The sequence below is a fragment of the Streptomyces sp. NPDC057137 genome (assembly GCF_042670825.1).
Lineage (GTDB): Bacteria > Actinomycetota > Actinomycetes > Streptomycetales > Streptomycetaceae > Streptomyces.
Genome location: NZ_JBHUUW010000040.1, coordinates 1 through 56634 on the forward strand (window position 1 = coordinate 1; position 56634 = coordinate 56634).

General features: G+C 70.6%; 52 protein-coding genes and 2 pseudogenes (1 of these 54 only partly in view). 28 read left to right on the forward strand and 26 right to left on the reverse strand.

The genetic code is table 11. The features are described from left to right. Window positions 1-40: 40 nt before the first annotated feature. Both ACFT9I_RS26635 and ACFT9I_RS26640 read right to left on the reverse strand, forming a co-directional pair. Window positions 41-748 (reverse strand): chitinase, encoded by a 708-nt coding sequence (locus tag ACFT9I_RS26635; RefSeq protein WP_382568338.1) that lies wholly within the window; start codon window positions 746-748, stop codon window positions 41-43. A gap of 223 nt (window positions 749-971) precedes the next feature. Further along, on the reverse strand, window positions 972-2117 hold the full coding sequence (locus ACFT9I_RS26640) for a winged helix DNA-binding domain-containing protein (RefSeq protein WP_382568234.1): 1146 nt from the start codon (window positions 2115-2117) through the stop codon (window positions 972-974). A gap of 154 nt (window positions 2118-2271) precedes the next feature. Here ACFT9I_RS26640 and ACFT9I_RS26645 point away from each other — a divergent pair, with 154 nt between their 5' ends. The 4 genes from ACFT9I_RS26645 to ACFT9I_RS26660 all read left to right on the forward strand — a co-directional run bounded on the left by ACFT9I_RS26645 (window position 2272) and on the right by ACFT9I_RS26660 (window position 4717). Then, a complete protein-coding gene (locus tag ACFT9I_RS26645) occupies window positions 2272-2892 on the forward strand; it encodes an L-threonylcarbamoyladenylate synthase (protein WP_382568236.1) in 621 nt (206 codons plus the stop codon). A 184-nt stretch (window positions 2893-3076) separates the two neighbouring features. Continuing rightward, window positions 3077-3676 (forward strand): sulfite oxidase-like oxidoreductase, encoded by a 600-nt coding sequence (locus tag ACFT9I_RS26650; RefSeq protein ID WP_382568238.1) that lies wholly within the window; start codon window positions 3077-3079, stop codon window positions 3674-3676. After that, complete coding sequence (locus ACFT9I_RS26655) at window positions 3646-4407, forward strand: ferredoxin reductase (protein ID WP_382568239.1); 762 nt, start codon at window positions 3646-3648, stop codon at window positions 4405-4407. The genes ACFT9I_RS26650 and ACFT9I_RS26655 overlap by 31 nt, the downstream gene beginning before the upstream one ends. A gap of 1 nt (window position 4408) precedes the next feature. Continuing rightward, on the forward strand, window positions 4409-4717 hold the full coding sequence (locus tag ACFT9I_RS26660) for a DUF6510 family protein (RefSeq protein ID WP_382568241.1): 309 nt from the start codon (window positions 4409-4411) through the stop codon (window positions 4715-4717). 7 nt (window positions 4718-4724) lie between these two features. Here the strand turns inward: ACFT9I_RS26660 and mmsB are convergent, their stop codons facing one another. The 6 genes from mmsB to ACFT9I_RS26690 all read right to left on the reverse strand — a co-directional run bounded on the left by mmsB (window position 4725) and on the right by ACFT9I_RS26690 (window position 11964). Beyond that, window positions 4725-6008, reverse strand: coding sequence for a multiple monosaccharide ABC transporter permease (mmsB, locus tag ACFT9I_RS26665; protein ID WP_382568242.1), 1284 nt, complete (start codon window positions 6006-6008; stop codon window positions 4725-4727). A gap of 5 nt (window positions 6009-6013) precedes the next feature. Then, a complete protein-coding gene (mmsA, locus tag ACFT9I_RS26670) occupies window positions 6014-7555 on the reverse strand; it encodes a multiple monosaccharide ABC transporter ATP-binding protein (RefSeq protein WP_382568244.1) in 1542 nt (513 codons plus the stop codon). Next, window positions 7552-8661 carry a multiple monosaccharide ABC transporter substrate-binding protein gene (gene chvE / locus ACFT9I_RS26675; protein ID WP_382568340.1) on the reverse strand — a complete coding sequence of 370 codons (1110 nt, stop codon included), beginning with the start codon at window positions 8659-8661 and terminating at the stop codon, window positions 7552-7554. Before chvE ends, mmsA begins: the two co-directional genes overlap by 4 nt. A gap of 18 nt (window positions 8662-8679) precedes the next feature. Continuing rightward, a complete protein-coding gene (locus ACFT9I_RS26680; protein WP_382568246.1) occupies window positions 8680-9648 on the reverse strand; it encodes a hypothetical protein in 969 nt (322 codons plus the stop codon). Between the two features lie 118 nt (window positions 9649-9766). Next, window positions 9767-10804: a zinc-binding dehydrogenase gene (locus ACFT9I_RS26685; RefSeq protein ID WP_382568248.1), complete on the reverse strand. Its 1038-nt coding sequence runs from the start codon at window positions 10802-10804 to the stop codon at window positions 9767-9769. Next, window positions 10801-11964 carry a mandelate racemase/muconate lactonizing enzyme family protein gene (locus tag ACFT9I_RS26690; RefSeq protein WP_382568249.1) on the reverse strand — a complete coding sequence of 388 codons (1164 nt, stop codon included), beginning with the start codon at window positions 11962-11964 and terminating at the stop codon, window positions 10801-10803. The genes ACFT9I_RS26685 and ACFT9I_RS26690 overlap by 4 nt, the downstream gene beginning before the upstream one ends. A 166-nt stretch (window positions 11965-12130) precedes the next feature. Here ACFT9I_RS26690 and ACFT9I_RS26695 point away from each other — a divergent pair, with 166 nt between their 5' ends. Continuing rightward, window positions 12131-12901, forward strand: coding sequence for an IclR family transcriptional regulator (locus ACFT9I_RS26695; protein ID WP_382568251.1), 771 nt, complete (start codon window positions 12131-12133; stop codon window positions 12899-12901). Window positions 12902-12949: 48 nt separating this feature from the next. Here the strand turns inward: ACFT9I_RS26695 and ACFT9I_RS26700 are convergent, their stop codons facing one another. Beyond that, window positions 12950-13933, reverse strand: coding sequence for a LysR family transcriptional regulator (locus ACFT9I_RS26700; protein ID WP_382568253.1), 984 nt, complete (start codon window positions 13931-13933; stop codon window positions 12950-12952). Between the two features lie 158 nt (window positions 13934-14091). Here ACFT9I_RS26700 and ACFT9I_RS26705 point away from each other — a divergent pair, with 158 nt between their 5' ends. The 7 genes from ACFT9I_RS26705 to ACFT9I_RS26735 all read left to right on the forward strand — a co-directional run bounded on the left by ACFT9I_RS26705 (window position 14092) and on the right by ACFT9I_RS26735 (window position 23420). Further along, window positions 14092-14787: a type 1 glutamine amidotransferase domain-containing protein gene (locus ACFT9I_RS26705; RefSeq protein ID WP_382568255.1), complete on the forward strand. Its 696-nt coding sequence runs from the start codon at window positions 14092-14094 to the stop codon at window positions 14785-14787. A 4-nt stretch (window positions 14788-14791) separates the two neighbouring features. Then, window positions 14792-15331 carry a TetR/AcrR family transcriptional regulator gene (locus tag ACFT9I_RS26710; protein WP_382568257.1) on the forward strand — a complete coding sequence of 180 codons (540 nt, stop codon included), beginning with the start codon at window positions 14792-14794 and terminating at the stop codon, window positions 15329-15331. Between the two features lie 29 nt (window positions 15332-15360). Then, window positions 15361-16374, forward strand: coding sequence for an NADP-dependent oxidoreductase (locus ACFT9I_RS26715; RefSeq protein ID WP_382568258.1), 1014 nt, complete (start codon window positions 15361-15363; stop codon window positions 16372-16374). Window positions 16375-16456: 82 nt separating this feature from the next. Further along, window positions 16457-18016, forward strand: a complete 1560-nt coding sequence (locus ACFT9I_RS26720) for an MFS transporter (protein WP_382568260.1) — start codon at window positions 16457-16459, stop codon at window positions 18014-18016. Window positions 18017-18265: 249 nt separating this feature from the next. Then, the gene (locus ACFT9I_RS26725) at window positions 18266-21298 is read left to right on the forward strand and encodes a family 16 glycoside hydrolase (RefSeq protein ID WP_382568262.1); all 3033 of its coding nucleotides are present in this window, start codon (window positions 18266-18268) and stop codon (window positions 21296-21298) included. A 131-nt stretch (window positions 21299-21429) separates the two neighbouring features. Next, complete coding sequence (locus tag ACFT9I_RS26730) at window positions 21430-22440, forward strand: SPFH domain-containing protein (protein ID WP_382568264.1); 1011 nt, start codon at window positions 21430-21432, stop codon at window positions 22438-22440. Then, window positions 22437-23420, forward strand: a complete 984-nt coding sequence (locus ACFT9I_RS26735) for a hypothetical protein (RefSeq protein ID WP_382568266.1) — start codon at window positions 22437-22439, stop codon at window positions 23418-23420. The genes ACFT9I_RS26730 and ACFT9I_RS26735 overlap by 4 nt, the downstream gene beginning before the upstream one ends. A gap of 29 nt (window positions 23421-23449) precedes the next feature. On the opposite strand, the gene ACFT9I_RS26740 is transcribed toward ACFT9I_RS26735, so the two are convergent. The 3 genes from ACFT9I_RS26740 to ACFT9I_RS26750 all read right to left on the reverse strand — a co-directional run bounded on the left by ACFT9I_RS26740 (window position 23450) and on the right by ACFT9I_RS26750 (window position 28953). After that, window positions 23450-25246 (reverse strand): ABC transporter ATP-binding protein, encoded by a 1797-nt coding sequence (locus ACFT9I_RS26740; RefSeq protein ID WP_382568268.1) that lies wholly within the window; start codon window positions 25244-25246, stop codon window positions 23450-23452. Next, on the reverse strand, window positions 25243-26985 hold the full coding sequence (locus ACFT9I_RS26745; protein ID WP_382568270.1) for an ABC transporter transmembrane domain-containing protein: 1743 nt from the start codon (window positions 26983-26985) through the stop codon (window positions 25243-25245). The genes ACFT9I_RS26740 and ACFT9I_RS26745 overlap by 4 nt, the downstream gene beginning before the upstream one ends. Before the next feature lie 282 nt (window positions 26986-27267). Then, window positions 27268-28953: a discoidin domain-containing protein gene (locus tag ACFT9I_RS26750; protein ID WP_382568271.1), complete on the reverse strand. Its 1686-nt coding sequence runs from the start codon at window positions 28951-28953 to the stop codon at window positions 27268-27270. A gap of 183 nt (window positions 28954-29136) precedes the next feature. Here ACFT9I_RS26750 and ACFT9I_RS26755 point away from each other — a divergent pair, with 183 nt between their 5' ends. Continuing rightward, window positions 29137-29337: a hypothetical protein gene (locus ACFT9I_RS26755; RefSeq protein ID WP_382568273.1), complete on the forward strand. Its 201-nt coding sequence runs from the start codon at window positions 29137-29139 to the stop codon at window positions 29335-29337. Between the two features lie 209 nt (window positions 29338-29546). On the opposite strand, the pseudogene ACFT9I_RS26760 reads toward ACFT9I_RS26755, so the two are convergent. The 3 genes and pseudogenes from ACFT9I_RS26760 to ACFT9I_RS26770 all read right to left on the reverse strand — a co-directional run. Beyond that, window positions 29547-29660: pseudogene (locus tag ACFT9I_RS26760) on the reverse strand (MerR family DNA-binding transcriptional regulator); the annotation flags it as partial. Between the two features lie 76 nt (window positions 29661-29736). After that, on the reverse strand, window positions 29737-30054 hold the full coding sequence (locus ACFT9I_RS26765; RefSeq protein ID WP_382568345.1) for a hypothetical protein: 318 nt from the start codon (window positions 30052-30054) through the stop codon (window positions 29737-29739). A gap of 118 nt (window positions 30055-30172) precedes the next feature. After that, on the reverse strand, window positions 30173-30544 hold the full coding sequence (locus tag ACFT9I_RS26770; protein WP_382568347.1) for a hypothetical protein: 372 nt from the start codon (window positions 30542-30544) through the stop codon (window positions 30173-30175). Window positions 30545-30645: 101 nt separating this feature from the next. Between ACFT9I_RS26770 and ACFT9I_RS26775 the strand changes: the two genes are divergently transcribed. Both ACFT9I_RS26775 and fusA read left to right on the forward strand, forming a co-directional pair. Next, window positions 30646-31668 (forward strand): phosphotransferase, encoded by a 1023-nt coding sequence (locus tag ACFT9I_RS26775; protein WP_382568275.1) that lies wholly within the window; start codon window positions 30646-30648, stop codon window positions 31666-31668. Window positions 31669-32059: 391 nt separating this feature from the next. Continuing rightward, window positions 32060-34174, forward strand: coding sequence for an elongation factor G (fusA, locus tag ACFT9I_RS26780; protein ID WP_382568277.1), 2115 nt, complete (start codon window positions 32060-32062; stop codon window positions 34172-34174). Between the two features lie 78 nt (window positions 34175-34252). Here the strand turns inward: fusA and ACFT9I_RS26785 are convergent, their stop codons facing one another. The 4 genes from ACFT9I_RS26785 to ACFT9I_RS26800 form a co-directional block, all read right to left on the reverse strand. After that, on the reverse strand, window positions 34253-35839 hold the full coding sequence (locus tag ACFT9I_RS26785) for an AbgT family transporter (RefSeq protein ID WP_382568278.1): 1587 nt from the start codon (window positions 35837-35839) through the stop codon (window positions 34253-34255). Between the two features lie 28 nt (window positions 35840-35867). Further along, entirely contained in the window at window positions 35868-36899 is a 1032-nt protein-coding gene (locus tag ACFT9I_RS26790) for an alpha/beta hydrolase family esterase (RefSeq protein ID WP_382568279.1), read from the reverse strand. A gap of 180 nt (window positions 36900-37079) precedes the next feature. After that, complete coding sequence (locus ACFT9I_RS26795) at window positions 37080-37898, reverse strand: creatininase family protein (protein ID WP_382568281.1); 819 nt, start codon at window positions 37896-37898, stop codon at window positions 37080-37082. Beyond that, entirely contained in the window at window positions 37895-38638 is a 744-nt protein-coding gene (locus ACFT9I_RS26800) for a FadR/GntR family transcriptional regulator (RefSeq protein WP_382568282.1), read from the reverse strand. Before ACFT9I_RS26800 ends, ACFT9I_RS26795 begins: the two co-directional genes overlap by 4 nt. Window positions 38639-38763: 125 nt before the next feature. On the opposite strand from ACFT9I_RS26800, the gene ACFT9I_RS26805 reads away from it, so the two are divergent. Together ACFT9I_RS26805 and ACFT9I_RS26810 are read left to right on the forward strand one after the other, a co-directional pair. After that, on the forward strand, window positions 38764-39066 hold the full coding sequence (locus ACFT9I_RS26805; RefSeq protein ID WP_382568284.1) for a DUF1778 domain-containing protein: 303 nt from the start codon (window positions 38764-38766) through the stop codon (window positions 39064-39066). Then, window positions 39063-39449 (forward strand): fic family toxin-antitoxin system, toxin component, encoded by a 387-nt coding sequence (locus ACFT9I_RS26810; RefSeq protein ID WP_382568285.1) that lies wholly within the window; start codon window positions 39063-39065, stop codon window positions 39447-39449. Before ACFT9I_RS26805 ends, ACFT9I_RS26810 begins: the two co-directional genes overlap by 4 nt. Window positions 39450-39796: 347 nt before the next feature. Here ACFT9I_RS26810 and ACFT9I_RS26815 read toward each other — a convergent pair whose 3' ends face one another. Next, window positions 39797-40288 carry a hemerythrin domain-containing protein gene (locus ACFT9I_RS26815; protein ID WP_382568287.1) on the reverse strand — a complete coding sequence of 164 codons (492 nt, stop codon included), beginning with the start codon at window positions 40286-40288 and terminating at the stop codon, window positions 39797-39799. 171 nt (window positions 40289-40459) lie between these two features. On the opposite strand from ACFT9I_RS26815, the gene ACFT9I_RS26820 reads away from it, so the two are divergent. From ACFT9I_RS26820 to ACFT9I_RS26835, 4 genes are all read left to right on the forward strand, one after another. Next, window positions 40460-40927 (forward strand): DUF5709 domain-containing protein, encoded by a 468-nt coding sequence (locus ACFT9I_RS26820; RefSeq protein ID WP_382568288.1) that lies wholly within the window; start codon window positions 40460-40462, stop codon window positions 40925-40927. Continuing rightward, window positions 40927-41592: a DNA polymerase ligase N-terminal domain-containing protein gene (locus ACFT9I_RS26825; RefSeq protein WP_382568290.1), complete on the forward strand. Its 666-nt coding sequence runs from the start codon at window positions 40927-40929 to the stop codon at window positions 41590-41592. The genes ACFT9I_RS26820 and ACFT9I_RS26825 overlap by 1 nt, the downstream gene beginning before the upstream one ends. Continuing rightward, window positions 41585-41959, forward strand: a complete 375-nt coding sequence (locus tag ACFT9I_RS26830; RefSeq protein ID WP_382568292.1) for an MmcQ/YjbR family DNA-binding protein — start codon at window positions 41585-41587, stop codon at window positions 41957-41959. The genes ACFT9I_RS26825 and ACFT9I_RS26830 overlap by 8 nt, the downstream gene beginning before the upstream one ends. Before the next feature lie 87 nt (window positions 41960-42046). Further along, a complete protein-coding gene (locus ACFT9I_RS26835; protein ID WP_382568293.1) occupies window positions 42047-42976 on the forward strand; it encodes an alpha/beta fold hydrolase in 930 nt (309 codons plus the stop codon). Between the two features lie 90 nt (window positions 42977-43066). Here ACFT9I_RS26835 and ACFT9I_RS26840 read toward each other — a convergent pair whose 3' ends face one another. Then, entirely contained in the window at window positions 43067-43555 is a 489-nt protein-coding gene (locus tag ACFT9I_RS26840) for a beta-class carbonic anhydrase (protein ID WP_382568295.1), read from the reverse strand. A 269-nt stretch (window positions 43556-43824) separates the two neighbouring features. Here ACFT9I_RS26840 and ACFT9I_RS26845 point away from each other — a divergent pair, with 269 nt between their 5' ends. Then, a complete protein-coding gene (locus tag ACFT9I_RS26845; protein WP_382568296.1) occupies window positions 43825-45186 on the forward strand; it encodes a bifunctional o-acetylhomoserine/o-acetylserine sulfhydrylase in 1362 nt (453 codons plus the stop codon). After that, window positions 45183-46337, forward strand: a complete 1155-nt coding sequence (locus tag ACFT9I_RS26850) for a homoserine O-acetyltransferase (RefSeq protein WP_382568341.1) — start codon at window positions 45183-45185, stop codon at window positions 46335-46337. Before ACFT9I_RS26845 ends, ACFT9I_RS26850 begins: the two co-directional genes overlap by 4 nt. A gap of 10 nt (window positions 46338-46347) precedes the next feature. Here the strand turns inward: ACFT9I_RS26850 and ACFT9I_RS26855 are convergent, their stop codons facing one another. Together ACFT9I_RS26855 and ACFT9I_RS26860 are read right to left on the reverse strand one after the other, a co-directional pair. Continuing rightward, window positions 46348-46953 carry a DJ-1/PfpI family protein gene (locus ACFT9I_RS26855; RefSeq protein WP_382568298.1) on the reverse strand — a complete coding sequence of 202 codons (606 nt, stop codon included), beginning with the start codon at window positions 46951-46953 and terminating at the stop codon, window positions 46348-46350. A gap of 16 nt (window positions 46954-46969) precedes the next feature. Continuing rightward, window positions 46970-47950 carry a GlxA family transcriptional regulator gene (locus ACFT9I_RS26860; protein ID WP_382568300.1) on the reverse strand — a complete coding sequence of 327 codons (981 nt, stop codon included), beginning with the start codon at window positions 47948-47950 and terminating at the stop codon, window positions 46970-46972. 180 nt (window positions 47951-48130) lie between these two features. Between ACFT9I_RS26860 and ACFT9I_RS26865 the strand changes: the two genes are divergently transcribed. The 3 genes from ACFT9I_RS26865 (at window position 48131) to ACFT9I_RS26875 (ending at window position 50909) form a co-directional block, all read left to right on the forward strand. Next, window positions 48131-49321, forward strand: coding sequence for a S8 family peptidase (locus ACFT9I_RS26865; RefSeq protein ID WP_382568302.1), 1191 nt, complete (start codon window positions 48131-48133; stop codon window positions 49319-49321). Window positions 49322-49484: 163 nt separating this feature from the next. Then, on the forward strand, window positions 49485-49829 hold the full coding sequence (locus tag ACFT9I_RS26870; protein ID WP_382568304.1) for a hypothetical protein: 345 nt from the start codon (window positions 49485-49487) through the stop codon (window positions 49827-49829). A 192-nt stretch (window positions 49830-50021) separates the two neighbouring features. Beyond that, window positions 50022-50909: an LLM class F420-dependent oxidoreductase gene (locus ACFT9I_RS26875; protein WP_382568305.1), complete on the forward strand. Its 888-nt coding sequence runs from the start codon at window positions 50022-50024 to the stop codon at window positions 50907-50909. A gap of 106 nt (window positions 50910-51015) precedes the next feature. Here ACFT9I_RS26875 and ACFT9I_RS26880 read toward each other — a convergent pair whose 3' ends face one another. Then, window positions 51016-51420 carry a nitroreductase family deazaflavin-dependent oxidoreductase gene (locus tag ACFT9I_RS26880; RefSeq protein WP_382568307.1) on the reverse strand — a complete coding sequence of 135 codons (405 nt, stop codon included), beginning with the start codon at window positions 51418-51420 and terminating at the stop codon, window positions 51016-51018. A gap of 383 nt (window positions 51421-51803) precedes the next feature. After that, window positions 51804-52199: pseudogene (locus ACFT9I_RS26885) on the reverse strand (hypothetical protein); the annotation flags it as partial. A 350-nt stretch (window positions 52200-52549) separates the two neighbouring features. Here ACFT9I_RS26885 and ACFT9I_RS26890 point away from each other — a divergent pair. Together ACFT9I_RS26890 and ACFT9I_RS26895 are read left to right on the forward strand one after the other, a co-directional pair. Beyond that, on the forward strand, window positions 52550-54400 hold the full coding sequence (locus ACFT9I_RS26890) for a hypothetical protein (RefSeq protein ID WP_382568309.1): 1851 nt from the start codon (window positions 52550-52552) through the stop codon (window positions 54398-54400). Window positions 54401-54535: 135 nt separating this feature from the next. Beyond that, the gene (locus tag ACFT9I_RS26895; RefSeq protein WP_382568310.1) at window positions 54536-55369 is read left to right on the forward strand and encodes a nucleotidyltransferase domain-containing protein; all 834 of its coding nucleotides are present in this window, start codon (window positions 54536-54538) and stop codon (window positions 55367-55369) included. Between the two features lie 13 nt (window positions 55370-55382). On the opposite strand, the gene ACFT9I_RS26900 is transcribed toward ACFT9I_RS26895, so the two are convergent. Continuing rightward, a protein-coding gene (locus ACFT9I_RS26900) for a glycogen debranching N-terminal domain-containing protein (RefSeq protein WP_382568312.1) crosses the window boundary here: on the reverse strand, window positions 55383-56634 show its 3' portion. It continues 698 nt past the right edge of the window; 1252 of the gene's 1950 nt are visible here — the last part of the coding sequence; its start codon lies off the right edge, out of view — the gene reads right to left on this strand; it ends in the stop codon at window positions 55383-55385.

A 56634-nucleotide genomic window follows, 5' to 3' on the forward strand; every position in this document is an offset into this window, starting at 1 on the left:
GCCGGCGGACAGCCGGGCCGGGCACCGTGACGACAGCCGCTCAGCAGGTCAGATCGCGACCCGGCGCGGTGCGCAGCACGCGCGTGAACTGCTTGTACAGCTCGACCCGGTGTTCCATCTGCGCGGGGTTGCCGCCGTTGCACTCGGCGGATCCGTTCAGGCTCCAGATGGTCTGCCCGAAGCCCTTCTTGTTCACGATCGCGTCGTGCCCGGTCATCGTGCCCGGCCCGGACTGGGTGTTCCAGTACCAGAGGGCCGTCATCCAGGCCACGGCCGGATCGGTCTCGACCAGCCACGGGTTGTTGAGCAGGTCGAGGCCCAGCGCGTCGCCGGCCGCCTTGTAGTTGAAGTTCCAGCTCAGCATGATCGCGCCGCGCCCGTAGTACGCGTCCCGACCGGCCGGGCAGCCGTAGGGCTGGGTGTCGTCGCAGAAGATCGGATACATGTCGGGGTTCTGCGACACCACGTAGAACAGCCCGCCGGTCTCATGGCTGATGTTGGCGAGGAAGGCCGCCGCTTCCTGCTTACGGGTCGTGCGGCTGCCGGTCTTCGCGAAGGCGGGGTACGCCGCGGTGGCCTCGATGAGGCCGTCGTACGTGAAGAACGGATCCCGGTCCGGGAACATCCGCTCGAACTGGGTCTCGCTGACGGCGAAACGCGGCTTGTGGTGCGCGCCTCGCGCCTCATCAACCGCCGCCGCGGGCAGCGCGGCGACGAGCAGTCCGCAGACCAGCAGCAGGGCGGCCATGACGGCCGTGGTGCCTCTTCTCAACACTGCTTCACTCCTGAACGGTGTGGGGACGTTCACGGGACAGCGCTCATCCACAACTGCCCTCCGGGAGAGTGCAGTTACGCGGACATCGCCGCGCAGAGGCTACGGGCAGCGACCCCTCGAAGGAAAGGTCCATACCAATTCTTTGGAGAACGGAGATTTGGAGAACGGAGAGGGGAGAGGGGAGAACGGCGATCCGTCACTTCCCCGGCAGCACCCGGACCTCCGCGCTCGGCGGCAGCTTGTCCCACCAGTGGCCGTAACGGCTGTAGACCCCCGGCTCCCGGTCGGCGAGCAACGCCGTCAGCGACCGGGCCTCCGCCGCGAGGCCCGCCCAGGCGTCCTCCGGCAGCGGATGGAAGGCCCGCGCCTCGATCCCCTCGGCGACCGGGCGCCAGACCCCGGCCACGTACCCGTCGACCAGCAGGGTCGGCAGCACGTCGCCGTTGATCCGGATGACGAGCCTGCGGTAGTCCGGCGGCAGGACCCGGCTCCGGTCGGAGTAGGCCAGCAGCGTGCTGTCCCACATCGCCATCAGCCGGGGCGGCGCCGGCGTGTCGCCGTCCGGGCGCGACGCGCCCGGCACGTCGTACAGCTCCGCACCGTCCGGCCCCTCCAGCACGTCGAGACCGCCCGCCAAGGCCTTCAGGGCCTCCCTGACGCGCGCCCGCTGGACCAGGCCGAACTGCGCCATGTCCGCCACCGACGCCGGGCCGAACCCCTCCAGATAGCGCACTATCAGCCTCGCCAGCGCCGCCGCCGACGCCTCCTTGTCCCGGAGCCCCGACCACGGACCGGCCGCGACGTACGACGGCCGGGAGCCGAACGACCACGGCGTCCCGGTCGGTACGTGCAGCAGCGGCGCGTATCCCCGCAGCCCGCGCCACGCCCCGGGGCCGGGCGGGGCGCCGAGCCGCTCCCCCAGCCACAGCTCCAGCTCGGCGGCGGTCCGCGGCCGGTCGGCGTGGCCCAGCAGCGCGGGCACGAGCACGTCGGCGTCGTCGAGGGTGAGTCCCGTCGCCGTGAAGCGGCTGTCGAGCCTGCCGCCCCGCAGCGTCGGCTCCACGGCCTCCCGGAACGTCCGGTGGTCATCGGCGTGGACGGCGTGCAGCGTGATCCGCATCAGCGTCGCCTTCACCACCTCGTAGCCGGTGAAGGCGGCGTCGAGAGCGGCCGGATCGAAGCCGGTCGTCCTGTTCCACAGCGCGACGTACGGCGAGGCCGCGTGCTGGGCCTGGAGGGCGACGACGCGGCGGACCGCGGCGGCGACGCCGAGCGGTTCCCGGCGCAGGAGGAGCTGGCGGTCGAGGGTGGAGCGGTTCAGCTCCTGTGCGGTGATCTTCACTCGGGGATTCTCCCGCCCGGGGGCCCGCGAACGCCACCGTCGGCGGCCGGTCGTCGCCGACGGCAACCGGCCACCGACGGCAGCTCGCGGCAACCTCCGGAACGCCCCACTCCCGATGCGGGCCCGGCCGCCGGACAGGCCCTAAGCTCGGCCAATGGCCAAGTATTTCGACGTACATCCCGAGAATCCCCAGCGGCGCACCATCACCAGCGTGGCCGAGAGCATCCGGTCCGGCGCGCTCATCGCGTACCCGACGGACTCCTGTTACGCGTTGGGCTGCCAGTTGGGCAGTCGAGACGGCATCAGCCGGATCCGGTCCATCCGGAACCTCGACGATCGTCACCACTTCACGCTCGTCTGCCAGAACTTCTCGCAGCTCGGTCAGTTCGTGCAGATCGACAACGACGTGTTCCGCGCCATCAAGGCGGCCACGCCCGGCAGTTACACCTTCATCCTGCCGGCGACCAAGGAGGTGCCGCGTCAGCTGCTGCACCCGAAGAAGAAGACCGTCGGAGTCCGGATCCCGGACCATGTCGTCGCCCAGGCCCTGCTCGCGGAGCTGGGGGAGCCGCTGCTCTCCAGCACGCTGCTGCTGCCCGACGACGGCGAGCCGATGACGCAGGGCTGGGAGATCAAGGAACGGCTCGACCACGTGCTGGACGTCGTGGTCGACTCGGGCGACTGCGGCACCGAGCCGACCACCGTCATCGACTTCTCCGGCGGTGAGCCGGAGATCGTACGCAGGGGGGCGGGCGACCCCGCACGGTTCGAGTAGGCGGGACGGACGATTCCGGGCGGCACGGCACCCCGGTGCGGGAGCCCGGCGCAGGGCCTGTCGCCGGGCTTGTCGCAGGCCCCCGGCCGGTCTCGCGTCGCCGCCCCGGGCCCGCGCGCCTACGCTGGTCTGAGGCTGTCCGGACCGTGCTCCCGACCGTCCGGGCGGAGGAAGGAAGTCCGCCATGCCGATCATCTCGCGCGGATTCCACGGCCGAAGGCCCGCACCCGGCCGGGAACTGCCGCCCGGACAGTACGAGGTCCACGACTTTCCCGTCCTCTCCGCCGGTCCCACACCGCGCGTGACGCACGAGGAGTGGGAGTTCACCCTCACCACCGAGACGGGCGCCAGGCACACCTGGGACTGGGCGCGGCTGATGGCGATGCCCGGTGAGACGCCCACGGTCGATCTGCACTGTGTGACGAAGTGGTCCAAGTTCGGCACACAGTGGGAGGGTGTCTCGCTCGACCTCCTGATGGCGGACGTCGAGTCGGCGGCCGAGTACGCCCTCGTCCACTCCTACGGCGGCTACACGACCAATCTGCCGCTGGAGGACCTGCTCGACGGCAAGGCGTGGATCGCCCACCGCTACGACGGCGAGGAACTGCCCCCGGAGCACGGCGGTCCCGCGAGACTGCTGGTGCCGCACCTGTATCTGTGGAAGTCCGCGAAGTGGGTGCGCGGGATCGATCTGCTGCTCGACGACGAGCCGGGGTTCTGGGAGGGCCTGGGCTATCACTCCTACGGTGACCCGTGGCGCGAGCAGCGGTACCAGGGCGACTAGCCGCCCCCGGGCGGCTTCGCTGGCTGGTCGCGGAGCTGGTCGACCGGCGTACCGAGTCGCGGACGGCCCGGACGCTGGTGTTCGACGTGCCCGGCTGGCCGGGGCATCTCGCGGGCCAGCACGTCGACGTACGGCTGACGGCCGAGGACGGGTACAGCACACAGCGCAGCTACTCGCTGGCGTCCGCGCCGGACGGTGACCGTATCGAGCTGACGGTGCAGCGGGTGCCGGACGGTGAGGTCTCGCCGTATCTGATGGACAGTCTGGAGCCCGGCGACCGGGTGGAGTTGCGCGGTCCGGTCGGTGGCTGGTTCGTCTGGCGGCCGGAGCAGAGCGAGCCGGTACTGCTGGTGGCGGGCGGCTCCGGGCTGGTGCCGCTGATGTCGATGGTGCGGTCGCGTGGGGCCGTGGGCGGGCAGGCGCCGTTCCGGCTGCTCTACTCCGTACGCGAGCCGGACGATCAGCTGTATGTGCCGGAACTGCGTCGGGGCGTGCCCGGACTCGACACGTCGTATCTCTACACGCGCGCCGCGCCGCCCGAACACCCCAGGCCGGTGGGCCGGTTGAGGACGGCGGACCTGGTCCGCACGGGCTGGTCGGCGGACCTGCGGCCCACGTGTTACGTGTGCGGCCCGACGGGTTTCGTGGAGTCGGCCGCGTCGCTGCTGACCGGCCTCGGCCACTCCCCCGACCTCATCAGGACCGAACGCTTCGGCCCCAGTGGAGGATGAGATGGACGTCGATGGAACACCTGACGAGGGGTACGAGCGGGACGAGTCGTACGAGGACGGCAACGCCCTCGGCGGCCCGCTCTCCGAGATCTTCGCGGTCGACCTGACCGCCGCTGTCGGCCGCTGCGCGGGCTGCGGCGCCACGGGTCCGATGGCCCGGCTGCACGTCTACGACCGGGCACCGGGACTGGTGGCCCGGTGCCCGGACTGCGCGCGGGTGGTGCTGCGGCTGGTCCGGGGACCGGACACCGCGTGGCTCGACCTCCAGGGCGCCTCCTCGCTCAGGATTCCGCTCGGTCCAGCCGACTGACGAGGCGTCAGGCGCCCACCCTCCGTTTGTTCCAGACGTCGAACCCCACGGCGGCCAGCAGCACCAGCCCCTTGATGACCTGCTGGTAATCGGTGCCGATGCCGACCAGGGACATGCCGTTGTTGAGGACACCGAGGACGAGTCCGCCGATGATCGCGCCGAACACCGTGCCGACGCCGCCGCTCATCGACGCGCCGCCGATGAACGCCGCCGCGATGGCCTCCAGTTCGAAGTTGACGCCCGCCTGCGGCACACCGGCGTTGAGGCGCGCCGCGTAGACGATCCCGGCCAGCGCGGCCAGCACACCCATGTTGACGAAGACCAGGAAGGTGACGCGCCGGTCCTTGACGCCGGAGAGTTTCGCCGCCGCGCGGTTGCCGCCCAGTGCGTACACGTGGCGGCCGACGACCGCGTTGCGCATGACGTAGCCGAAGCCGATGAGCAGCGCGGCGAGCAGGAGCAGGACGACCGGGACGCCTCGGTAGCTCGCGAGTGTCATGGTGAAGGCGAGGACCGCCGCGGCGAGTGCCACGCACTTGGTGAGGAAGAGGTTGCGGGGCAGGACCTCCAGGTCGTACTCCTTCTGACGGCGGCGGTCCCGGACCTCCTGGAGCAGGGCGAAGGCGAGCAGTGCCAGCCCCAACAGGAGTGTCAGATTGTGGTAGTTGGTGGCCGGTCCGATCTCCGGGAGGTAGCCGGTGGAGATCTTCTGGAAGCCTTCGGGGAACGGACCGAGCGAGCGTGACCCGAGGAAGATCTGTGTGCCGCCGCGGAAGAGCAGCATCCCGGCGAGGGTGACGATGAACGAGGGGATGCCGACGTACGCGATCCAGAAGCCCTGCCAGGCGCCGGCCACCGCGCCGATGGCGAGGCCGAGCACCAGCGCGAGCACCCAGGGGATGTCGTGTTCGACCATCATCACGGCGCACGCGGCCGAGACGAACGCGGCCAGGGAGCCGACGGACAGGTCGATATGGCCGGCGATGATGACGATCATCATGCCGATGCCCAGGACGAGGATGTAGCTGTTCTGGAGGACGAGGTTGGTGACGTTGTTGGGCTTGAGGAGTACGCCGTCGGTCCATATCTGGAACAGCACGACGATCAGCGCGAGCGCGATGAGCATGCCGTACTGGCGCATGTTGCGGCGCGCCGCGTCCAGCAGCAGATCGCGTGTGGCGGAGGCGCGCGGGCGTGCGGGCTTGGGCGGCTCCCCCGGAGACCTGCCGCCCGGGGACTTGGCGAGGTCGGTGGTGGCCGGACCCCTGTCGCGGGCCATGTCGTCAGCCATGTCGGCTACCTCGTGTTCCTGGTCATGTGGCGCATCAGCACTTCCTGGGTCGCGTCCGCGCGCGGGATCTCACCGGTGAGCCGGCCGGCCGCCATCGTGTAGATGCGGTCGCACATCCCGAGCAGCTCCGGGAGTTCGGAGGAGATGAAGACGACGGCCTTGCCTTCCGCGGCGAGCCGGTCGATGACGGTGTAGATCTCGTACTTGGCGCCGACGTCGATCCCCCGGGTGGGCTCGTCGAGCAGGAGGACATCGGGACCGGCGAAGATCCACTTGCTGAGGACGACCTTCTGCTGGTTGCCGCCCGAGAGCCGGCCGGCCTGTTCGAAGACCGTCGGGGCCTTGATGTTCATGCTCCTGCGGTAGGACTCGGCGACCCGGGTCTCCTCGTGCTCGTCCACGATGCCGCGCCGCGCGACCTTCGGGAGGGCGCTGAGGGTGATGTTGCGGCCGATGGTGTCGATGAGGTTGAGCCCGTACTGCTTGCGGTCCTCGGTGACGTACGCGATGCCGTGTCCGACGGCTTCGGGCACGGTCTTCGTACGGATCTCCCGGCCGTCCTTGAAGACGGTGCCGCTGATGTTGCGGCCGTAACTGCGTCCGAAGACGCTCATGGCGAGTTCGGTGCGGCCCGCGCCCATCAGACCGGCGATGCCGACGATCTCGCCCCGGCGGACATGGATCGAGACATGGTCGACCACCTTGCGCTGCTGGTCGATCGGGTGGTGCACGGTCCAGTCGCGGATCTCCAGCGCGGGCCGCGCCCCGGGATCCCCGTCGTGCGGGGTGCGTTCGGGGAAGCGGTGGTCGAGGTCGCGGCCGACCATGCCGCGGATGATGCGGTCCTCGGTGGTCGACTCCGCCCTGACGTCGAGGGTTTCGATGGTGCGGCCGTCGCGGAGGATGGTGACGGAGTCGGCGACCTCCGCGATCTCGTTGAGCTTGTGCGAGATGATGATCGAGGTGATGCCCTGTGCCTGCAATTCCCTGATCAGGAGGAGGAGTTGGGCGCTGTCCCCGTCGTTGAGCGCGGCGGTCGGCTCGTCGAGGATGAGCAGCTTCACCTCTTTGGCGAGGGCCTTCGCGATCTCCACCAACTGCTGCTTTCCCACGCCGATGTCGGCGACGCGGGTCCCCGGGTGCTCGGCGAGTCCGACCCGCTTCAGCAGTGCGGCGGCGTGCTTCAGCGTCTCGTTCCAGCTGATGATCCCGCGCCTGGCGTGTTCGTTGCCGAGGAAGATGTTCTCGGCGATCGACAAGTACGGTACGAGCGCCAGTTCCTGATGGATGATCACAATGCCGCGCGACTCGCTGGCGCCGATGTCCTTGAAGGCACACGGGGAGCCCTGGAACAGGATCTCGCCGTCGTAACTGCCGTGCGGATGAACCCCGCTGAGGACTTTCATGAGCGTGGATTTTCCCGCGCCGTTCTCGCCGCAGATGGCGTGCACCTCCCCCGGGGCGACATTGAGCGTGACGTCGGAGAGCGCCTTGACCCCGGGGAAGGTCTTGCCGATGGCGCGCATCTCCAGGACGGGTGCGGTCACTTCAGGTCACTCGCCTTGATGTAGCCGGAGTCGACCAGAACGGCCTGGTAGTTGGCCTTGTCGACGCTGACCGGGTCCAGCAGATAGGCGGGGACGACCTTCTTCTCGTTGTCGTACGTCTTGTCGTCGTTGACGTCGGGCTTCTTGTCGTTCAGTACGGCGTCGGCCATCTGCACGGCCTGTTTGGCCAGCGCCCGGGTGTCCTTGTAGACGGTCTGCGTCTGCTGTCCGGCGACGATCGACTTGACCGAGGCGACCTCCGCGTCCTGGCCGGTGACGACCGGGTAGGGCTTGGCGGAGGTGCCGTAGCCGTCCGACTTCAGGGCGGACAGGATGCCGATGGAGATGCCGTCGTAGGGCGAGAGCACGGCGTCGACGTCCTCGGAGCCGTACGACTTGGTGAGCAGGTCGTCCATCCGCCGCTGCGCGGTGCCGCCGTCCCAGCGGAGCGTGGTGATCTGGTCGAGCCGCGTCTGGCCGCTCCTGACGACGAGTTGCTTCTTGTCGATGTACGGCTTGAGGGTCTTCCAGGCGCCCTGGAAGAAGTAGCGGGTGTTGTTGTCGTCCGGCGAGCCGGCGAACAGCTCGATGGTGAAGGGGTCCTGGCCGTCGCCGCCGTCCTTCAGGCCGAGCTTGTCGATGATGTAGGTCGCCTGGAGGACGCCGACCTTCTCGTTGTCGAAAGAGGCGTAGTAGTCGACGTTCGGGCTGCCGAGGATGAGCCGGTCGTAGGCGATGACCTTGATGCCCTGGTCGGCGGCCTGGCCGAGTACGTCGCCCAGCGCCCGGCCGTCGATGGAGGCGACGACGAGGACGTCGACCCCCTTCGTGATCATGTTCTCGATCTGGGACACCTGCTGGTCGACGTCGTCCTCGCCGTACTGGAGGTCGGTCTGGTAGCCGAGCTTCTTGAACTCGGCGACCATGTTGCGGCCGTCGGCTATCCAGCGCTCGGACGATTTGGTCGGCATCGCGATGCCGACGGTGGAGCCCTTGCCGCCTTTCTTCTCCTCCTTGCTCCCTCCCTCGCTGCTCTGCCCGCAGGCGGTCAGTGCGAGGGCGAGGGAGGCGGCGACGACGGTGAGTGCGGCGCGGCTAGTGCGCATGGTCATCAGTCCTTGTCCTTAAGGAAGTTGGAAACGGTTGAGCGGTCCGGGGAGGCGCGAGCCGAGCGGCGACATACCGCCGTCGGCGCCGTGCCGGGCGAGCAGGTCGAGGACGAGCCGGCCCCGCCGTACGCGTTCGCGGGCGGTGGCCAGGGTGAGGTCGCGCAGATGGCCGCCGTACGGGTAGATGCCGGGCGCCTTGGAGAGACCGAACTTGAGGTACAGGGGCGCGCCACGCCGGATCAGTTCGGCGGTCTCGTACATCCGGACGTAGCCGCCGAGGTCGTCCGGCGCCTCGATGTAGAGGTCCATCGGCGCGCGGCTGGCGCGGCGGATCTCGGTGAAGTGGGCGAGGGCGAGATCGGAGGGAATGTTGAGGGAGTCGGCGCCCAGGCGCTCGTAGACCGCGTACGAGGCGGGGTTGACCGGCCCGATGAGCGCCGACACCTTGAGGGTGGTGTCGGCGGGCAGGACGCCTCGTGTACGCAGCCGGTGCAGCGACCAGAGCACTCCCTCGTCGGCGACGAGCAGGCATTTGACGCCCAACTCGGCGGCTCGCAGGGCGTCTTCGACGCAGCCGGCGAGGGCGTCGTGGCCACGGGCGCGCAGACCGGCGCCGCCGGAGTCGGTGCGCGTGGCCGCGCCGATGTCCCAGGTGCCGCGCGGGCCGGTGAACAGGCACAGTTCGATGTCGCGCGCGGCGCAGGCGCCGGTCATCTCGGTGATCTCGTCGTCGGTGAGCATCCAGACGCCGCTGCCCTGGCTGATCCGGTGGATCGGCACATCGAGGCGGGCGGATTCCTTGAGGACTTCGGTGAGGGCTTCGGGGCCCTCGACGGAGGGGATCTCGGTGCGCCAGACGCCGCCGTCGGGGAAGGTGTGCGGGGACGCGTCGGTGGGGTGGTCGTCGGGCGCGGCCAGGCCGAGCGCGGCGAGCGCCTGCTCACCGGGGCGGCGGCGGGGGCCGGGGGCTGGTGCGTCGGTCAACGGACATGTCCTTCGGTCGCTGCCTGTCGGTTCGTGAGAGGTTGCCGTCTGTTCGATATCTCGAACCACGTTCGGGTCTTGTGGTACGGCGCTGTCGCGGCGCGCCCGCCCGGCGGGGTCAGGGGCGCAGCAGCACCTTCCCCGTGCCGGGGTCGCCGCCGCCGACGAGCGCGACGGCCTCGGCGTACCGCTCCAGCGGGAACTCGTGGGTGATCAGCGGGCCGGGGTCGAGCAGGCCCGCCGTGAAGGCGCGGACGGCGAAGGACCAGGCGGCCGACGGGGCGCCGAAGACGCTGCGTACGGTCAGCTGGCTCAGCGACAGATGGACGGGGTCGATGCCGGTCGCGCCGGTGGTGAACATGCCGGTGAGGACGACCCGTCCGCCGCGCCGCGCCAGCAGGCAGGACGAGGCCGCCGTGGTGGGCGCGCCCGCCGTCTCGACCACGAGGTCGTAGCGGCCGCGCCGGCTCTCGGCGTCCGTGGGGTTGATGACCTCGTGCGCGCCGAAGGCGGGTGCCAGGGCGGCGCGGGTGGCGCGTGGTTCGACGACCGTCAACTCGCCCGGCGCGTAGGCCGCGAGGAACTGGACGGCGAGCAGTCCGAGCGTGCCGGCACCCACGACGGCGATCCGCTCGCCGGGCTCCGGGCACCCGGCCCGTACGGCTCCGGCGACCACGGCGGCCGGCTCCAGGAGGGCGGCGGCCCGTAGGTCGGCGTCGTCGGCCAAGGGGTGCAACAGCCGTGCGGGGACGGTGACATGGTCGGCGAACGCGCCCGGCCGGGTGAAGCCGGTCTCGTCGTAGCCACCCGTGCAGAGCGACGTGTCGCCGGCGCGGCACCGCTCGCAGGTGCCGCAGGTGCGGAAGCCCTCGGCGACGGTACGTCTGCCGATGAGTGCCGGGTCCACTCCCCCGCCCACGGCCTCGACGGTCCCGGACCATTCGTGGCCGGGGGTGACCGGGTAGCGGACGTAGGCCGGGTCGCGGCGGCCGTCGTACACCTCGCGGTCGCTCATGCAGATCCCGGCGGCGGCGACCTTCACGAGCACTTCGCCGGATCCGGGGACGGGCCGTTCGCGCTCGACGAGCCGGTGGGCCCCGGGCCGGTCGACGACGATCGCGCGGCTGCCGGCCTGGGCAGCGGCGGGGCCGCTCATCGGGGCGCCTTCGGGTCGCGCTTCTCCCAGCCCTCGGCCCAGAGGTCGAACCGGGCCTGCTGCTGCGGGAATTCGGCCGCCGCGTCGGCGTCGAACTCGACGCCGAGTCCGGGCGCGTGCGAGATCTCGAAGCAGCCCGTCTCCGGGTCGACCTCGGGCGCGCCCGTGACGATCTTCTTGATCTCCGCGTCGGCGAAGTCGTTGAAGTGCTCCAGGATCTTGAAGTTCGGCGTGCAGGCGGCGAGTTGGAGACTGGCCGCCGTCAGCACGGACCCGCCGACGTTGTGCGGGGCCACCAGCACGTAGTGCGTCTCGGCGGTGGCAGCGAGCTTCCGCGCCTCCAGGATGCCGCCGATATGGCCGACGTCCGGCTGGATGATGTCGGCGGCCTGCGAGGCGAACAGCTCACGGAACTCTATGCGGTCGTGGATGCGTTCACCGGTCGCGACGGGGATGTCCACCTTCCCGGCGACCTTGCTCAGCGCCCGCAGATTCTCCGGCGGTACGGGCTCCTCCAGCCACGCCGGGTCGTACGGGGCCAGTTCGCGCGCCAGCCGTACCGCCGTCGCCGGGCTGAACCGTCCGTGCATCTCCAGCATCAGCTCGGTGTCGGGGCCGATCGCGTCCCGTACGGCCTCGATCAGCGACACCGCGTAGCCGGTCCCGGCCCGGTCCAGCTCGAAATGGCCCGTGCCGAACGGGTCGATCTTCAGGGCTCGGTAGCCGCGCGCCACGACCGCCTCGGCGGCCTGGTGGTACGCCTCGGGAGTGCGCTCCGTGGTGTACCAGCCGTTCGCGTACGCCTTGACCCGGTCGGTCACCTTCCCGCCGAGCAACTGCCACACCGGGACGCCGAGCGCCTTGCCCTTGATGTCCCAACAGGCCATCTCCACCACGGCGATGCCCGACATCACGATCTCGCCGGCCCGCCCGTAGTCGCCGTACTTCATGCGGCGGACCAGGTCCTCGACCGCGAACGGATCGGAGCCCGCGATGTGGTTGGCCTCGGCCTCGCGCAGATAGCCCACGAGCGCGTCGGTCCGCCCGAGCATCCGCGTCTCGCCGACGCCGGTCAGCCCGTCGTCGGTGTGGACCAGGACGTAGGTGAGGTTACGCCAGGGCGTGCCGACGACATGGGTGCTGATTCCCGTGATGCGCACTGCGGTTACCCCTAGAGCTTGTTCGATATTTCGTCAGGCGTTCGAAATGTTGGCGTGACCGTAAACAGGTAGCCGAGGGGTGTCAATGGGGCGTGCGGCCGCTAACCTTTGTTCGTCATTCCGGTCATTGGCCGGAGTACCGAACACAAGGGGTGGGTGGACGGAGATGGGGCGATTGGTCCCCGCGGTCACGCGGGCGTTCGACATTCTCGAACTGTTCCTGGAGGGCGACGGGAAACTCTCCGCGCCCGATGTCATCCGCCGGCTGGGGCTGCCACGTACCACCGTGCACGAACTGCTCACCACCCTCGCCGCCCGGTCGTATCTGGAGGCGATCCCCGAGCAGCCCGGCCGCTACCGCCTCGGCGTGCGGGCCTACCAGCTCGGCAGCCGTTACGCGGAACAGCTCGACCTCGCCGCCGAGGGCCGGCTGGTCGCGCGGGACATCGCGGAGACCTGCGACGAGACCGTGCACGTCGCGATCCTCGAAGACCTCGACGTCATCTACATCGCGAAGGTGGACTCCACCCACACGGTCCGGATGGTGTCGGCGGCGGGCCGCCGGCTGCCCGCCCACTGCACCTCGGTCGGCAAGATGCTGCTGGCGTCGCTCCCTGAGCCCGAACTCGACGCCCGGCTCACGGGCGGTGAGTTGACCGCCATGACCGCCAACAGCATCACCGACCCGGCTGTGCTGCGGACGGCGCTCGCCGGGATCAGAGAGCGCGGCGTCGCGGTGGAGAACCGCGAGTCCAACTCGGACGTGAGCTGCGTGGCCGCCCCGGTCCGCGACAGACGGGGCCAGGTCGTGGCCGCGCTCTCGATCTCCGTCCCGATGATCCGCTGGACCGAGACCCGCGAGGAGGAGCTGGCCGAACTGGCGACGAAGGGCGCGGAAGCCCTGTCGGCGCGGCTGGGTCACCGGTCCCGCGGCTAGGTCCTGTCCGGCCCTAGCTCCTGTCCGGTGGTTTCGTCTGCTCCGGGCTCACCATGTACGGCCGACGTCCAGAAGGCGGTCACGAACGATCGCGACATGCGGATTGTCGTTCGATCCAGGTCGCTCGACGAGATAGCCGGTGTTGATCGGTGAGTCCTGCGGTTCATGGAGCAGGACGAGAGTGCCGTTCGCGAGGTGATCGACGCAGAGATAGCGAGGGAGGACCGTGACGCCCGCGCCGGCGGTGACCGCGGCCAGTACGCCGCGCAGGTCCGGCACGGTGACCGCCGCGCGCGCGGTGAGCCGAGTGCCGAAGACATGGCGCCAGTAGCGGCGGAGAATGGGGAGGTCCTCGGCGAAAGCGATCAACGGGACGCCGTCAAGCGCTGCCGGGCCCTCGGACTCCAGCCGCTGCGATCCACCGATCCGGTCGGCCCAGACGGGGGCGGCCACCAGGAGGAATTCCTCGTCCGACAGCGGGTTCGCGATCAGGCCACGCCCTCTGGGACGGTGGGTGGATACGACAAGGTCGTGACGTCCGGCCCGGATCTCCTGGAGAAGCTCGTCGGTCATACCAAAGGTCACACCGAGCCGCACACCGCTCTCGATGACCGGAGCCAGTGCCGGCAGGACAAGGGTGCACATCACCTCGGCGGGGCCGCCCAATTGCACCGGTGGCGCAATACCGTCGCCGTGCGGGCCGACGCGCCCGCTCAGCGCAGCGAGCGCCTTGAGTGGCGCGGTCGCTCCCGCGGCAAGTTCGTCCGCGAACGGCGACGGAATGACGCCCCGTGAACGCCGCTCGAACAGTTCGCGCCCCAGTTGTTGCTCCAGCGCCCGCACCTGTGTGGTGACCGCGGGCTGAGAAAGGCCGAGCAGCCGCCCGGCGGCCGTGAATGACCCGGTCTGATGCACCGCCAAGAATGTCCGCAGCAGATTCAAATTCAATGGCGGCGCAGTCGACGCCGGCTGTTCTGTCGTTGGCTCATCCGGAGAACCGGCGATCACGTCAACACTCTCTTCCTCTTCCATAGATTTACCGATGTCTGATACGGGATTCGCTATTGGCGGCCGATGGTGCACCGAACCTATCGTCGGGCAGGTCGACGAGCTGACGATCTCCGCACGGAGCGTCGGACCGTGGGACATCCACTGGCCTCCTCAGGCCCCTTCTCTTGGAGAGACACGACATGGCAGAGATCCTCTTTGTGGTGACCGGTGCAACTCACCTGACGCTCGCGGACGGTACGCGGCATCCCACCGGCTTCTGGGCCGAGGAAGTCGTCGCGCCCTTCGAAGCCCTCACGGCCGCGGGCCACACGGTCGTCGTCGCCACCCCCGGTGGCGTCGTTCCGACCGTGGACCAGGCGAGCCTTTCTCCCGCGCTCAACGGAGGCCAGGAGAACGCGGACAGGATCACGGCGGCGTTGGCCGCGATCACAGAACTGACGAAGCCCATCAGCCTCGACGGCGTCGACCTCGACGACTACGCCGCCGTGTTCTACCCCGGTGGCCACGGCCCGATGGAAGACCTGGTGCACGACAGCCGGTCCGCCGAACTGCTGCGGGCCACCCTGACGTCGGGCAAGCCCCTCGGGGTGGTGTGCCACGGCGCGGCCGCCCTGCTGGACGCACGCGACGCCGAGGGCACCTGGCTGTTCGCGGGCTACCGGCTCACCGGTTTCACCCGCGCCGAGGAGACGCAGACCGGCCTCGCCGACAAGGTGGAGTGGGTGCTGCAGGACCGGCTCGTCGAGTCGGGCGCCCTGTTCGAGGAGACCGCGCCGTGGGCGCCCCACGTGGTCGTCGACCGCACCCTGATCACCGGACAGAACCCGGCGTCGTCCGCTCCCGTGGCGGCGGAGATGCTGAAGGCACTGGGCTAGAGACATGGGCGTCGACCGGCTCACCGAGGTCCTCGACGCGACGTACGACTGCCTCACCCGTTACGGCGCACGGCGCACCACGATGGACGACGTCGCATCGACGATGGGAGTGTCCAGGTCGTCGCTGTACCAGCACGTCCGCAGCAAGGATGACGCCCTCCGCCGGCTCGCCGAGCGCCTGCACGCGCAGGCGCTCGACCGGGCCCGGCGGGCCGCGGCGGCCGACACCACCAGCGACCGCCGCATCAGAGGCATCCTCGTCGCCAAGCTCGATCTGATTCTGCAGTTGGCCGGAGACTCGCCGCACGCCGCCGAACTGTGTGACGAGAAGACGCGGCTGTTCGGACCCGTCTGCCGTGACTTCACCGCCGAACTCCGGCGTCTGCTCGTCACCGTGCTCACTCACGCGGGAGTCGCCGAACCGCTCGACGCGGCCGACATCTGCCTGGCCCTCGTCGCGGGACTCGAAGCGGTACCCGACGGCAAACGGCTCCTCGGCCCGGCCTGCACCGCGTTGACCGAGGGCCTCGCCGCCACCTCGTGAACCACATCGCTCTCACCAGGAGGTCACCCATGCCTTTTCCCAGCCGTGAATGGCACCTCACCACCCGCCCGACCGGTGAGCCGAAACCCGCGGACTTCACACTCGTCAGCACGACGGTCCCCGATCCGGCGCCCGGACAGGTCGTCGTGCGCAACGACATGCTGTCCGTCGATCCCTACATGCGCGGCCGGATGAACGACCGTAAGTCCTACATTCCGCCCTTCGACCTCGGCGAGGCGATGGACGGGGCCGCGGTGGGCCTCGTCGTGGCCTCCGGGGCGGACGACATCCCGGTGGGGACAGCGGTCAGCCACTTCGCGGGGTGGCGCGAGTACTCCCTCGTCGGCGCGGCCGAGGTCGAGGTCATCGACACAGACACCGCCCCGGCCTCGGCCTACCTCGGCGTGCTCGGCGCCACCGGCATCACCGCGTACGCCGGGCTGACCGAGATCGCCCCGGTCAAAAGAGGCGACGTCGTCTTCATCTCCGGCGCGGCGGGCGCCGTGGGCACGGTCGCGGGAGTCGTGGCGCGGCACCTGGGAGCCGCCAAGGTCATCGGCTCGGCCGGCGGGCCGGCCAAGGCCCGCCGCCTGGTGGAGGAGTTCGGTTTCGACATCGGACTGGACTACCGCGAAGGTGATCTGCCCGGCCAACTCACCACCGCCGCTCCCGACGGCATCGACGTCTACTTCGACAACGTCGGAGGCGACCATCTGGAAGCCGCACTCGGTGCGATCAACCCATACGGGCACATCGCGCTGTGCGGCGCGATCTCGGTCTACAACGACACCGAACCCAGCCCCGGCCCGAACAACCTCGTCCTCGCCATCGGCAAGCGCCTCTCGCTGCGCGGCATGAACGTCAACGACCACGAACACCTCGTCGCGGACTACCGGCAGCACGCCGTCGGCTGGCTCGAAGACGGCTCGCTGCGCACCGAACAGACCGTCGTCGTCGGCATCGACAACGCGGTGGAGGGATTCCTGGCCATGATGCGCGGCGCCCACACCGGCAAGACGCTCATCGAACTGACCTCGTCCTGAGGGAGTTTCCACGCACGGAAAGAACATTCAACGTGATTACGCCCGAGTTGGGCGTCCCCACCTCGGCCGTCTCGACGGGTGGATGCGCTCACAGGCCGTATCGACAACCGGGCGCGCATTCCGCCCTCGAACCCAGCGTGAAAGCTGCGAGATGAGCCTCTTGTCCATGGACAGACGCGTTGTGGGAAACAAGCGAACTTCCCTTGTTCTGTCACTCGGAATGGCCACTGTGGTCGTTTCCATGATGCAGACGCTGACGGTGCCGATCCTGCCCATCATCCAACGTGACCTCCACGCGGCCCCCGCGGCCGTCGGTTGGGTCACCACCGTGACCTTGCTCGCGGCCGCGGTCTGCACTCCGTTGCTCACCCGCCTCGGTGACCAGCGGGGAAAGCGTCGCGTCCTGATCGGGGTCCTTGTCGCGGCGGTCGTCGGCTCCGTGGTGGCCACGGTGACCAGTTCGCTGCCGCTCCTGCTGGTCTCGCGTGCTCTGCAGGGCTCGTCCACGGCCATCTTCCCGCTCGCGCTTTCGATCCTGCGCGACGAGTTGCCGCCCACACGGCTGCCTACGGCGATGGCTGCCGTCAGCAGCACGCTGGCGGTGGGGAGCGGTCTCGCGCTGGCAGCCGCTGGAGTGCTCACCCAGGGCGAGAACCCTGACTATCACAGGGTCTTTCTCTTCTCCGCCGTGCTGTGCACGCTGGCTCTGGTCGCCGTCACTCTCGTCGTTCCACCGTCCTCCCAAGTGGCGGGCGGCCGGATCGACTGGATCGGCGCGGCCGTGCTCGCCTGTGTGCTCGTGCTGATCCTGCTTCCCCTGTCACAGGCCAACACGTGGGGCTGGGGGTCCGTGCCGACGCTGGCGTCCTTCGGAGCCGCCATCGTTGCCGGCGGATTCTGGGTCGTCTTCGAGAAGCACCGGCGCGACGCGCTGGTGGACATGAAGATGCTGACACTCAGACCGGTCGTATTGACCAACCTGGCCGGAATCCTCCTCGGCTTCGGCATGTTCACCCAGTACATCGGCATCTCGACGTTCGTTCAGGCCCCCGCCCACCTCGCCGGCTACGGATTCACGGCGTCGACCGTGCGGGCGTCCGTGGAATTCCTGCTGCCGGGAGCGGTCGCGTCCCTGGTCACCGGACAGGTGGCAGGGATCTTCATCCGCCGCTTCGGCGCGCGCATACCGTTGGCCGTCGGTGCGTGCAGTGGGGTGCTGGGGTTCACCGGGCTGGCGTTCCTGCACGACACCCCGGCCTCGGTGATCGCCGCGGGGCTGCTGACCGGCATCGCGGTCAGCTGCGGGTTCGCCACGTTGCCGATCTTCATCGCCGCCGGCGTACCGGCCCTCCAGAACGGCATCGCGAACGGCGTCAACTCCATCGCGCGGTCCACGGGAAGTTCGGTGGCCAGCGCGGTCGTGATCACACTGCTGACTTCCGGCACGTTGCCGGACCTTCCCGGAGAATCGGCCACCCTGGCTACGGAGAGTCAGTACGTCACGATCTTCCTCCTGGGCGCCGGTGCCTTCGCGTGCGTCGCGGTCATCGCCATGTTCGGCTTGCCTACCGGCGCCTCTCGTCCGGGGGGTCCAGGGCGTCCAAGGCGTCCACGCCGAAGTGCCCGGTCCCGTGACAGGTGATCCGCCGTCAAGGACTTTCCACTCGTGCGTGACAAAGCATGGACGGTCCCGACAGAAGTCTCTAGTCTTTCGCTCGATGTCGACTGATGGCGTACATGACAGACCATTGGTCGAGCCGCGAACCGCCAGAGCGCCACGTCCGCATCCGTCGCCAGACCTCCGTATCCGGATCGAAGGGCTAGCCCCGGCGGTGAACTCCGCCCAGGGACAGGGGTGTTCTTCCCGGTGCGCGAAGTGCCAGGAGGAAGAATGGATCAAAGACCGAGCCGCCGCCTGCGCAGATGTCTGCTCAGTCTGCTCACCGTCTCGCTCCTCGCCACCGGCCTCATGTCGACCCCGGCCGTCGCGGCCGATCCCGTCGCGGCCGATCCCGTCGCGGCCGATCCAGTCACCCGTGAACTGCCGCCGCAGGAGCCGGGGGTGACCCTGCGCGTGTACGACGTGCAGGTGCCGCTGGAGAGGATCTGCGTCCTCAAGCCCGCGCAGACACCGAACGTCGACAAGCTGATGCCCACCATCGACTGGTCGTCGACCGACGACTTCGGCGGGATCGGCGACAACTTCGTCTCGCAGGTCATCGGCAACATCGACGTCCCGCAGGACGGTTCCTACACCTTCCGGCTGACCAGCGACGACGGTTCGCGGCTGCGGATCGACGATCAGGTCGTCATCGACCACGACGGTCTGCACGGCGCGGACCCCAAGGACGGCACGGTCACCCTGACGGCCGGTTACCACTCCCTGAGCATCGAGCACTTCGACCGCGCCGGCGGCCAGAACATCACCCTCTCCTGGCAGCCGCCGGGCGCCTCCGGCTTCACCGTCGTACCCAACTCCGTGCTGAGCACGGACGCCGATGTCGTACGCGTGACGGCGCCGGGCCGCAAGGAGTGCGAGGGCGTCAGGGACTCCCCCGGCGACGGTCTGCCCCTGAACAGCGTGCACCCCGGCTACACACTCACCGACCTTCGGCCGAGCGGCTTCGAGCCGCAGGTCACGGCGATGGACTGGCTGCCCGACGGCCGGCTGGCCGTCACCACCTGGGGCGGCACCGACAACGTGACGGGCGAGGTCTACCTCCTCAGCGACGTCACGGGCAGCACGGGTCCGGAGAAGGTGAAAGCCAAGAAGATCGCCGAAGGCCTCAGGGAGCCGCAGGGGATCAAGTACGTCGACGGTTCGCTGTACGTGTCGCAGAAGCACGAGCTGACGGAGCTTCAGGACACCGACGGGGACGACGTCACCAACACCTACCGGAAGGTCGCGACCTGGCCGTACGGCGGGAACTTCCACGAGTTCGCGTTCGGGCTGCTCTACCAGGACGGCTTCTTCTATCTGAACCTGTCGGTCGCGATCAACCTGGGCGGCGCGACGACGGATCCGCAGCCCGCGAAGAACCGCGGCTCCACGATCAAGGTCAACAAGGAGACCGGCGAGGTCAGTTATGTGGCCGGTGGCCTGCGTACGCCCAACGGCATCGGCTGGGGCCCCGAGGGCGACATCTTCGTGACCGACAACCAGGGTGGCTGGCTGCCCTCCTCGAAGCTGGTCCACATCAAGCAGGACCGCTTCTTCAACCACTACACCAACCCGGCGGGTCCCTTCGACGCCAAGCCGGTCACCAAGCCGGTGCTGTGGCTGCCGCAGAACGAGATCGCCAACTCCCCCAGCACACCACTGCTGTTGAAGGAGGGACCGTACGCCGGGCAGATGGTCTTCGGTGACGTCACGTACGGCGGCCTTCAGCGCGGGTACCTGGAGAAGGTCAAGGGCGAGTACCAGGGCGCGGTCTTCCGGATGACACAGGGACTGGAAGCCGGCGTCAACCGGATCAGCATGGGCCCGGACGGTGCGATCTACGCCGGCGGTCTGGGCGCCGGCGGCAACTGGGGCCAGGAGGGCAAACTCCAGTACGGCCTGCAGAAGTTGACGCCGAACGGCCAGGACGCCTTCGACATCCTGGCGATGCGCGCCAAGCCGGGCGGCTTCGAGCTGGAGTACACCAAGCCGCTCTCCGCCGAGACCGTCGCCGAACTGGTCGACCGGTACGAGGTCGAGCAGTGGTACTACGCCCCGACACCCGACTACGGCGGCCCCAAGATCGACGAGGAGACGCTGAAGGTGCAGTCGGCCACCGTGTCCGCCGACGGCAAGAAGGTCACCCTCGCGATCGACGGCCTCAAGTCCAACCGAGTGGTGCACATCCGCTCGCCGCGGCCGTTCAGCGCCGAGGGCGGCGAGACGCTGTGGAGCACCGAGGCCTGGTACACCCTCAACTCCCTTGTCGGCGACGCGCAGCCGAAGACGCAGTACGAGGCGGAGGAAGCCGCGCTGACCGGTGGCGCGCGCGTCGACACCGAGCACGCGGGCCACTCGGGCGGCGGCTTCGTCGACAGCTACGGGACGCAGGGCGCCACCACCACGTTCGACGTGACCACGACCAAGGCGGGCAAGTACGACGTCGGGCTGCGCTACGCCAACGGCCCGAACCCCTTCGTCGGGGACAAGACGGTGAGCGTCTACGTCAACGGCCGCAAGATGAAACAGACGGTCCTGCCCAGCACCGGGAAGTGGGACGGCTGGGCGACCAGGACCGAGTCGCTGCCACTCAGCCGCGGGGCCAACACCATCGCGTACCGGTACGACGCGGGCGACACCGGCCATGTCAATCTCGACCTGATCTCCGTCCATCCCAAGGACGGTCGCATCACCCTGTTCGACGGGAAGGACCGGTCGCAGTGGCAGCACAACGACGGCAGTGACGTCCGATGGCCGTCGTCCGACGAGAACTCGATGGAGGTCTGCTGCGGTGACATCCGCACCAAGCAGGCGTTCGGAGACTTCAAGCTGCACGTCGAGTTCCGGGTACCGAAGCTGCCCCCGGACGTGACCGGCCAGGACCGCGGGAACAGCGGGGTGTATCTCCAGGAGCGCTACGAGATCCAGATCCTGGACTCGTTCGGTGTCGAGAAACTCGCCAACAACGAGGCGGCGGCGATCTACACCAAGAAGGCCGCGGACCTCAACGCCTCGACGGCGCCGGAGACTTGGCAGACGTACGAGATCACGTTCCGCGCCGCGCGCTTCGGCGCCGACGGGAAGAAGACCGAGGACGCCCGCGTCACGGTGGTGTGGAACGGCAAGACCGTCCACAACGACGTGGCGATCGACGGGCCGACGGGAGCCGGCGCACCGGAGACCACGGCCACCGGGGCCATCCGGCTCCAGGACCACGGGAACAAGGTGCGCTACCGCAACATCTGGATCGAGCCCAAGGCGTAGGCGGCCTGACGTCTCGCCACTTCCTCGCCTCCTGGTCGGTCACGGCCGGGGGGCGAGGCCGTAGCCACTCTCGTCACATTGACGCTATGAACAACTCTTCGATATCGTCATAGCGACGAGAAGAGGTCATCATGGCTGACATCACCAAGCGCCTCGGCCGGCGCCATCTCCGCTCCGCCCCCACCGCCCACATCCGCCACCACCGGCGGGGACGGCTGGTCCACGACGGTACGGGGCTCAGCTTCTGGTTCCGGGCGCTGTCCGCCGCGCTCTCCGAAGTGCCGGTCAACGACCGGGAGTTGGCGATGGCCTTCCACGCCCGTACCGCCGACTTCCAGGACGTCACCGTCCAGGCCACCGTGACCTACCGGATCAGCGACCCCGCTCTCGCCTCCGCCCGGCTGGACTTCTCCCTCGACCCGGACACCGGCGTCTGGCGCGGCGCCCCGCTCGAACAGATCGCGACCCTGCTCACCGAGACCGCCCAGCAGCACGCGCTCGACGTCCTGGCCCGTACACCGCTCGCCGCCGCGCTGTCCGACGGCGTCGCCGCCGTACGCGACCGGATAGACGGCGGGCTGGCGGCCGAGCCCCGACTGCCCGCCACCGGCCTGGAGGTGGTGACCGTACGGGTGGTCGCCGTCCGCCCGGAGGCCGAGGTGGAACGCGCGCTGCGGACGCCCGCGCGCGAACAGATCCAGCAGGAGGCGGACCGGGCGACGTACGAGCGACGCGCGGTGGCGGTGCAGCGGGAGCGGGCCATCGCCGAGAACGAACTGGCCAGCCAGATCGAACTGGCCCGCCAGGAGGAGCAGTTGGTCGAGCAGCGCGGCACCAACGCCCGCCGTGAGGCCGAGGAGAGCGCGGCGGCCGACGCGGTACGCACGGAGGCCGAGGCGGCGCGTCGGGTTCGGCTGGCGACCGCCGACGCCGAAGCGGCCCGCAGGTCCGGCGAGGCGCGGGCGACGGCCCAGGCCGACTGGCTGCGGGTGCACGGCGACGCGGACGCGGCGACGCTGCGCGCCCTGGCCGTCGACCGGCTCGCCGAGAACCTGCCGCGCATCGACAGCGTCACCGTCTCCCCCGACGTACTGACCGGCCTGCTGGCGACGCTGGGACGACGGGACGGGGAGCAGGCGTGACGCTCGCGCCGCGGGCGGTGCTGGTCCACCGCACCACCGAGTACGAGGAGTTGCTGGCCCGGCACGGCACCCACGGTCAGGCCGCCTTCTTCCTCTCCTCCCGCGACCGCGACATCCGCGAGGTCGCCGAACGGCACCACCGCACGCACCAGGCCCTGACCGAGGTGGCCGCCGCCGTGCCCCACCGATGGCGGCAGAGCCGGGTCGAACGCGCGGACCTGGACCGCTTCCTCTTCGGCCCGGAGGACGTCGTGGTCGTGGTCGGCCAGGACGGGCTGGTCGCGAACGCCGCGAAGTACCTGTCGGGTCAGCCGGTGGTGGGCATCGACACCGATCCCGGCCGCAACCCCGGCGTACTGGTGCGTCATCGCGCCGCGGACGCGGGCAAGCTCCTGGCCGAGGCGGCCGGGGGGCGCGGTGGTGTCGACGAACTCACCATGGTGGAGGCGGTCGCCGACGACAGCCAGCGGCTGCTCGCGCTCAACGAGATCTGCCTCGGCCCGGCGGGCCACCAGACGATCCGCTACCGGCTGACCGCCGGCAACCGGCCGGCCTCCCTCAAGGCCGGAGTGCGAGCGAAGACCAAGGCGGCCCCCGGAGCCAAGGTCGGACTCGGAACCAAACCCGGAACCGAACCCGGAGCCGAGGCCCAGGCATCGTCCGGCGTCCTCGTCGGCACCGGCACCGGCGCCACCGGCTGGCTGCGCTCGCTGTGGCAGGAACGCGCCAGCGCACTCGCCCTCCCCGGCCCCGCCGACCGCCGGCTGCTCTGGTTCGTACGAGAGGCCTGGCCCTCCCCCACGACCGGAACCTCACTCGTGTCGGGCGAACTGACGCCCACGGAACGGCTGACCCTCACCGTGGAGTCCGACCGTCTGATCGCCTTCGGCGACGGCATGGAGTCGGACGCGCTGACCCTGACCTGGGGCCAGACGGTCCGCGTCGGCGTATCGGGGACGACGCTGCGACTGCTCGGCTGAGCGGGCGTGCGACCTGCCGCCCCCGTTCTTCAGGCCGGGGCCGCCGCGTCACCGTGCCAGGAACGCCACAGCGCGGCATAGGTCCCGCCTGCCGCGACGAGTTCGTCGTGACTGCCGAGTTCCGTCAGCCGTCCCCCGTCCATCACGGCCACCCGGTCCGCGTCGTGCGCGGTGTGCAGCCGGTGGGCGATGGCGATGACCGTTCGTCCCGCCAGGACGGCGGCGAGCGCGCGTTCCGTACGCCGGGCTGTCCTCGGGTCGAGCAGAGCGGTGGCCTCGTCCAGGACGACGGTGTGCGGGTCGGCCAACACCACGCGTGCCAGGCTTAGTTGCTGCGCCTGGGCACCGTCCAGTTGATGCTCCCGTGCGCCCAACTCGGTGTCGAGACCGTGCCGCAGGCGCTCCGCCCAGTCGGCGCCGACGGCGGACAGCGCCCCGGTGAGCGCGGCATCGGCCGCGTCGGGCGCGGCGAGCAGCAGATTGTCGCGGAGCGTCCCGGTGAAGACATGGTGCTCCTGGGTGACCAGCACGATCTGGCGCCGCAGAATCTGCGACGGCAGATCGGCGACCGGGACGCCACCCACCGACACCGTGCCCGCGCGCGGAGTGTCGATCCCGGCGAGCAGTCTGCTGAGGGTGGTCTTGCCCGCACCGGACTGGCCCACCACGGCGAGGCGTTCGCCCGGCCGTACGGTGAGATCGACCCCTCGGACGACGTCGCTCGTGCCGTCGTACGGGGGGTCGTACGCGTAGTGGACGCCGCGCAACTCGATCCGGTCACCGACCGGGCGCGCCGACGGCCGGCCGACCGAAAGACCGGTCAACGCGCCTTCCAGGGAGTCGAGTTGCACGCCCAGACCTTCGACGCGGGCGAAGGACGCGCCGCTGCTCTGCAGTTGCTCCACCCACCGGAGGATCAAGTCCAACGGCTCGGCCAACTGCCTCAGATACAGGACCGCCGCCACCACCGCGCCGAGCGTGACCATGTCGCGTTCGAGGAGCGGCGCGCCCACCAGCAGCACGCCGACCACGGGAAGCACATGGGAGATGTCGAGGGACGGGAAGAGCACGCTGCGCAGAGAGAGTGTGCGCGTCCGGGTGCGATGACTCGCCTCGATCTTCTCCAGCACCGCGGCGACGTGCCGCTCCTCAAGGCCGAACGCCTCGATCGTGCGCGCACCGGCGGCTGTCGCGGAAAGCGCCTCGGCCAGAGCCGAGTTCGCCACCCCTTCCGCCATGTAGGCGGCCGGTGCCCGGCGCAGGTACCAGCGCGTCGCGAACCGGATACCGACGAGTCCGGCCAGGCCGCACACGCCGAGCAACGGGTCGAGGAAGAATACGGCGGCGAGGATCAGGGGCGCTTGTATCCCGCCGATGAGCAGATCGGGGCCGGCGTCCCGCAGAGCGGTGCCGACCGCGCCGACATCGCTGGTGCCGCGCACTACCAGATCGCCCGTGCCGGCCCGCTCGACCACGGACACCGGGAGCGCGACGGCCCGGTCGACGAACCGCTCCCGGACCCGCGCCAGCGTCCGTTCGCCGAAGCGGTGCCCTATCAGTCGCGCCCAGCGGGCGAGCAGGAGTTGGACCACGGCGGATACGACGACGCCGACGGCCAGTCGGTCGACGGTGCTCACCGTCGCGCCGTCCTGGACCGCGTTGACGATCCGTCCCAGCAGCCACGGCCCGAGGAGCCCGGCGCCCACGGCGAGCACGTTCAGCGCGAGCATGGCGAAGAACGCCCCGCGGTCCCGGCGGACGAGGTCGGCCGCCGCGCCGACGAGTCGCGCCCGCGAGGCGACGGGCAGCGCATGATCCTCCCTCATCGCTCCGCACCGTCCTCGTCGTCGTCAGCCTGGTGTTCGTCGTTCGCGTCGCGGGAGACCAGTCGGCGGTAGCCGGGCTCCCCGGCCAGGAGTTCTCGATGGGTCCCGGTGGCCGCCACCCGGCCGCCGACGAGGTAGCAGACGGTGTCCGCCCGGTCGAGGACCAGCGGTGACGTGGTCGTGACGACCGTCGTCAGATCGGCCCGATGCGCGTGCAGCCGGGTGGCCATGGCCGCTTCGGTGTGCGCGTCCACGGCGGACGTGGGCTCCACGGCCAGCAGAACCTCGGGCGCGGCGAGGAGGGCCCTGGCCAGCCGTACGCGCTGACGCTGGCCGCCGGACAGGTCGCGCCCCTGTGCGGCGACAGCCGAGTCGAGTCCGTCCGGCAGGCCGTGGACGATGTCACGGGCCATCGCCGCGTCGACAGCCCGTGCCAGGTCGTCGGCCGAGTGATCCGTACGGCCGACGATCGTGTTCCGTAGCGTCCCGGCGAACAGGGCGGACTCGTTGTCGGCGACCAGGAGCCGTGCACGCACCTTCGTCAACGCGATGTCCCGCAGCGGAACTCCGCCCCACACGGCTTCCGAGTTGACAAAACGCCCCAGTCGCTCCACCACGAGCGCGGACTCCTGGGGGTGCGCACCGGCCAGCGCGGTGAACCGACCCGGCAGCACCTCCACACCGGAGGAGGGATCGTGCAGGACGGACGGCCCGTCCGGTGCGTCCAGCCCGGCCGACGGATCGTCGGAGCGGGGCTGGAGCGCGAGGAACCCGATGATTCTGCGCGCCGCGACCCGGCCCCGGCTGAGGTCGTATCCCCCCTCGATGAAGAACGCCACGGGGACGACGAGCACTGCCGCGTAGCCGTAGACGGAGACCAGCTGGCCGGTGGTGAGGGAACCCTCCGCGGCCGACCGGGCCGCCAGCCAGGTCACGACCGCGAGGAAGACGGTGGGCAGCCCGACGGCGAGCGCCTGGATCCAGCTGGTGACCGTACCGACGCGGTATCCCTCGGTCCGCAGCGCCCGCGAGTGCTCGCGGTAGCGCTCGGCGTAGACCTCCTTGCCGCCGAGTCCGCCCAGCACGCGCAGCCCTTCGATCAGGTCGACGAGGCGGGTGGTGAGGACCCCGTACTGGTCGCGGTACGCGGTTTCGACGCTTTGCAGACGTCCCAGCAGCGGGCCGACCAGTAGCGCCAGTACGGGGACTCCGAGCAGGACCACCACGGCGAGCATCGGTGAGATGGAGAGCAGCAGGACGGCCGCGACGAGGTACGCGAGTACGGCGCCGACGCCCGGTCCGGTGATGGTCAGGACGTTGGCTGTCTGCGCCACGTCTCCGAACCCGATGGTGAGGATCTCGCTGGACGACGTCCGACGTGCGAGCAGGTCGCCCAGCCGGGTCGTGTGCTCCGTCACGACGCGCACCGAGCGGAACGCGGCGTCCATCCGCACCCGTGTCATGACGCGGTGGCGCATGACGGCGAGCCAGGCGTTCAGCACCCCGACGCCGAGCAGCGCGCCCGTCCAGCCGAGCAACGCCGAGGAGCGGCCGGCCGTCAGGCCGTCGTCTATGGCCCGTGACAGCAGATACGGGGGCACCATCAGGCCCACCATCCAGGCGCTGCCCAGCGCTGAGCCGGTGAGTACCCGGCGGCGCTGGCTGACGATCAGCCACCAGATGTAGCGCAGCGGGCCGCGTATGTCGGGCTCTCCGGGGTGGTGCGAGGGGTCTGCCATCGGGTGGATACGGCCCCGCGCTGTCGTACGCGCGGATTCCGCACCCTCTGTCGCTCCGTGCGGCACGGTGGCCCTCCCCCGTCGGCGCCAGTCGATCGAACGTGATCGAACTTAGCCGGGCCGACGCGTCAGGCGAATCCGTTCGAGGCGTTCGGGGCACAGGAGAACGTGGCCGAGGAGCCCCGAAGTGCGCACCTCTCCATGGGTGTTGGCGCCGGTGTCGGTGACACGGACAGGCCCGCACCCGAGGTCTTCCCCAGGTCCGGGCCCGTCGAGGGAGCCTCAGTCCGCGTAGACGCTCAGCCCTGACAACTGGCCCGCCGGCCAGCCGCTGTTGGCGGTGATCTGCACCCGTACGTAGCGGGCGGTGGCCGCCGACGCGAGGGTGACCGTCGCCGTGTTCCCGCTCGCCGGGTCGAAGACGCGGGCGGCCGGGGCGCTCAGGGTCGCGAAGCTCGTGCCGTTCGTGGAGCCGAGGACGGACAGCGTCTGGGTGCGGGTGGCCCAGGCGGGGTTCGGTGGCAGCGACAGGACGAGCCGGCGTACCGGCAGGGCGGAGCCGAGGTCAATCTGGATCCACTGGGGGAACGCGTTGTTGGCGCTCTCCCAGTAGCTGTTTCCGTTGCCGTCCACGGCGTTGCCGGGGCCGTAGTTCTGCGTCTGGCTGCTCGCGCTCGCCGCCCTGCTCAGCGCGAGGTCGCCGGTCGGCGGGTTGGGGCCGCCGCCGCCTGTGACCGGCGGTGTGGGACGGGTCGGGGTCAGTGCCAGCTCGCCCTTCAGCATCCGGCCGCCGTCACCCGTGAGCCGCAGGTAGTAGTCCGCCGAGCAGGCCGTGCCGTCCTCGTCCAGCGCCCGGATGCCGGAGCCCACCGGGACCTGCGCGGCGGTCTCGGCGGTCTTGGCGATCTGGTTGCCCTCGTTGTACTCGTCGAACATCGAGATGTAGATGCCCTGCACGCCGATCCGGCACATGTTGTAGAACTGCCGCCACATGAAGTCGCCGTGGGCGCGGTGGCCCGACTGGAGGTCGCCGGGCAGAACGCAGGGCTGGTAGTCGATCCCGTTGGCGTCGCAGTGCGCCTGGTCGGGTGTGTTGACGTTGGCGTAGAAGTTGTCGGCGCCCGCGATGTCCGCGATCCGGCCGACCATCCACGGCGAGAGCATGTCGAAGGCGAGGTACACGTCCATGTACCCGGGCCGTGAGTCCTCGATACCGCGCCGCCAGTGCGTGGGCACGCCGCCCATCACGTAACAGCCCTCCGCCTTGAACCAGTTGACGACGTCCAGGCAGACGGCCGCCGACCAGGTCTTGTTGGGCTCGTTGAAGCCGAAGCCCCAGATGCCGACCACCGGTTTGCCGTTCTGCTTGGCGTAGGCCGGCGACGCGGTGAGCGCCTTCATCTTGGCGAGCCAGTCCGCCTTCATCTCCGGCTGCATGTTCGTCCACGCGGTGGCGTCGTACATGACGTAGAACTTGCGGCCGTACTTCTCGGCGGCGCTGCGCACCTTCACCGCCATGTCGTCGCGCGTCGCACCCTCGCCGCCGTTGGGGTTGAAGCGCTGGAGGGCGGCGGTGTCGATGCCGGACTGCTGCATCCAGGAGAAGTGCGTGTCGACGGTCTGCTGGTCGTACGAGGAGAACAGCGCGGCCGGCTGTCCGTTGCCGAGCGCCGGGTAGGCCGTCCGGTAGGTGTGGGTGTAGTCGCGTACGTCGGGCCAGCTCACGATCGCGGTGTTGCTGGGGGACGGCGACTGGCCCCAGTTCTGCGACCAGTGCCACCAGCCGTTGATCGGCGCGCCGTCGCCGGAGCAGGCGAACCAGCCCTGGTAGCCGACGGTGATCTTGCCGACGACGTCTCCGGGTGGGGAGGCGGCCGCCTGTGCGGTCCCGGTCTGGGCGGCCAGGCCTGCCGCCGCTCCGGCGCCGGCTATCGCGGACGCGATGACGGTGCGTCTGGAAAGTGCCACGGGGTTCCTCGCAATCGGCTCTGCGTGTGGAGGTGCGGGGAAGAGCGGCATGCGGCGGCATGCGAAGTACGTGGTGCGTCGTACGCGGTACGTGGCGGCGGTGTGCGCGTCCCGGCGCACGGTGCGGCCCCCCACAACGTAAGGACCTGACAGTCCACCGGCAAGACAGAGGACTGGAAATTATTGACCGATCCGCGTCACGATCCTGAGCATGCAGCGAAATTCCCACTCAATCCGGGTTCAGCCGAACAGGTCGGTGAGCATCGCGACGCCTTCGTCGGGCGCCCGCACCTCCAGCTGCAACTCCCTTCCCTGGAGGTGGAGTCGGAAGTCGAAGAAGGGGCAGCAGCGCTGTTCGGCGGCGGCGAGCGGCGACGGCGGTGATCCGTCCGACGGGCAGGGTCAGCCGGAGCCCGCCCGGGACCTCGACCCGTACGGCTCCCTCGACCGCCGCGTGCCACTGGGCGGTTCGGTCGCGCGCAGGCCGCAGGCCGAGTCGCAGGGCTCGGTGCGATCGGGCAGCGCCTCAAGGCGGTCCCGTGCGACGCGCAACGAGTCGGTGAACGCGGTGAGTTCGGTCAGGCGCCGTCGCCGTACACGCGGTATCCGGACGGCGTCCGGTCGGCGGGCAGCAGGCCCTCGGACTCGTAGAACCGCAGGGTGGTGGCCGGAACGCCGCTGCGCTCGGCAAGCTGGGATATCCGCAGAACGGTCATGTCCGGGACGCTAGACCCTCGACCCAGGTCGAAGGTCAAGCCGCCCTCGCCGTAGATGAGAGCAAGGTCAGGCGGGCAGTCGCGGGCGCGGTGGACGTGGCGGACCCGAAGGGCTCCGCCGACGACCCCGCTCGCCCAACGCCGCTCGGTGGCAACGCAACTGACGGATCGACAGAATGGTGAGGACGGGGAACGCGAGTACGCCGATGGCGCTCGTCCACAGCGTCTGCCCGCCGGGGTGTCCCGCCCACAGGGCGGAGGCGAGGCACGCGGCGGCCAGAACGGACATCCCCGCGTACGCCCATCGCACCCAGGTCAGCATTCCGGCCTGGTCCTCGGTCAACGGATATCTGCTCGTCCCGGACTCCGGGATGGTGGTGACCATTCGCTGCGCCTACCCCCGAACGCCGAAGCTACCCACCTTCGACCGTCTTCACACTCGTCGGCACGGGCGAAGATCGGCGGCCGTCGCGGTTCCTGCGATCGACGACCCCGACCGGGCGTCAGACGAGCTCTCCCGCACAGGATCCGTGCGCGCCGCAGGCATAGCAGCTGTAGCCCATACAGCCGGTGCACACCCCCATGTTCTCCAGACGGAACGTGTCCCAGCAGCTCTCGCACACCGCCCGCTCGCGCAGCATGGCGTTCCAGCCGTCCGGGCCGCCGATGGAGTCGTACGAGGCGGCGACATACTCCGACCACACGATGTCGTGGTCGGCCCAGTGCCCGGAGTACCAGGAATACACCGTGAAGAACCCTCTGCCGGTGAGCAGTTGGTCGCTGCTTCGGCCGTCGCGGACCCACTCCTCGAAGAGTTGGCTGACGCGCTCCTCAAGGGGCAGCCCGTAACTGTGAAGTATGTGGTTGGTCCTCATCACCGAATTATGCGGCCGGGCCGGCCGGGCGCGCAGGGCGCGCAGGGCGCGCAGGGCCGGGGCTCGGTCGTGGTGTCCGTGACGCGTGGTGGGATGGGGAGATGGGACATCGGGAGCCGGACGTCGTGGACCGGGGGCGGTTCGACACGGTGGTGACGCCGTGGGAGCGCGCGGAGTGGCGGGACGCCGCGCTCGCGTGGGCCGAGCAGGGGTTGGCCGCGCGCGGGCTGCGGGTGACGGGTCCTCGGAGGGTGCGGCTGCGGCCGTGGTCCGTGCTGGTGCGGCTGTCCGTCGAGGGTGGCGGCGGCGTGTGGTTCAAGGCCGCCCCGCCCGCCGGGGCGTTCGAGGCGGGGCTGGCGGCGGCCCTGGCCCGGTGGGTGCCGGAGCAGGTGCTGGCGCCGCTCGCGGTGGACGCCGGTCGTGGCTGGTCGCTGCTGCCCGACGGGGGCGCGCTCTTCAGGGACGTACTGGACCGTGGTCCGGCCGACGCGCGTGCCTGGGAGGAGCCGCTGCGCCGGTACGCCGAGATGCAGCGGACGCTCGTCCCGTACGCCGCGAGGATCGAGGCGCTGGGCGTGCCGGGCGCGCGGACGGAGGGGCTGCCGGAGATCTTCGACCGGCTCGTCGCGGAGAACGCGGCGCTCGACGCCGCCGAGAAGGAACGGCTGCGCGCGTCGAGGCCCCGGCTGGTGGACTGGTGCGCCGAACTCGCGGACATCGGAGTCCCCGACTCGCTCGACCATTCCGACCTGCACGAGGGCCAGTTCTTCGCGCCGGGGCCGGGCCGTTTCACCTTCTTCGACTGGGGCGACGCGCTCGTCGGTCCCCCGTTCTGCAGCCTGCTGGTCCCCGCGCGTGCGGCCCGTAAGCGTTACGGCTCCGACGTACTGCCCCGGCTGCGCGACGCCTATCTGGAGCCGTGGACCGACGCCGCCCGTCACACCCCGGCGGACCTGCGGCGCGCGGCGAACCTGGCGTGCCGCCTCGGCGCGATCGGGCGGGCCTGCTCGTGGGGGCGTCTCTTCCCGGGGGCGTCCGACGACGTGGGTGCGGTGGCGGCGGGCACGACCGAGAGTGCCTACTGGCTGCGCGAACTCTTCGCCGAACCGCCGCTCCGGCCGTAAGCGCCGTAAGCGCCGTAAGCGCCGTAAGGACCGTCGGCGAAAACCTCGTGACTCCGGCGGACCCCTCTCCGTACACTCACCTCGAACTCGCGCGCCGGGCACCGTCGCGGCGCGCGCTCCGTGACCAGTGAGGGGAGACCAGCCGTGCGCTACCGCACCGCTGTTGTCGTTCCCCCGGCACGGTACGAGGTGATCCTGGTGTCTCCCGGCGCCCGGCGCCGGCTGCGCGGCCGGTACCGGATGTCCGCGACGAACGTCTGACTCCCCGTCAATCCGCTGTGCGGGCAACCTCGTTGGGCACTGCCCACGAGAGCCGCCACACCGCGTCGGGGTGCTTCGTCCGGCAATCGCGTCGCCCTTTTCCGTGGATCACCCCGAAAGGCCATGGGCCGTGCGTACCGACCTGCACACCACCGACCGACTCACCACGAACCGACTCGCCGCTGTCCGGAACCTGGGCATCCTCGCCCACGTCGACGCCGGCAAGACCACCGTCACCGAGCGGATCCTCTACCTCACCGGCACCACCCACAAGCGTGGTGAGGTCCACGACGGTACGACCGTCACGGACTTCGACTCGCAGGAGCGCGACCGTGGGATCACCATCTTCGCCGCGGCCGTGAGCTGCGACTGGGACGGTCACCGGATCAACCTCATCGACACGCCGGGCCACGTCGACTTCGCCGACGAGGTCGAGCGTTCGCTGCGCGTACTCGACGGCGCCATCGCGGTGTTCGACGCGGTCGCGGGGGTCGAGCCGCAGAGTGAGTCGGTGTGGCGGCAGGCGGACCGGCACGGGGTGCCCCGGATCGGGTTCGTCAACAAGCTGGACCGCGCCGGGGCCGATCTCGACGCGGCCGTCGAGTCGATTCGCCGGCGGTTGCATCCGGCGCCGCTGGTGGTGCAGATGCCGATCGGCTCGGAGGACGACTTCACCGGCGTCGTGGACCTGCTCCGGATGCGCGCGCTCGTCTGGTCCGGCGGCGACACGGACTCGTACGAGGAGGGCCCCGTGCCCGACTCCCTCATCGAGGAGGCGCTCAGGCGGCGCCGCGTGCTGGAGGAGGCCGTCGCGGAGCTGGATCCGGTAGCGCTGGAGGAGTTCTGCGCGGAATCGACGCTCTCCGCGCGGACGTTGGCCGCCGCGCTGCGTGACCTGACCCGTACCGGCGAGGGTGTCGTGGTGCTGTGCGGCTCGGCGTACCGCAACCGCGGGATCGAGCCGCTGCTGGCGGCGGTCGTCGCCTATCTGCCGTCGCCGCTGGACGTACCGGCGGTGCGCGGCACGCACGACGGCGCGGAGCAGGAGCGGGCCGCCGACCCGGCGGGGCCGTTCGCGGCGCTGGTGTTCAAGGTCAACTCGACGTCCACGGGGCGGCTGACGTATCTGCGGGTCTATTCGGGAACGGTCGGAAAGGGAGAGGCGGTGCTGGACGTGGGTACGCGGCGTACCGAGCGGATCAGCCGGATCCTGCGGGTCCAGGCCGACCGCCACGCGGAGGTGGACCGGGCGGTCGCCGGGGACATCGTCGCCGTGGTCGGGGTGAAGGCGGCCCGCGCGGGTGCCACCCTGTGCGTACCGTCGGCTCCGCTGGTCCTCGAACCGCCGACCGTCGCCGATCCGGTGGTCTCCGTGGCGGTCGAGGCGCGCAGGCGCACCGACATCGACCGGTTGGTGACGGCGCTGGCGCGGCTGGTGGAGGAAGATCCCTCGCTGGCGGTGCGGACCGATTCCGAGACCGGTCAGACGGTGCTGTCGGGGATGGGTGAGCTGCATCTGGAGGTCGCGGTGGAGAAGATCCGCCGCGCCCACGGGCTGGACGTCGGAGTCGGCCGGCCGGAGGTGGCCTACCGGGAGACGGTCGGGCGCGGCGTGTCGGGGCTGGTGTACCGGCATGTCAAGCAGGACGGCGGGGCCGGGCAGTTCGCGCATGTCGTCATCGACACCGAGCCGTTGGAGGCGGCGGCGGAACCGGCCGCGGACGACCGTGGTGGAGCGCCGGGCTTCGTGTTCCGGTCGGCCGTCGTCGGCGGTCGCGTACCGCAGGAGTACGTCCGGGCGGTCGAGGCGGGCTGCCGGGACGCGCTCGCCGAGGGCCCGCTCGGCGGTCATCCGGTGACCGGGGTGCGGGTCACCCTGACCGACGGGGCGACGCATCCGAAGGACTCGTCGGAGATGGCGTTCCGCACGGCCGGACGGCTCGCGCTCCGCGAGGCGCTGCGGGCCGGCACGATGGTGCTGCTGGAACCGGTGGTCGAGGTCACCGTGACCGTCCCCGACGACGCCGTCGGCGGGGTGCTCGGTGATCTGGCGGCCCGGCGCGGCCGGGTCTCGGGCTCGACGGCGCGTGCCGGTACGGCCGTGGTCACCGCGACGGTGCCGCTGGCCGAACTGTTCGGCTACGCGACGCGGTTGCGCAGCCGCACGCAGGGCCGTGGCACCTTCACGGCCCGGCCCACCGGCTACGCCCCGGCGCCGGCGTCCCACGCCGCGGCGGCCCGGTAGCACATGACGAGGTGGCCCCGCCCGTACGCGGGCGGGGCCATCCCGAGCACCCCGGGCCACCCCGGGTCATCGGCACGCTCAGCGCACGGGCGCACCCGGCCCCAGCGGAATACCGAGCGCCCACCATGCCAGGAACAGCAGCGTCCAGGCCGCGGTCATCGCGATGGCGAGCGGCAGGGTGTACGAGGCGAGGGTGCCGATGCCCGCGTTCTTCCGGTAACGCTGGAGGAAGCCCAGCGCCATGATGAAGTACGGGCTCATCGGCGTGATCGCCGTGGATCCGGAGTCCGCGATCCGGAACAGCGCCTGCGTCGTCTCCGCGGGGACGCTCACCAGCATCAGCATCGGAACCAGCACGGGCGCCGCCAGTGCCCACATCGCCGAGCCGCTGGTCACCATCACGTTCACCAGCGTCAGCAGGAGCAGGATCAGCAGGAAGACGACGACGATCGGCAGTCCGCTGGACTGGAGCGCCTCGGCCGCGTTGACCGCGAGCACATCGCCGATGTGGGTCCACTCGAAGTACGCCAGGAACTGGGCGATCGCGAAGAAGAGCACCAGCACCGGCGCCATCTGCTTGATGCCCTCGGCCATCAGCTTCGGTACGTCGGCGGCCTTCTTGATCGAGCCGGAGCGCACGCCGTAGACGATGCCCACCAGACCGAAGAGGAAGGCGACGACGGCCGCGATGCCGTCGAGGAACGGGGATTCCACGATGCTGCCGCCCTCACCTCGCAGCGGCGAGGAGACCGGCAGGAGCGCCGCGGTCAGGACCACGACGGAGGCCAGCAGCACGGCCACCGCGCGGCGCAGCGCGGAGCGTTCCCGGTCGCTGAGCGTGAGCTGACCGAGGTCGTCCAGGTCTGCGTCGGGATCGGCGTCCAGGTCGGGCCGCTTGCTGAGCACGTACTTGACCACCAGCGTGATCACGATCGCGAGCAGCAGCGAGGAGGCGATGTTGAAGAACCAGTTGCTCAGCGGGGACACGTACGCGTCGTCACCGCCGACGATCTGCGCGGCGGCCGTCGTGATGCCCGCGAAGATGGCGTCGTTGGGTGTGGGCAGCGGACTGGCGTCGTACCCGGAGGCGATCGCGGTGTACGCGACGACGATGCCGAGGATCGGGGAGCGGCCCACGGCGCGGAAGGCGAGCCCGCCGAGCGGCACGAGAATGATGTACGCGGCGGCGGAGGCGACATGGGCGACGGTGCCCGCGAAGGCCACGGCGAACACGACCCACGAGGCGGGTACGCGCGAGACGCCGACCCGCATCAACGCGGCGAGGAATCCACTGCGTTCGGCGACCGCGACACCCATGATGACGACGACGATCGTCGCCATCGGCGGGAATGTCGCGAAGTTCTCGATCATGGTCGAGACGGCCATGGCGAGTCCGTCGCCGCTGAGCAGGTTCTGTACAGCCACGGTCTTGTCGTCGGCCGGCGAGATGACCGATATGTCGGTCGCCGCGAGTACGGCGCTGACGACGGCGAGGATCCCGGACAGGATCCAGAACAGCCAGAAGGGGTGGGGCAGGGCGTTGCCGGCGCGTTCGATGACGCCCATGGCGCGGATGATCAGCGGCAGTCGGGGCTCGTCGGGGTTCTCACCCGGTGTGCCGGGGGTGCCTGGTGTGCCTGGTGGTGCGGGGGTCGAGGTACTCATGAGCGGCTCTCCTTACTCAGTTCTCGCGTCAGCGGACGACGGATCTCGGGGTCCGGTACTGGCGCAGGAACTGCCACATCACCTCGTGCGCCTCGATGGTGTGGGTGGCGTATCCGCCGCCGCTGTAGCTGTCCTCGCCGGGCCAGGTGTGGCCGCCGTCGGTGACGGCGACATGGGTCACGTCGGCCCCGCGGTCGCAGCCTGAGTAGCGGGTGATGGTGATGTCCGGCTCGATGATGCGCGTGCGCGGCCGGGCGTGGCAATCGTTGCGGTCGGCCCACGCGGCGGTCCAGTCCGGGAGGGCGGGCAGGCCGCGCTCGGGGTCGCCGGCGTAGGGGATGGTGACGTCGCCCGTGCCGTGGAAGTCGATGACGGGGACGGGACGCGAGGGGCGGCAGTTCTCGCCGGTCTCGGGGTAGAAGGCGCCGGCCACGGGGGCGATGGCGGCGATCCGGTCGGCCATGCGGCAGGCGAGCAGGCCGGTGAAGCCCGCGCCGTTGGACTTGCCGGTGGCGTACACGCGCTCCTTGTCGACGCAGAGGGTGCGGTTCAGCTCGTCGATCAGGTCACCGGTGAAGGCGACGTCGTCGACGCCGGGCGCCGCGTACGGCGCGCCCTGCCAGGCCTGCCGGTCGCCGTCGCCGGTCCCGATCACGCCGTTGGGGTACGCGACGATCGCGGGCAGGTTGGACAGCCCGGAGAACTCCTCCGTACCGACCCCGGTGTTGCCCCGGCCGTGGAAGGCGAGCACGACGGGCCAGTCCCGGCGCGGGGTGTAGTCGGCGGGCAGGTGGAGTTGGTACGTACGGGAGAGTCCGCCGCTCGCGACGGTGCGCAGCTGGCTCGTGCCCGGCTGCTGCGGCGCGGGCTGCCGGCAGCCGGAGGCGGACGTGGAGGCAGAGGCGGACGCGCCGGCCGACGGCGGGACGGCGGCGATCGCCGTGACCGGGGCCAGCGCCGAGCCGACGAGGGCGAGTCCGGCCGCGGCCACGGTGGTACGGAACAGGGCGCGGGCACGGCCCGGGGCGGGGCGTCGGCCGCCGGACGGGGACTGCTTCATTGCAGGCTCCTTCTGCCGTACGGCACAGGGGCGCGTACGGCTTGCTTGAGGGACGGGAGTGCGGGGGGGGAATGTGGGCGCGCGGAACCACGGCGCGGGGTGCGGTGACGGGTGAGGGGCGTGCGCTACGACTGGCGCACGCGGGAAGTGGTGTGCGGGAGAGGGTCCTCGGCGGACCCGTCAGGCGTCCAGCCACTCCTTGACGAAGGCCACGATGCGGGACACGGCCGTGTCCACGATCGCCTGCCCGGCGGCGGCGTTCGCGCGGCGCGGATCGCCGAGCACGCCGTTGGAGCTGAGTCGGTCGTAGCCCACCGTGAGCGCGGGGTGGCCGCGCCGGGAGAGCCGGGAGAGCGGATCGAGATCGGCGGTGGCCGTCGGTCCGGGGGCGAAGCGGTCGGTGTGTACGAGATGAGGCGCGAGGTGCAGCATCTGCGCCGTCTCGGCCTCCCCGCTGTGTCCGTGCACCTCGCCGACGCGCATGTCCGCGACGACGTCGGGGGCCAGCGCGGTGAGCGGGGTCCACGCGAACTGGATGTCGGGCCGGGTGACGAGCAGGTCCTGCGCGACCGTGCCCAGGGTGGCGTTGTTGCCGCCGTGCCCGGTCACGACGAGGATCTTCCGCCAGCCGTGCCGGTACAGGCTGTCGACGTACTCCCGTACGACGGCGGCGAACGTCGTGGTGGAGAGCGTCACCGTGCCGGCGAAGGCCAGGTGGTGCGGGGACACCCCGACGGGCAGGGACGGACCGATCACCGCGCCTCCGCCGAGTTCGGCGGCGACGAGGTCCACCACCGACTCCGCGCGGATGGTGTCGGTGGCCATCGGCATCCCCGGACCGTGCTGTTCGAACGCGCCGGCCGGCAGGATCACCACCGGGCTCGACGTCACGGCGTCGGCGGCCTCGACGGTCGTCATCTCGGCGAGCCGCAGCGGACGCGGCGGCAGCGACGGTGACGGGGCGGGTGTGGGTGAGGGGGTGGGCTGGGAGGGAGTCACCGCTGTCCGCCTTCCGGGAGCGTGGCGTCGAGGTCGGCGTCGGTGTCGGCGTCCGGCTCGTCGGGCGGGAAGTCGGCGGTGAGGACCGCCTCGCGGATCGCCACCAGGTGCGTACGGGTCAGTTGCTCGGCCGCCGCCGCGTCACCGTCCCGTACCGCGTCGAGGATCTCCAGGTGCTCGGCGTGGTCCCGTGCCCGGTCGTTGTAACGGTGCCGGATCTCCACCTGGTCCCGGGCACGGACCTGGAGCAGGGCCTCGACGGCCTCGCGGAGCAGGGTGTTGCCGCTCGCCGCGGCCAGCGCCACATGGAAGTGCACGGAGCGCCGCAGGGATTCCTCCGGCGGATGGAGCGCGTTGGAAGCGGCGGACTCCAACTCCCGTACGGCTTCGGCCATCCGCACGTTCGCCGCGGCCGCGGCGACGGCCGGCTCCAGGACCAGCCGGGCCTCGACCAGTTCCAGCACCGAGGCGCGGGTGCTGCGCGGCAGATGCGGGTTGGCCATCAGCCGGCGCCCGATACCCGGGCCCACGTAGGTGCCGGATCCGTGCCGGAACTCCACCACGCCGGTGGCCTCCAGCCTGCGCAGCGCCTCGCGCACCGTGGGTGTGGTGACGCCGAAGCGGCGGGCGAGATCACGGGAGGACGCCAGGGCGTCTCCGTGATCGAGGCGTTCCGAACGGATGATCTCGACGATGTTGTCCGCCAGGCGCTCGGACAACGACAACTCACTGCGACTCATAAAGTGAATAGATCACTTGATGTCTCGCGGTGTCAATGCTCGCGACAGCACCTTTTGGCGACTACCGACGGCGTCGATCGCCCTCTCACTGCGGTGGCAGCGGTATCAGTGGTAGCTTCGGCGCCATGAGTGAATCCAAGGCCGCGGCCATGAGCCTGCGCTTCCCCGATCCCGGACAGCGGGCCGCGATCGTCGCCGCGGCCAAGGCCGCCGGCGTGAGCCTCCAGGAGTACATCCTGTCGGCGGCGTACGACCGCGCCACCGCCGTGGAGAACACGTTCCTCGAAGGCTTCAAGGCGTCGATGGACCGCGGTGGCGACGCCTTCGACACCGAGCCGAGCACCGTCGACCCCACCCCCGAGCAGCGCGCCGCCGACCGGCAGGCCCGTCAGGAACTCGAACAGCGCGACCAGGGCCACGCCGCGTGAGTACGAGCGAGCCCGAGCCCAAGATCGATGTGTCCTACCTGCTGCACGCCGCCGAGCTGCTGCCCCGTGACCCGCAGGTCGACGACTACGGCCCTCTGCACGCGGCCGTGGCGCGCGTCTACGCCCGCGCCATGGACCGGGACATCTACGGCTCCCCGCATCTCAAGGCCGCCGCGCTGCTCCAGACCCTGGCCCGGCTGCCGTGTCTGGAGCACTCCAACGAGGCGTTCGCCTGGCACTCCTGCGAGGCGTTCCTGTCCTTGCACGGGCACCGGCTGGACTACCCGCCGAAGGCGGCGGTCGCGCTCGTACGCGACGCCGCGTCGGGCGCGGTCGGCGTCGCCGGCGCCGCACGCCTGCTGCACGGCTGGACCGTCGGCTGAGACCGGTCCGCGCGGCGCACCGGTCTCAGCGACGGCGCCGGTGGAACAAGGCGTAACCGACGACTCCCACGGCGATGGCGATCGCCACGAACGTGTACCAGGTGGGGCCTCCCGCATCCTCCGCTCCGAGGATCATGCGACGGCCCTGCCGGGCGGACGGACCGCCTGCGGGGTCAGGGTGAAGGGCTTCTGGGGTGCCATGCCCTCCATCTACCCCACGTGGCCCGCGCCAGACGGCGGACGGACGGTCCGACACCGGACTGTCGACCGGCCCGACGACCGGACGGCGTACCGGACCGATCGCCTGCGGCGGCTCAGCGGCCCTCGTCGGCCCTCGCCGGCCCGTGTCAGCTCTTGACCTGCTCGCGAACGCTCTCGACGCTGCCGCAGTCCGCCGCCAGCTGCCTGGCCCGCTCCTCACCGAACGCGACGCCGAGTTCGGCGCGCCGCTCGGCGCCGACGTTCTGGCGCGCGCCGTTGAGGATGGTCCGCTCCTCCTCGTCGAGATGGTGACTCACCGCCTCGACCAGGCTCTCCAGCCTCTCGTCCCACTCGACGGAGCCGACCTCGCCGGTCTCCACCAGGGCGAGCAGCGCCTCGTTCCCCTCGTCGTGCTCCTCCTCGCCGTGCTCGACCTCGGCGTTGTCGATGTTCTTGAACCGCCTCAGCGCGGGATAGACCTCGGTCTCCTCCGCGCGGGCGTGGGCGATCAGCAGCCCCGCGAACTCGCGGAGCGCCGCCGCCCGGTCCGCCTCCACGCTCCGCATCCTGCGGAACAGGTCCTCCATCGTCCGGTGGTCCTGAAGGATCAGCGCTACGACGTCCTGCTCGGTACCCATGAGGCTCCCTCTGTTTCTCGTTCTCCGCTGTCGGCTCGCTGTCCGCTCGTGTGCCCGGAATCCGCCGCCCTGCGCACCGGGACGGCCACCGGCCCGGCCAGCCGGCCCACTCCCGAACCACCCGGTGGACATTTCGGGCGTATTCTGAACATCTGCCGAAAGGATCGAGTCATGGCCGACGAGTCACGAGGCGACGACGTGTACCAGCCCGAGAACTCCGACGTGGACAACGGCCCCTCCGACGATCTCGATCTGGAGAACGTGGTGGACGAGCGCGGCCTCGACGACATGATGACGGAGGGGTACTCGCCGCCCGAGCACCCTCTCGGCGTCAACAAGTACGGGGTCACCGGCGAGGAGCAGCGCGAGGGCGAGACCTTGGATCAGCGGCTCGCCCAGGAGGCCCCCGAGGTGCGCCCGGAGGCGGGCGACGGCGTCGGTGACGTGCCCGGCGGTGAGGGCGAGCCGGTGGACACGGAGACGGGCGACGCGCGGGCGGGACGGCTGGAGGCGGTGGACGACATCGCGCCTCATCGGCATTCGGACGTGGGCGCGCGTGACGTCGGGATCGACGGCGGCGCCGCGTCGGCCGAGGAGGCCGCCATGCACATCGCCGAGGACGAGGAAATGGACGGCTAGTGGGAGGAGAGGACCGGCTGGCCCGGTATCACGGGAAGCGCCGGTTCGATGCCACGGACGAGCCGCGCGGTGAGGGCACGGGCCCCGCCGGTGAATTGTCGTTCGTCATCCAGATCCATGACGCGCGCCGACTGCACTTCGACTTCCGGCTCGAGGTGGACGGCGTGCTCAAGTCCTGGGCCGTACCGAAGGGTCCGTCCACCGACCCCGGCGACAAGCGCCTGGCGGTGCCCACCGAGGACCACCCGCTGGAGTACCGGGAGTACGAGGGTGTCATCGCCTCCGGTCAGTACGGGGCGGGCTCGGTCATCGTCTGGGACCAGGGGACGTACCGGCCGCTCGGGGTCGACAGCCCCGCCGGTTTCGCCACGGCCCTGGACAAGGGTCATGCCTCGTTCCGGCTCAACGGGCAAAAGCTGCGCGGCGCTTACGCGCTCACCCGGTTCCGCGACGGCGAGGACGGGTCGGCCGAGGCGTGGCTGCTGGTGAAGAAGACGGGCTCCGGCAGTACGCACGGCCGACGCGCCACCCCCGACCCGCGGCGGGCCCGCTCGGCGCGCACCGGCCGGACACTTCGCCAGGTGAACGGGGGTACGCCGGACCGGGCGATGCCGGATCATGGGAGCAGCCGCGTCCATCGATCCGAAGGCAACGACCATGCTTGACGCAGACCTTGACCCGGGTGCCGGCCCGGGTCTCGACCCCGACGACGTCCGCCGTATCGCGCTGTCCCTGCCGCGCACCGTGGAGAGGGAACTCTGGAACATCCCCACCTTCCATGTCGCCGGCCGGATGTATGTCACGGTGCCCGACGACGGGACGTCGTTCGCCGTCCGCTGCCCCCGGTTCGAGCGTGTCGAGCTGATCGCGGCCGAGCCCGACAAGTTCTGGGTCCCGCCGCACGAGGCCAACTCCTCCTGGGTACGGGCCCGGTTGAGCGCGCTCGAGGACGAGAAGGAGCTCTACGACATCCTGGTCGACTCCTGGAAGCAGGCCGCCCCGGCGGATCTCGCGGAGTCTTTCGAAAGCTGATCGACCGATGAGTTACGTGGCGTCGGCCGGTCGGCACAGGAACAGCGAAACGACCACGGCCGACGCCCAGCGACACAGGAGCCCCGTATGAGCCCGACCCCGACCCCGTCTCCGTCTCCGAATGACGCCGCGTCCGCCGGCGACGTACCCCGGAGCGCCGTGCATCAGGTCGAGTCGAACGGCGTGCGCCTGTGCGTCCAGACCTTCGGCAGCCCCGCCGATCCGACCGTTCTGCTGATCAGCGGCGCGACGAGTTCGATGGACGGCTGGGACGAGGAGTTCTGCGCCCGGCTCGCGGCCGGCGGGCGGCAGGTCGTCCGCTACGACCAGCGTGACACCGGGCAGTCGGTCACTTCCCCGGCCGGCGCCCCCGACTACACCTTCAACGATCTGATCGCGGACGCCGTCGGTCTGCTGGACACGCTCGGTGTGGACCGGGCGCATCTGGTGGGCATCTCCATGGGCGGCGGTCTCGCGCAGTCCCTGGCCGTCGCCCGTCCGGAGCGGGTCGCGACGCTCACGCTCGTCTCCACCAGCCCGGCGGGTCCCACCGGATCGGAACTGCCGCCCCCGTCCGAGCGCATGCGCGCGTCGTTCGCCGATCCGGCCCCCGAGCCGGACTGGTCGGACCGCGCGGCGGTGATCGAGTATCTGGTGGAGGGAGAGCGGCTGTTCGCCGGTCCGACGTCGTTCGACGAGGAAGAGGAGGAAGCAGTACGGGGGTTGGCGGGCCGAATCGTCGACCGCTCCACGGACATCGAGGCGGCCATGAAGAATCACTGGATCCTCGGGGAGGACGAGAAGCCGGTCACGGTCCGGCTGGCGGAGGTGTCCGCGCCCACCCTCGTCCTGCACGGCACGGAGGATCCGCTCTTCCCTCTCGACCACGGGCGGGCGCTGGCCGAGGGGATCCCCGACGCCCGTCTGGTCACCCTGGACGGGGTCGGTCACCAGCCTCCGCCGGCCCGGGTGTGGGACACGGCGATTTCCGCCGTCCTCCGCCACACGGACCGGTAACGACGCCTGCCCGGGACCGGCCGGAACTGCCTCGACCCGTCCCGGGTACGCCATTCACGTCACCCTCACGTCATTTCACTTCGCGTCATTTCACTTCACTTCGTTGAGCTGCCCCGTCGCCACGTCGAAAATAAACCCGCGGATCGCATCGGTGTGCGGAATGAACGGGCTGCCCGTGATCCGCCGAATCGACTGCCGTACGTCCTCCGCCAGGTCCGTGAATGCCTCGGCGGCCCACGGCGGCCGGATCCCGGTCTCGTTCTCGATGTCCCGCTTGAAATTGTCGTCGGTGAAGGTGAGCATCCCGCAGTCCGTGTGATGGATCAGAATGATCTCCCGGGTGCCCAGGAGCCGCTGACTGATCGCCAGGGAGCGGATCCCGTCGTCGGTGACCGCTCCCCCGGCGTTCCTGATCACATGGGCGTCGCCCTCGTTCAGGCCGAGAATGCGGTAGATGTCCAGCCGCGCGTCCATGCAGGCCACGACGGCGAGCCGACGGGCCGGGGGCAGATGCAGAGGCCCCGCGAATGATTCCGCGTAGCCCTCGTTGTTGTCGAGACATTCGTCGGTGACCGACACGACAGACCCACTTCCACAGTTGACGACGGAACTACGGTAGAGGGACGAAATTCGAACAGCGAAGCCGACAGACCGCCGCGCCACAGCTTTGCAATATTCCGGCAATAATCATGCCGTGTTGCCGTGTCATTACAGCCTCGTGGCCATTCCGGCGCCGCGCTTCCGCCCACGTCGGGTTGGCCTTTACGGTCCGGAGTCACGCGCCGGTGTCCGCCTGCCGTAGCGATCCGCCAGCCTTCTCTCTTCTCACCCGTGCGAGGCCGTCAGCCATGAGCCAGCCCGTCGACTCCGTCACCGCGGGGCACACGCCCGACGACAGTTCCCGGCAGGACCCCGGCGCCGCCTGGTCCTTCGAGACCAAGCAGATCCACTCGGGTGCCGAACCCGACCCGACGACCGGCGCCCGCGCGGTGCCGATCTACCAGACGACCTCGTTCGTCTTCCGCGACACCGAGCACGCCGCGGCCCTCTTCTCGCTCGCGGAGCCCGGCAACATCTACACCCGGATCCACAACCCCACGCAGGACGTCTTCGAGCAGCGGATCGCCGCGCTGGAGGGCGGTGTCGCCGCCGTGGCGCTCGCCTCCGGACAGGCCGCCGAGACGCTCGCGATCCTCACGCTGGCCCGCTCCGGCGACCACATCGTCTCCAGCACCTCGCTGTACGGCGGGACCTACAACCTGTTCCGCCACACGCTGCCGCGCTTCGGGATCGAGGTGTCCTTCGTCGACGACCCGGACGACATCGACGCCTGGCGGGCCGCTGTCCGTCCCAACACCAAGGCCCTGTTCGCCGAGACGCTCGGCAACCCGCGCGGCAACGTCCTCGACGTACGGGCGGTCGCCGACGCGGCCCACGACGCGGGGGTGCCGCTGATCGTCGACAACACGGTGCCAACTCCCTATCTGCTGCGCCCGATCGAGCACGGCGCGGACATCGTCGTCCACTCGGCGACCAAGTTCCTCGGCGGGCACGGCACGACCATCGGGGGCGTGGTGGTCGACGCCGGCACCTTCGACTTCGGCGCGCACGCCGAGCGGTTCGAGGACTTCCACACCCCGGACCCGAGCTACCACGGGCTGCGCTACTGGCCGGACCTCGGACCGAGCGCCTTCGCCGTGAAGCTGCGCGTCCAACTGCTGCGCGACATCGGCCCGGCGCTCTCGCCGCACTCCGCGTTCCTGCTGCTCCAGGGCGTCGAGACGCTGAGCCTGCGCGTCGAGCGCCACACGTCCAACGCCCTGGAACTGGCGCGCTGGCTGGAGCGGCGCGACGAGGTCGCCGCCGTGCACTACCCGGGTCTGGAGTCCAACCGCTGGCACGCGGCGGCCGAACGCTATCTGCCGCGCGGCGCCGGGGCGGTCCTCTCCTTCGAGCTGCGCGACGGTGTCGAGGCGGGCAAGCGGTTCGTGGACGCGGTGGAGCTGTTCAGCCACCTGGCCAACATCGGTGACGTACGGAGCCTGATCATCCACCCGGCGTCGACGACCCACAGTCAGCTCGACGAGGAGCAGTTGACCGCCACGGGCACCGCTCCGGGTCTGGTGCGGCTGTCGGTGGGGCTGGAGCACATCGACGATCTGAAGGCCGATCTCGAAGCGGGGTTCCGCGCCGCGAAGGGCGCGTCCTGAGCACGGCGCAGTCGACGGCGCGCCCCCTCCCGCCGGCCACCGGGGCCTGGCGGGAGGGGGATCTGCCGGGCCGCCGGGCCTGGGTGACCCTGGAGGATCCGCTGCCGCTGGAGGGCGGTGGGTCACTGCCAGGGGTGCGGATGGCGTACGAGACATGGGGGCGGCTCGCCGCCGACGGGTCGAACGCGGTGCTTGTCCTGCACGCGCTGACCGGTGACAGCCATGTCGCCGGTCCCGCCGGCCCCGGTCATCCGACGGCCGGCTGGTGGGACGCGCTGATCGGTCCCGGCAAGGCGTTCGACACCCGGCGGTGGTTCGTGGTCGCGCCCAATGTCCTGGGCGGCTGCCAGGGCACGACGGGTCCCGCGTCGGCCGGGCCTGACGGGACGCCGTGGGGGCCGTCGTTCCCGTATCTGACGCAGCGTGACCAGGTCGCCGCCGAGGCCCGGTTGGCCGACGCGCTGGGGATCGGGCGCTGGGCGGCGGTCGTCGGCGGCTCCATGGGCGGGATGCGGGCGCTCGAATGGGCGGTGAGCAGACCGGAGCGTACGGGATCCCTGCTGGTACTGGCGTGCCCGGCGGCGGCCTCGGCGGAGCAGATCGCCTGGGGCGCCGTGCAGATCGAGGCGATCCGCTCCGATCCCGGCTGGCAGGGCGGCCGTTACCACCGGGCCGGGCCGGGCGGCGGTCCGCACCGGGGGCTGGGGGTCGCGCGCCGGATCGCCCATGTGACGTACCGGAGCGAGCCGGAGCTGGCGACCCGGTTCGCCGGCGAGCCCCAGCCGGGCGAACACCCCTGGCGGGGCGGGCGGTACCAGGTGGAGTCGTATCTGGACCACCACGCCGACAAACTGGTGCGCCGGTTCGACGCGGGCAGCTATGTCGTGCTGACCGAGGCGATGAACGGCCATGACGTCGGACGTGACCGTGGTGGCGTCCGCTCCGCGCTGGGCCGGGTGCGGATGCCGACGCTCGTCGCCGGGGTCGGCTCGGACCGGCTCTATCCGCCCGCGCAGCAGGCGGAGTTGGCGGAGGCGATACCGGGCGCCGACCGGCTCAGGATCGTGGACTCGCCGTACGGGCACGACGGGTTCCTGATCGAGACGGCACAAGTCGGCGCCCTGGTGGAGGAGTTGCTGGCCGGGGTGTGAGCGGGCGGGATCAGTACGGCAGCGGCTCGTCGGCCAGGTAGGGCGGCGCGGGCTCGTACTGGATGTACCGGCGGACCGCGCGGGCGTGGTCACGTCCGTGGAGCCGGCCGACCAGCCACAGGGCCATGTCGATCCCGGCGGAGACGCCCTGGCTGGTGACCAGGTTCCCGTCCACCACGTAGCGGGCGTCGCGGACGACGGTGATGTCACCCCGGGCCTGCAGCTCGTCCTCGAACCCGTGGTGCGTGGCCACCCGTCGGCCGCGCGCGGGCCCGGCCTCGTGCAGGAGGAGGGAGCCGGTGCACACGCTGGTGACCCATTCGGTGCCGGCGGCCGTCGTGCCGATCCACTTCATCAGCGCGGCGTTGTCCACCTCGCGCCGGGTTCCCCCGCCGCCGGGGACGAGCAGCACGTCGAGCGGCGGGCAGTCGCCGAGCGTGTGGTCGGGCAGGACCCGCATGCCTTTGTTGCACCGGACCGGGTCGGGGCGCTCGGCCACCAGGACGGCGGTGTCGGCCTTGTCGCGCAGCATCGAGGAGGCGGTGAACACCTCCCAGGGGCCGACGAAGTCGAGTTCCTCCGCGCCGTCGAAGATCAGCAGTCCGTACGTGGTCACGGGCACTCCTTGGTCGTCATGTCTGGTCCTCGGTGTCCTCGGTCGACCGGAAGCGGTTCCGGTAGTCGGTCGGTGTCACGCCGCAGTGGCGGTGGAAGGCGCGCCGCAGTGATTCGGAGCTGCCGAGTCCGCAGCGGCGCGCGATGGTGGTGACCGGGTCGTCGCCGCCGGTCAGTGCCTGCTGGGCGGCCTCCACCCGTACGCGCTCCACGTACTCGGCCGGCCCCGTCCCCAGCTCCGCGGTGAATCGGCGCTGGAGGTGACGCGGGCTCAGCCCGGCGCGGGCGGCCAGATCCGCGAGGGTGTGCGGCGCGCCGGGGTCGGCGTGGACCGCCGCGACGACGGCCCGGATCGGGTCGGTGGCCGGCTGCGTGGACCAGAGGGGGACGCTGAACTGCGCCTGGCTGCCCGGCCTGCGCAGGAACAGCACGAGATGCTGGGCGACGGTGTGGGCGGCCTCCCGGCCGAGGTCGTCCTCGACCAGCGCGAGAGCCAGGTCCATGCCGGCGGTCACTCCGGCGGACGTCCAGACCCGTCCGTCGCGCACGAAGATCGGCCGGGTGTCCACGGTCAGGCCGGGATGCTCACGGCGCAGCTGACCGTCGCGGCTCCAGTGGGTGGTGACGCGGCGGCCGGTGAGCAGCCCGGTGGCGGCGAGCAGGAACACGCCGCTGCACACCGAGGTGATGCGGCGCGCCGTGGTCCCCGCCTCGGCGATCCACTCGACGAGGGCGGGGCCCTTCGCGGCGTCATCGACCCCGCTGCCGCCGGCCACCACCAGGGTGTCGATCCCGGCGGGATCCAGGTCGGCGATCCCGTGGTCGGCGTGGACGCGCAGCCCGCTGGTCGAGCGCGTCGGGCCCGCGACGGGGGCCACGATCCGGCAGTCGTAGCCGGGGCCGGGCCGGCCCGCCTGCTGGAACACCTCGAAGGGGCCCGAGAGGTCGAGTGACTGGAACCCCTCGAAGATCACGAAGACGACGCGTCGCTGCTGCACGTCGTTCAGCCTGCGTCCCCGGCGCCGACGTCGTCAACGACGTACGGCCCACACATCGCGCCATGGGCCGGGCGATCCGGTCGGGGGACCTGGTCCGGCGATCTGGTCGGGCGATCTGGTCGGGTGAACCGTCGGCCAGGCTGCCGATGAACATAATTCGATCATGTTTGAGTACCTTTTATGAAGAATCGCCTGAAACTCAGCACGTTCCTGGTCGCCACGAGCGCGGTCGTGGTGGCCGCCGGTCCGCTGCCCGCCACGGCGCAGCCGGCCGCCGCCCAGCCCCACATCGCGCCGCTGCACCGCTCCGCGGCGCCTCTGGTGGACCGCTACATCGTCTCCATCGACGCGGCGTTCGACGCCACCAAGCTGCTCAACCGGGCCGGGGTGAAGCCCCTGTTCACGTACACGAGCGTGCTGCGCGGGTTCGCGGCCCAGCTCAGCACCGCCCAGCTCAGGACCATCCGCGCGACGCCCGGCGTGACGGCCGTCGAGGAGGACTCCGAGGTCAAGGCGCTGGAGACCACGCCGTCGAACAGCCGCGTGCCCGCCTCGTCCTGGGGCCTGGACCGGATCGACCAGCAGGCGCTGCCGCTGGACGGCCAGTACAACGCGCGGAACACCGGCAAGGGTGTCACCGCGTACGTCATCGACACGGGCATCGATTTCGACCACGCCGAGTTCGGCGGGCGCGCCAAGCCGGGTTACGACGCCATCGGGGACGGCGGGCAGGGCAAGGACTGTCAGGGCCACGGCACGCACGTGGCGGGTACGGTGGCCGGCCGTACGTACGGTGTGGCTCCCGAGGCCGACCTGGTGAGCGTCCGGGTCCTGGACTGCCAGGGCAAGGGCACCTGGTCGGGGATCCTGGCCGGCTTCGACTGGGTCGCCGCCGACGCCAAGCAGCCGGCCGTGCTCAACGGCTCGCTCGGCGGCCCGAAGTCCGCCGCGGTGAACAGTGCGGCGACCGCGCTGTCGAAGAAGGGCGTCCTGCCGATCCTCGCCGCCGGCAACGACGGGGTGGACGCCTGCTCGGTCTCGCCGGCCTCGGCGGACGGGGTCGTGACGGTCGGCGCCACCGACAAGACCGACAAGCAGAGCGGCTTCTCCAACCACGGGAGGTGTCTGTCGCTGTACGCGCCGGGCGCCGCGATCGTGTCGGCCAAGCTCGGCGGCGGCGACGTCGCCCTGAACGGTACGTCGATGGCCTCCCCCCATGTCGCCGGTGTGGCCGCGCTCTACAAGGCGGAGCACCCGGACGCCACTCCGGGCGAGCTGGCCGACTGGCTCGGTGGCGCGGCCACGGAGAACAAGCTGTCCGCTGTCAGCGAGGGCTCGCCGAACCGGCTCCTGTTCACCGACGGTCTCTGACAGGAGGGCGCCGACGGCCGGGCGGAGACCCACATGGCGCATGAAGAAGCGATTCAGCAGCCGCTGTTCGAGCGATGAACCGAGCTGTTCGGAGAACATCCGCACGGGCCGGGACAAGGTTTCGACGACCTGTTCCACCCCACCCGCACCATAGGAGTGTCCTGTGCGACTTCGTACCAGTGTGGCTGCCACCGTCGGCGCCCTCGCCCTCGTCATCACCCTGCCCACCTCGGCCGGCGCGGCCCAGGGTGACTTCACCTACCAGCACGTCAACCGGGCCGGCGTCGCGCAGACGTCGGGTCTGGTGGACCCGCAGAGCCGCGAGTGCATCACGCTCCCCGAGGTCAGCCACGAGCGGTCGGCGCCGGCGCACAGCCCCCGCAACAACACGGACGCCACGGCGACCGTGTTCGCGGGCGTCGACTGTGAAGGCCCGCACTTCTCCCTGCGGCCCAACGGGGGCCACGCCTCCGAGCGGCTGCAGGTCCGTTCGGTCGTCTTCAGCTGACCGGCTGACCGACCGAACCACGGACCGGCAGATCCGGCCGGCCACCGAGCCGACCGGATCTGCCGATCAGCCGCCCCGCCACGAGCGTCCCGCCCGTGCCGGGGCGGCGCCATGTCCGACAACCCTCCCGGTGGGCGGGCGCGGTGGTGGGGTGGCGGGGGCGCGGTACGGGCCCTGGGTTAGTTTTTCGGTATGCCCTCTGACAATGACGCACGTTTCGGCAGGATCGGTATCTGGAGTTCGGCCCTGCACCCCTCGGAGCCGGCCGACGTCGCGGCGGTCGCCGCGGCGGTCTCCGAGCTCGACTCGCTCGGGTACGGGACGATCTGGATGGGCGGCAGCCCGTCGCTCGACCAGGTGGTTCCCGTGGTCGAGGCGACCCGGCACATCACCGTCGCGACCGGCATCCTCAGCATCTGGGACCACCAGGCACCGGCGGTCGCCGAACAGGCGGCGCGGATCCGGCGGGACTCGGCGGGGCGCTTCGTCCTCGGACTGGGCGTCAGCCACAGCGGATTCAACCCGAACTACGCACGGCCCTACTCGACCATGGTCGAGTATCTCGACGCCCTGGACGCCGTGGCCGACACGGTCCCCGCGTCGGGGCGCGTCCTCGCCGCGCTCGGCCCGAAGATGCTGAAGCTCGCCGCGGAGCGCTCGGCGGGCGCGCACCCCTATCTCGTCACGGCCGAACACACGGCGGAGGCGCGCGCGGCGCTCGGTCCGGACGCGCTGCTCGCGCCGGAACTCACCGTCGTACTCGACACGGACATCGACCAGGCCCGGACCGTCGCGCGCGGGATGCTGTCGATGTATCTGCAACTGCCGAACTACACCAACAACCTGCTCCGACTCGGCTTCACCGAGAGCGACTTCGCGGACGGCGGCAGCGACCGGCTGCTGGCCGCGCTCTTCGCGCTCGGCGACGCCGGGACGGTGCGCGCCCGGGTCGAGGAGTACGTGGCCGCCGGCGCCGACCATCTGGCGCTCCAGGTCCTCTCGGGCGACCGGCACAAGGGGCTGCCGCTCGCCGAGTGGCGCACGCTGGCCGAGGCGCTGGAACTGACCCCCCGAGCCTGACGCACTGTCACAACCGCGCCGGTACCGACGAGTTGATGTCGGCACCGGCGCGGTCGTGTCGGGCGAGCGGCTTCACGGAAGCGAAGACCACGGACGGGCGGACCGGTCAGACGCGTTCCAGGACGATCACGGGGATCTCCCGGTCCGTCTTGGTCTGGTAGTTGTCGTAGTCGGGCCAGACCTCGGCCATCCGGCGCCACATCTCCGGCTTCTCCTCCGGGGTCGCGGTGCGCGCGCGGGCGGTGAAGCGGTCGCCCTTCACCTGGACGCGCACCTCGGGGTCGGCCTGGATGTTGAGATACCACAGGGGAGGCGCGTCGCTGCCGCCGTGGGAGGCGACGATCAGGAAGTCGTCACCGTGGGGCCGGTAGATGAGGGGGGTGCTGCGCTGCTCGCCGCTCTTGCGGCCGGTGGTGGTCAGGATCAGCGTGGTCGTCCCGTTCTGCCAGTCGTGTCCCACCTCGCCGTCGGTCTCCTGGTAGCGCTTGACGTGCTCTTTGCCGAACAGCATCTGCCGTCTCCTTCTGCGTCTCGCTCTGCCCTCGGCATCCGCGTGGGGACGCCCTTCGGGCCCGTGCGAATCCGACCGTAGCAACGTCCGCGCGGTGGCGGCCGTTGTGCGGCGCGTGCCGCGCGCCGCGTGTCCGAGACGGTGAACGGCGGTCCGGAGGCAGTTATTCCGAGGCGTCGGTACCGCGATTACCGGGGCAGTCTGCCCAGTTGCAACGTGTCGGCGAAGGAGTCCTCCCACGTGCGCCATTTCCCGGCGACTTCCGAGGGCTTTACATATGCGTACGCGTAACCGTACTCACCCTCGTACGCGTGCTCCGCCGCGACGGGTGTCGTCCCCCGCGCGTGACCGTCGGCGTAACCGTCCTGGATTTCCGACTCGTCGATCAGTGAGGGGCTGGCACGGTCCATCCGCAGCGCGTCCACGGATTCCGCGAGAAGTTCATATTCCGTCGTTTCGTCGCGCGTGGCGACGCGAATGAGATGACCCGCCGCCAGATGTTCCGCGACCCGGTCCTGATGGGCCTGATTGTCGCGCCAGGCCCGCAGCATCTGGGGTACGTCGGGGGCGGTGTCCGCCAGGGGGGCGAGCGCCTGGGCGGGAAAATTGTCATTGTCGGGGCTCGGATCGAGGCGTTCCGCAATCCAGGTCGCCCGGTCCCGTAACCACCACAGTGCAAGTGACAGAGTGGGTGCGCGATACGTTCCCAGGGGTACGCCTATACGCTGGCCGCCACTGACTCCGTAGGCGGTGACATGGCACAGGAATTCATCATGCACGGCCGCTCTCCTCGCGCCGTTCATTGGTGGCCCGGTGGCCTGGGACGTAATGCTTTGGTGCTGAAGGTGCGCGGTGGCGGGGGCGATTCCCGGAGAGCAGAATGAATGATCTTTTGGGACGCCCCAACGTATTATTATGTAGTTCGCCGACCGAGTGTCACTGCATCATTCTGGCCAGAGTTCGAGTGTGCTAATCCCTCTCCATGGCCGAATTTCGGTCGCGGCGCGAGAGCCCGTCCGCTCGCGGCGGAGACGGCGGTCGTCCCCCAACCGCCTTGCACCGCACCGACCTTGACGTTCACTGTATGGAGTAGCAGTGGAACGCTGCGGCACAGGACAACAGGGGGCACATGATGACGGGGAGAGACAGTGACGAACAGGGGACGGGCGGGGGCTCGGAAGCGGGCAGAGACCCGGCCGCCGACGCGGGGAGGAGCGCCGGCGAACCCAACGACGCCGTACCGCCGTCGGCACCGGTTCCGGCACAGCGGCCGCTGACACCACCGCCGCCCACCGCACCGCCCGCATCACCGCCCGCGTCACCGCCGGGCCAGTCTCCGGTGACACCGCCGCCACCGGCGCAGCCGCCGGCCTTCGGCCCGCCCCCGCCGGCGTTCGGGCCTCCGCCCCCGCCCGCCGCTCCACCCCAGCCCGTCGGCCCGCCACCCGCGTCCGGTCATGTCGCCGCCGTCGCGCTCTTCAACCTCACCGGCCTCGGGCTCGGTTACGCCCTGATCCGTGACTGGCTGCGGCTCGCCCTCGCCCTGGCGGCGACCGCGCTGTTCCTGCTCCTCGTGCTGCCCGCCGACACCGACGGCGCATCCGGCCTTCTTGTCGCGCTGTACGCCCTGGTGCTGATCGGCGCGGCCCTCGACGGCGCGCGGCGTGCGCGGGTCCCGGTCCCGCGACCGCCGCTGGTGCTCCCCGCCCTGCGGCCCGCCGTGGCCGTCGCCCTGGCTCTCGTACTGCTCGCCATACCGGTGGGCGGGGCGGTCGCCTACGAGGCGGCGCAGGACGAGGCCGTCGAGCGGATGCTGCTCGGCAGGCTCGACGAGGCCGACAAGAAGGTCGAGGCGACGCGCGCGAGCGGGGGCAGCAGCAAGGACAAGAGCGCGGGGTTCACGTCCGCCCTCGGCGTCTACCGCGAACTCGGCGAGAACGAGGGGGATTCGAGGGCCGGCAAGCTCGTGCCCAAGCGGCTGGCGGCGTTCTACGACGCCGTGTCCGTCCCGTACACCGAGAAGAACTACTGCGAGGCCGTCGACGCCCTCAAGTACCTGCGTGACGTGCCCGGTTCGATCGACGACGCCCTGCTCGGCAAGCTGGCCAAGTGGCCCGACCAGCCGTTGGCCACCTCATTCCTGGAGTGCGGGAAGCTGGGACTGACCGCGGGCGCGTCGGGCACCGACGGCGGTGAGCTGGCCGAACTCATCTCCACGTTCCCGAAGTCGACGCAGGCGGCGGCCGTGAAGCCGGCCGTCGACGCGGCGATCAAGGAGCGTGCCGGAACACTGGGCGGAGCCGACCCGTGCACGTCCACCACGGAGTTGGAGAACATCTCCGAGATGGTGAACTCCTTCGAGACGGACACCGCCGCCCTGAAGAAGAGCGCCGCGTCGGCCGTGGAGTCCGGCACCTACGCGTGCGGTGTGGACCAGTTCAAGGACAAGCATTTCGACCTCGCCCTGGAGACGCTGACCTCGTTCCGGTCCACGTACAAGGACAGCAAGCGCAAGGACCGCGCACGGGACATCGCCATCGCCGCCGAGATCGCCGCGGAGCGCGGGGCGGCCGGCAAGCGTCTGCCGCCGGAGAAGGCGCCCGGCGGTCCCCGGCTGGAAGTGGTGATCAGCAACGACGCCTCGGACGCGGTGGAGATCCTCTACACCGGGCCCGTGACCGGCACGATCAAGATCAAGGCGTGCGGGGGCTGCGAGAACTACTCCAGCTACGACGCGGTCAACAGGGCCTGCAAGGACTCCGGCAAGGGCTACCCGAAGAAGACGCTGCGGCTGCCCGTGGGTGACTACCACTTCCTGCTCAAGCACTCCGGGGACGCGGCCGACGACGTCACCAGCACGACGGACGGGATGTCGATAGATCCCGGCTACTCGTACACGTACTGCAGCTATGTGGTCGAGTCGGGCCCGTTCGACTCCATCCGGCCGGCGGACCCGATCGACCCGGTGCTGGCCAGGTAGGGCCTGCCTCGTAGGATCCACGGCATGGGTATGACCTGAGCACACGAGCGTGGTCCGAGACCACCTAGCGGCGCCCGGCAGCCGCCGGGCCGCGTTCGTGTGCCGTCAAACCCCAGCCCAGGAGAGACCAGCCCCATGCCCCTGCCGTACGTATCGCCCTCCCCCGTCCTGAACCGCCGCGTCGAGCGGCTGCGTGAACTCGCCGAGGCCGAACCGCGCCTGGACGGCGTCCTGTTGTACGGGTCGTGGACCCTCGGGGAGTCGGACGAGCACTCCGACCTCGACGCGTATCTCTTCGTCCGGGACGCGGACGCCGACACCTTCGACGGGCGGGAGTTCGTCGAGCGGCTGGCACCGCTGAAGCTGGCCCACACCAATATGTACGGGATCCTCGCCGTGGTCTTCGAGGACCTGATGCGCGGGGAGTTCCACGTCGATCCGGCAGGTCCCGGCATCGATCTGATCCCGTCGTGGGAGGGGATGGTGCATCTCCCCGACCCCGACTCCGCCGTCCTGCTCGACCGCACCGGGCGGCTGACCGCCGCCGCCCGCCGGCTCGCCGAGTTCCGGCCGCCGGAGCCGGTGTCCACGGCCCAGGAGCTGTGCGACGAACTCGCCAACTGGACGCTGATGCTGGCGCATGTGAGAGCGCGCGGCGAGATCGCCCGCGCGTACAACCTGCTGCACGCCGTCGTCGCACCGCTGCAGTTGAAGCTCTGCCGGCTGTTGCGCAACTCCACGGCGCACTGGCTCACGCCGAGCCGCGCGCTGGAGCGGGACCTGCCGGAGGCCGACCGCGCGCGCCATCTCGCGACCACCGGCGGGGCGCGCCCCGCCGAGCTCCGGGCGGCGGCCATGGAGAGCTGGCGATGGAGCCGCGAGCTGGCCGCCGAGGCCACGGCGCGCTGGGGCACCGTACTGCCGCTCCAACTGCACGACGAGATCGCGGAGTTGCTGGCCGAGGGGTGAGTCCCGGCGGGGACTAGGGGGTGTGCGACGCTGCCCGGCGGGCCGTGAGCAGGGCCAGTGGTGTTGTCGCCGCCCAGGCCTGTGGGGAGCAGGAGTGCGGGTACGGGACGGGTCCCTGGCCGTCCTCCCTCGTGTGGCCCGCGATGACCTCGGGCAGCCGGTGGCCGTGCGCCGCCGCTGCGGCGAGGAGGCCGTCGCTCACCCGCGCCGCCTCCTCGTGCAGTCCGTGGCGCGCGAGTCCGAGCGCGATGACCGCGTTGTCGTGGGGCCAGATGGAGCCGCGGTGGTAGGAGAGCGGGTGGTACGCGGCCTGGCCCGCCGCGAGGGTGCGGATACCCCAGCCGGAGAAGAAGTCGGGCTCCAGCAGCCGGCGGCCGACCGTACGGCCGCGCTCGTCGTCCAGGATGCCCGACCAGAGCAGATGTCCCGCGTCCGAGGCGAGCGCGTCGACCTGGCGGCCCGTGCCGTCGAGGGCGAGGGCGGGAAAGCCGCTGCCGGCCAGCCAGAAGTCGTCGTGGAAGCGGGTCCGCAACTCGTCGGCCGCCGCGTCCAGTTGGTCCGCCCAGCGAGGGTCGTCCCATGCCGTACGGGCGAGGGTCGCCGCACCGCGCAGGGCGTCGTACGCGTATCCCTGGGCCTCGGACACCGCGATGGTGCCCGTCGCCTGCGTGCCGTCGGCGAAGCAGACCGCGCCGACGGAGTCCTTCCAGTTCTGGTTGAGCAGGCCGCCGGGGTCGGACGCGTAGACGAGATAGCCGTGCCGGTCGAGTCCGCCGTGTTCGAACATCCAGCGGATCGCCGCGCGGGCGTGGGGCTGGAGGCGGCGCGCGAGGGCGGGGTCGCCGGTCTGCCGGGCGTGGGCGGCGAGGAGCGCGACGAAGAGCGGGGTGCTGTCGACGGAGCCGTAGTAGCGGCCGTAGGGGACCTGCCGGAAGTGGGACAGCTCGCCGTGGCGGATCTCGTGCACGATCTTGCCGGGCTGGGCGACGGACAGCGCGTCGTGGGTCGTGGCCTGGGTTGCGGCGAGCGCGAGGAGGGTCGACTCGGCGACGCGCGGCCGGTGGGGCAGTGTGAAGAACGAGGTGAGCAGGGAGTCGCGACCGAAGAGGGTGAGGAACCAGGGGACTCCGGCCCCGGGGACACGCAGGTCCTCGCCGTCCGGACCGGTGGCCGGGATGTGCAGCAGCGCGAGGTCGGCGAGGCCCTGGGCGCAGGCGCGGGCGAGTGGGATGTCGTCGACCGGGGTGTCGCCGTCCGGGCCAGGG

Coding starts and splice junctions, on each gene's coding strand:
- ACFT9I_RS26635 (WP_382568338.1), bottom strand. CDS start 748: ATGGCCGCCCTGCTGCTGGTCTGCGGACTGCTCGTCGCCGCGCTGCCC.
- ACFT9I_RS26645 (WP_382568236.1), top strand. CDS start 2,272: ATGGCCAAGTATTTCGACGTACATCCCGAGAATCCCCAGCGGCGCACC.
- ACFT9I_RS26650 (WP_382568238.1), top strand. CDS start 3,077: ATGCCGATCATCTCGCGCGGATTCCACGGCCGAAGGCCCGCACCCGGC.
- ACFT9I_RS26660 (WP_382568241.1), top strand. CDS start 4,409: ATGGACGTCGATGGAACACCTGACGAGGGGTACGAGCGGGACGAGTCG.
- mmsB (WP_382568242.1), bottom strand. CDS start 6,008: ATGGCTGACGACATGGCCCGCGACAGGGGTCCGGCCACCACCGACCTC.
- chvE (WP_382568340.1), bottom strand. CDS start 8,661: ATGCGCACTAGCCGCGCCGCACTCACCGTCGTCGCCGCCTCCCTCGCC.
- ACFT9I_RS26685 (WP_382568248.1), bottom strand. CDS start 10,804: ATGAGCGGCCCCGCCGCTGCCCAGGCCGGCAGCCGCGCGATCGTCGTC.
- ACFT9I_RS26695 (WP_382568251.1), top strand. CDS start 12,131: ATGGGGCGATTGGTCCCCGCGGTCACGCGGGCGTTCGACATTCTCGAA.
- ACFT9I_RS26700 (WP_382568253.1), bottom strand. CDS start 13,933: ATGGAAGAGGAAGAGAGTGTTGACGTGATCGCCGGTTCTCCGGATGAG.
- ACFT9I_RS26705 (WP_382568255.1), top strand. CDS start 14,092: ATGGCAGAGATCCTCTTTGTGGTGACCGGTGCAACTCACCTGACGCTC.
- ACFT9I_RS26710 (WP_382568257.1), top strand. CDS start 14,792: ATGGGCGTCGACCGGCTCACCGAGGTCCTCGACGCGACGTACGACTGC.
- ACFT9I_RS26715 (WP_382568258.1), top strand. CDS start 15,361: ATGCCTTTTCCCAGCCGTGAATGGCACCTCACCACCCGCCCGACCGGT.
- ACFT9I_RS26720 (WP_382568260.1), top strand. CDS start 16,457: ATGCGCTCACAGGCCGTATCGACAACCGGGCGCGCATTCCGCCCTCGA.
- ACFT9I_RS26725 (WP_382568262.1), top strand. CDS start 18,266: ATGGATCAAAGACCGAGCCGCCGCCTGCGCAGATGTCTGCTCAGTCTG.
- ACFT9I_RS26730 (WP_382568264.1), top strand. CDS start 21,430: ATGGCTGACATCACCAAGCGCCTCGGCCGGCGCCATCTCCGCTCCGCC.
- ACFT9I_RS26740 (WP_382568268.1), bottom strand. CDS start 25,246: ATGAGGGAGGATCATGCGCTGCCCGTCGCCTCGCGGGCGCGACTCGTC.
- ACFT9I_RS26745 (WP_382568270.1), bottom strand. CDS start 26,985: ATGGCAGACCCCTCGCACCACCCCGGAGAGCCCGACATACGCGGCCCG.
- ACFT9I_RS26765 (WP_382568345.1), bottom strand. CDS start 30,054: ATGGTCACCACCATCCCGGAGTCCGGGACGAGCAGATATCCGTTGACC.
- ACFT9I_RS26770 (WP_382568347.1), bottom strand. CDS start 30,544: ATGAGGACCAACCACATACTTCACAGTTACGGGCTGCCCCTTGAGGAG.
- ACFT9I_RS26775 (WP_382568275.1), top strand. CDS start 30,646: ATGGGACATCGGGAGCCGGACGTCGTGGACCGGGGGCGGTTCGACACG.
- ACFT9I_RS26785 (WP_382568278.1), bottom strand. CDS start 35,839: ATGAGTACCTCGACCCCCGCACCACCAGGCACACCAGGCACCCCCGGC.
- ACFT9I_RS26790 (WP_382568279.1), bottom strand. CDS start 36,899: ATGAAGCAGTCCCCGTCCGGCGGCCGACGCCCCGCCCCGGGCCGTGCC.
- ACFT9I_RS26800 (WP_382568282.1), bottom strand. CDS start 38,638: ATGAGTCGCAGTGAGTTGTCGTTGTCCGAGCGCCTGGCGGACAACATC.
- ACFT9I_RS26805 (WP_382568284.1), top strand. CDS start 38,764: ATGAGTGAATCCAAGGCCGCGGCCATGAGCCTGCGCTTCCCCGATCCC.
- ACFT9I_RS26815 (WP_382568287.1), bottom strand. CDS start 40,288: ATGGGTACCGAGCAGGACGTCGTAGCGCTGATCCTTCAGGACCACCGG.
- ACFT9I_RS26820 (WP_382568288.1), top strand. CDS start 40,460: ATGGCCGACGAGTCACGAGGCGACGACGTGTACCAGCCCGAGAACTCC.
- ACFT9I_RS26830 (WP_382568292.1), top strand. CDS start 41,585: ATGCTTGACGCAGACCTTGACCCGGGTGCCGGCCCGGGTCTCGACCCC.
- ACFT9I_RS26835 (WP_382568293.1), top strand. CDS start 42,047: ATGAGCCCGACCCCGACCCCGTCTCCGTCTCCGAATGACGCCGCGTCC.
- ACFT9I_RS26845 (WP_382568296.1), top strand. CDS start 43,825: ATGAGCCAGCCCGTCGACTCCGTCACCGCGGGGCACACGCCCGACGAC.
- ACFT9I_RS26865 (WP_382568302.1), top strand. CDS start 48,131: ATGAAGAATCGCCTGAAACTCAGCACGTTCCTGGTCGCCACGAGCGCG.
- ACFT9I_RS26875 (WP_382568305.1), top strand. CDS start 50,022: ATGCCCTCTGACAATGACGCACGTTTCGGCAGGATCGGTATCTGGAGT.
- ACFT9I_RS26880 (WP_382568307.1), bottom strand. CDS start 51,420: ATGCTGTTCGGCAAAGAGCACGTCAAGCGCTACCAGGAGACCGACGGC.
- ACFT9I_RS26890 (WP_382568309.1), top strand. CDS start 52,550: ATGATGACGGGGAGAGACAGTGACGAACAGGGGACGGGCGGGGGCTCG.
- ACFT9I_RS26895 (WP_382568310.1), top strand. CDS start 54,536: ATGCCCCTGCCGTACGTATCGCCCTCCCCCGTCCTGAACCGCCGCGTC.